Raw genomic sequence first — 55,297 nt, 5'->3', positions numbered from 1 at the left:
GGTGTCTCCGACCGGTTCTCCTTGCGAAACGACTCATAGATGTCGATCAGCACCTGGCGTTGCCGCTCGGTGATGTTGCGATCGGCCCTTATGGCGGTCAGCACGTCACTGTCGGGCTCGCGATCCTCGATGAGGCCGGCCTGAACGTAAAGTGCCTGGGAGGAGATCTGCAGGCCCTTGGCGATCTGGTTGAGGATCTCCGCGCTGGGCTTGCGCAGGCCACGCTCGATCTGGCTGAGGTAGGGGTTGGAGACCCCCGCCGAGGCCGCCAGCTGGCGCAGAGAGATCTTCGCCTGCGTGCGCTGCTCCCGGATGTACTCGCCGATCGAACCGACCTTCGGTAGTGCCATGTGTCCAGTGTGCACCACTCTGCTTGCAAATGCAAACACAGTGGCTAACACCAGCAAACGCGGGCCGAGGCGGTGGGACGGAACGGCGCGGCCGGCGCGGCATCCCGAGCCGTGCGCGGGCATGCCCGACCAGCGTGGCGCCACGGCCCGGCGGCCGTGGCGGTCAGTGCGGGAACGGGAGCAGCCAGAGCAGCGGGGCCGAGGAGGTCAGCGTGACCGAGAAGGCGACGATGGCGTAGCGGATCCGCCGGGGCAGGTCCGGCAGCGGGGTGACCAGGCGCTGCACCCGGGCCATCACCGCGTCGCAGGTGCCCGCCGCGCCGAGCGTGCCCTGCGGGGCGGGGACGCTGCCCGCCGTACCGAAGCGCAGCAGGGCGGTGGCCAGGCGGCGGGGTGAGCAGTAGCGGCGGGCGGCGTCGTCGGCGGCCATCTCCACCAGCAGGCCGACCTCGCTCTGTATCAGCCTGACCAGCCGCGACCAGGGCAGCGCCCGGTGCAGGGCGGCGAACGGCAGCAGCACCAGGTCGTGGCGCTCGCGGACGTGCGCGCTCTCGTGGGCGAGCACCGCGGTCAGCTCGTCGGGGGACAGCAGCTTCAGGGTGCCGGCGCTGACGACGACCTGGGAACGCAGGCCGGGCACGCAGTAGGCGGTGGCGCCGGGGTGGTCGAGGACCCGCACGCCCGGGACGCCGGGGTCGTCATGGGAGACCAGCGCCAGCAGGACGCGGTGGCGGCGCCGGGCGCGGAGCGTCTGGGAGGCCGCGGTGAGCAGCACGACGACCAGCACCGACAGCGCGGTCAGCCCCGTGATGAGGGCGAGGATCCTCGGCACGTCGTAGGGGCCGGGCGCGTCGTAGCCGCCGTCGAAGGCGGAGCAGATGAAGGAGTAAAGGCCGTGCAGCACGCCCTGCCGGTAGGGCTCCAGGGCATAGGCCAGCAGGGCCCCCGTCCCGGCGAGGCCCCAGGTCACCCCGAGCGCCTGCCACAGGACGATCGCCACATGGGGAGCGCGGTAGGTCCACCGTGCGTGGGTGAACCGCCAGGCTCCGATCCCGCAGACCACGGCGAGTATCGCCAGGGCTGCAGCGGTTATCACTCGTCCTCCAGCTCCGAAAGGGCTCTGAGCAGGATCTCCGCCTCGCTGCCGGAAACGGCCTGGGCGAACCTGGTGAGCGCGGCGGACCGGTCTCCGGTCATGTCCAACGCCTCAAGCATAAGCTCCGCGACGTACGCGTCGCGGCTCTCGGCCGGCTCGTAGCGCCAGGCACGCCCGGAGCGGGTGCGCATGAGGAAGCCCTTGCGGGTCAGCCGGTCGAGCACGGTCATCACGGTGGTCGGCGCGAGATCCCGGTCGGCGATCAGACGCCCGACCTCGCGTGCCGTCACCGGGGATGACTGCGCCCAGATGATGTCCATGATGCTGCGTTCCAGCTCGCCCAGACCCTTCACGGGAACCAGCCTAGCTCCCGCACCACCAGGGGTAGTACTACGGGTTGTCGAGTCACGCGGAAGTGGCCTTCCCGTCAGGGTTTCCGGCTTCGAGGTGATCGGCCCGGGGCTCCGGGGAGGGCGCCCCGGATCTCCGGGCGCGGAAGGGCGGTCCGGGGCCTCGGGAGCGGCCGGGGCCTCCCGGGCGGCCGGTCACGGGTTCCGGACATCGGCCGGGGGTTCCGGGGGCCGGAACGGGTTCCGGGGGGCGACCGCCGCCCAGTCGAGGGTCAGCTCGCCGAGCCGCCAGCGGCCCTCGCCGCCGAGCGGCGGGCGCACGGTCACCGGCCAGGCCGCGGCGAGCGTCCGGGCGGCGGCGATCCAGCGCTGCCGCGCGCCGTGGGCGCCGAGAGCGGCGTTGACCGCCCAGGCCCGGTCGAAGTCGCGCAGGAAGGCGTGGACGGGCTCGCCGGGGACGTTGCGGTGGATCAGCGTCTTGGGCAGCCGCTCGGCGAGATCGGAGGGGCGGTCGAAGGCGTCGAACCGCGCCGCGAGGGTCAGCGTCCGCGGGCCGTGCTCGTCGAGCCCCACCCAGGTCGCGCGGTGCCCCACCTCCGAGCAGGTGCCCTCGACGATCATCCCGCCGGGCGCGATCCGGCTCCGCAGCAGCGCCCAGTGCTCCCACGCCTCGGCCTCGCCGTACTGCCGCAGCACGTTGAAGGCCCGCACCAGCAGCGGCGGCCTGCCCACCGGCAGTTCGAAGCCGCCGAGCCTGAAGGACAGCCCCGGCCGCTCGTACGGCCTGGCCGCCGCCACCCGGGCCGGGTCGATCTCCACCCCGACGACCTCGACCGACGGGCAGACCGCGCGCAGCCGCCCGAACAACTCCAGGGTCGTGACGTGCGAGGCCCCGTAGCCCAGGTCGACCACCAGCGGGCGGTCCGCCGACCGCAGGAGCCGCCCGCAGGCGGCGATGGTCCAGCGGTCCACCCGCCGCAGCCGGTTGTGGCCCGTGGTCCCCCTGGTGATCTCCCCGACCGGGTTCGCCATCGTCAGACGCGGTGGACCTTGTGCTGGGCGGCCTGGGCGCGGGGCCGGATGACCAGCCGGTCGATGTTCACGTGGGCGGGGCGGGTGACGCACCAGGCGATGGCGTCGGCGACGTCGTCGGCCGACAGGGGGTCGGGGACGCCCTGGTAGACGTGGCCGGCGGCGGCGGAGTCACCCCGGAAGCGGTTCAGCGAGAACTCCTCGGTGTGCACCATCCCCGGGGCCACCTCGACGATCCGGACCGGCTCGCCGCACAGCTCCAGCCGCAGCACCTCGGCCATCGAGCTCTGGGCGTGCTTGGCCGCGACGTAACCGCCGCCGCCCTCGTAGGAGACCAGCCCGGCCACCGAGGTGAGCATCAGCAGCACGCCGTCGCCCGACTCGATCAGGCGGGGCAGCAGGGCCCTGGTCAGCCGGAGCGAGCCGAGCACGTTGACGTCGTACATCCGCTGCCAGTCGGCCACGTCGGCGCCGGCCACCGGTTCGAGGCCGATCGCGCCGCCCGCGTTGTTCACCAGGACGTCGCAGCGGTCGAGTGAGGCGGCGAGCTCGTCCACCGACTCCTGGGAGGTCACGTCCAGGGTCACCGGGCGGATCCCCGGCACCTCGGCGGCGAGGTCGTCGAGCCGGTCGCGGCGCCGCGCGCCCGCCACCACGTCGAACCCCTCGGCGGCCAGCCGGCGCGCCGTGGCCGCGCCGATCCCGCTGCTTGCACCCGTGACGACCGCTGTCTTCCTCATGGCGTCCCATCCTGCCAGGGCGGTTCACCGGCGCTTCCGGGGAGTCCGGATGCTGGGAATGTTGCGAAGTATTGAGTGGTTAAAGCGTTTTCGGAGGTGGTGTCCGTGAGGCGACGGCGGGTCAGCCGGGTCGCGACGATCAGCATGCACACGTCCCCCCTGGACCAACCGGGGACCGGGGACGCCGGCGGCATGAACGTCTACATCGTGGAGGTGGCCAAGCGCCTGGCCGATCTCGGGATCGAGGTCGAGATCTTCACCAGGCAGACGGCCCGTGACCTGCCCCCGGTCGCCGAGATCGTCCCGGGCGTCTCCGTCCGCCACATCACCGCGGGGCCGTACGAGGAGCTCGACAAGGGCGACCTGCCCGGCCAGCTCTGCGCCTTCCTGTCGGGCGTGCTGCGCACCGAGGCGATGTACGACCCGGGACGCTACGACCTGATCCACTCCCACTACTGGCTGTCGGGCCAGGTGGGCTGGCTGGCCAAGGAGCGCTGGGGCGTGCCGCTGGTGCACACCATGCACACCATGGCCAAGGTGAAGAACCTCCTGCTGGCCGAGGACGACAAGCCCGAGCCCGCGGGGCGGGTGCTGGGCGAGGAGCAGGTCGTCCAGATCGCCGACCGCCTGGTGGCCAACACCCCGACCGAGGCCCGCGAGCTCGTCGACCTGTACGGCGCCGCCCCCGGCCGCGTCGCCGTCGTCAGCCCCGGGGTGAACCTCGGCGTCTTCCGGCCCGGGTCCCGCAGGGCGGCCCGCCGCCGGCTCGGCCTGCCGCGCGACGCCCACGTGCTGCTGTTCGTAGGCCGGGTGCAGCCGCTCAAGGCCCCCGACGTGCTGCTGCGCGCCGCGGCCCGGATGATCGCCCAGCGCCCCTCGCTCAGGCGGACGCTCATCGTCGCCTGCGTCGGCGGCCTCAGCGGCAACGGCCTGAGCCGGCCCTCGTACCTGTCCGACCTGGCCGCCTCCCTGGGCATCGAGGACGTCGTCAGGATCGTCCCGCCGGCGCCCCAGCCGGAACTGGCCGACTGGTACCGCGCGGCCGACGTCACCGCCGTCCCCTCGCACAACGAGTCGTTCGGCCTGGTCGCCCTGGAGTCGCAGGCCTGCGGCACCCCGGTCGCCGCGGCCTCCGTGGGAGGCCTGCGCACCGCCGTGCGCGACGGCGTCTCCGGCGTGCTCGTCGAGGGTCACGACCCGCACGACTGGGGGCGGGTGCTCACCCGGTTCGTGGACCGGCCCGCCTGGCGCGACGCGCTGTCGGCGGGCGCGGTGAACCACGCGGCGGCCTTCGGGTGGTCGGCCACCGCCGCCCGCCTCTCGGAGGTCTACGCCGGGGCGATGGCGCACCTGCACCGCGTCCCGATCGCCGTCTCCTGCTGACCGCCGTCTCCTGCTGATCCCGCCTCCCGCCGACCGTCCATGCCGTCCGTCTCCGTCCCGCCCGCGCCGTCCGTCTGCCGGCCGCCCATGCCGTCCGTCTCCGTCCCGCCCGCGCCGTCCCGCCCGCCCGTACGCCGGACGGGCGGGCGCGACTTCCGCCGTCCCCGTCCCGTCCGCCTGCTCGCCGCGTCGCACCCCTCCTCGCGGGCGGCTCGTAGGGTGGACGCATGCGCGAAGTGATCGAGGCGGCGCTGAAAGGCGCAGAGGTCTCCTACGAGGAGCCCCGGCCGGGGGCCTTCCTGGTCAAACTCCCCGGCCAGCACAAGCTCGCCACCATGACGTGGCTGATCGTCGGCGACCAGGCACTGCACGTCGAGGCGTTCTTCTGCCGCCAGCCCGACGAGAACCACGTCGAGTTCTACCGCTGGCTGCTGACCAAGAACGGCTCCATGTACGGCGTGCACTTCGCCCTCGACCCCGTCGGCGACGTCTACCTCGTCGGCCGGGTGCCGCTCACAGCGGTCTCCGAGGAGGAGATCGACCGGCTGCTGGGCTGCGTGCTGACCTACTCGGACGAGGGTTTCGACCGGGCGCTGGAGCTGGGCTTCGCCTCCTCGATCCGGCGCGAGTGGGAGTGGCGCGCCAAGCGCGGCGAGTCGCTGGCCAACCTCAGGGCGTTCGCCCGGTTCGCCGAACCCGGCCGCTGAGCCCGGTTCGCTGAGCCCGACCGTCAAGCCCGGCCGCCGAACCCGGCCGCTGAGCCCGACCGTCAAGCCCGGCCGCGGCCCGCCGGACGTTTCGGCCGGCGCCGAAGGGTTCTGCGCCTAGCGTGCGTGTCATGACCTCTCAGCCGAACAGCGCGGCCCGGCCGGCCCAGCCGGTGGTCGTGAGCCGTTACGACGAGGTGCGGGCGCTCCTGGCCGATCCCGCCCTGACCGTGCCCGCCGTGCCGCGACCGCCCTTCTCGCTGACCGTGGCCTGGCTGCGCGGCGCGGTCGGCCGTTTCGCCGACGGCCCCGTGCACGCCGTCCGCCGGGCCGCGTCGGTGCGCGTGCTCGCCGGACTGGACGAGCGGGCGCTGCGCGCCGAGGCGTTCCGGCGGGCGGCGGAGCATCCCAGCCCGGAACTGGTGCCGGTCGAGGTGCTGGCCGTCGCGCTGGGTGTGCGGGCCGAGGACGGCGCACGGGCCGCGCGGGCGGTCGCGGCCCTCGCCCCGGCCTACCTGCCCCCCGCGACCCCGCCCTCCCCGACCACCTCGCCCGTTCCGACCGCTCCGCCTGTTCAGACCCCTCCGCCTGTTCAGACCCCTCCGCCTGTTCAGACCCCTCCGCCTGTTCAGACCCCTCCACCTGGCCAGGCCGCCTCGCCCGTCCAGGGCGCTCCGCGTGCCCAGGCCACCTTGGCTGCCCAAGCCGTCTCGCCTGTCCAGATCGCTTCACCCGTCCAGACCGCCCCGGACGACGCCGCGGCCGACGCGGGCCTGGCCGAGCTGTCGCGGCTGCTCGGCGACCCGGAGCCGGAGCGGCTCGCCGTACTGGCCGGGCTGCTCGCCCAGGCGTGCGCGGCGACCGCCGGTCTCGTCCGGAACGCGCTGGCGGCGGACACCGGCCCCTGTCCGGTGGAGGACCTGCTGGCCGAGACGCTGCGCCACGACCCGCCGGTTCGGACGCTGCGCCGCGTCGCCGTACGGCAGGCCGCCGGGGGAGTCCCGGCCGGGGCGACGGTGCTGCTGGACGTGGCCGCGGCCAACCGGGATCCGCACGTGTTCGACGACCCGGACCGCTTCCGGCCCGGCCGTTCCCCGCGGCACCTGACCTTCGGGGCAGGACCGCGGCCCTGCCCCGCCGAGCGGATCGCGCTGGCGCTGGCGGCCGGCGTGGTCGAGGCGGTACGGCGATGGCGAGGGGGATGGAAGTGACGAAAGCGACGGGTACGGGAGCGGGGACGGAATCGGTGAAGGCGACGGGGATGGGGGATACGAGGACGATGGGGACGGAAGCGGCGAAGGCGACGGGTGGCGCGGCGACGGCGTTCGAGCGTTTCAGGGCGCTGCACCACGGCCCGGAGCCGCTGGTGCTGCCCAACGCCTGGGACCACGCCTCGGCCGCAGCGCTGGCGGCGGCAGGGTTCGCGGCCGTGGGGACCACCAGCCTGGGGGTGGCCGCCGCGGCGGGCAAGCCGGACGCCGCGGGCGTGACACGCGCCGAGACGCTGGCGCTGGCCCGCCGGATCGCGCACCTGAACGTCCCGGTCACGGTGGACATCGAGGACGGCTTCGGCGGCTCGCCCGTCCAGGTCGCCGAACTGGCCGGGAGCCTGGCCGCCCTGGGGATCGCGGGCGTCAACGTCGAGGACGGCCGCGGTGACCGGCTGGCCGATCCCGGTGAGCAGGCGGGGCTGATCAGGGCGATCAAGGACAGCGCGCCGCACCTGTTCGTCAACGCCCGCACCGACCCGTTCTGGCTGGGCATGCCCGGCGCCCTCGCCGAGGCCGTACGGCGGGTGCGGATCTACGTCGACGCCGGAGCCGACGGGGTGTTCGTCCCGGGCGCGACCGCCGGACGGGACCTGGAGACGCTCGCCACGGCGGCCGGGGTGCCGCTGAACGTGCTCGTCCAGCCGGGGGTGCCGCCGTCCCGGCTGGCGGAGCTGGGGGTGCGGCGGATCAGCTTCGGCTCGCTGCTGTTCCGCGCGGCGCTGGGCGCGGTCACGGGTACGGCGCTGGCCGTCGCCGCGGGCGGCCACCCGGTCGCCGAGGTCCCCTCCTACGAGGAGGTCCAGCGGCTGGCGGGTCCCGAGGACGAGGGGGGTCGGCGGCCGGCGGGCCTCGACGATGAGGAGGCCGGGCGGCCGGGGACCCCCGACGCAGTGGCCGCTCCGTAGCGGGGCGCGGGCACGCTCTAGGCTTGTTCGCATGGCGACTTTGGTGCTGTTGCGGCATGGCGAAAGTGAATGGAACGCCAAGGGACTGTTCACCGGGTGGGTGGACGCCGGGCTGTCGGAAAAGGGCGAGGAGGAGGCGCGGCGCGGCGGGCGGCTGCTGGTGGAGGCCGGGGTGCGGCCCGACGTGGTCCACACCTCGGTGCTGACCCGGGCGATCCAGACCGCGAACCTCGCGCTGGGCACCGCGGACCTGCTCTGGCTCCCGGTCAACCGCTCCTGGCGGCTCAACGAGCGTCACTACGGCGCGCTCCAGGGCAAGGACAAGGCGCAGACCCGGGCCGAGTTCGGTGACGAGCAGTTCATGCTCTGGCGCCGCTCCTACGACGTCCCGCCGCCTCCGATCGCCGACGACGACGAGTTCTCGCAGGCCGGTGACCCGCGCTACGCCCTGCTGCCGGGCGAGCTGATGCCGCGGACCGAGTGCCTCAAGGACGTCGTCGAGCGGATGCTGCCCTACTGGTACGACCGGATCGTCCCCGACCTGGCGGCGGGCCGTACCGTCCTGGTCGTCGCGCACGGCAACTCGCTGCGGGCGCTGGTCAAGCACCTCGACCGGATCGGCGACGACGAGATCGCCGGGCTCAACATCCCCACCGGCATCCCGCTCCGCTACGAGCTGGACGACGACTTCCACCCGGTGGTCAAGGGCGGTGAGTACCTCGACCCGGAGGCCGCCGCGTCCGCCATCGAGGCCGTGGCCAACCAGGGCAGGTAGGCCCCGAGAAGCCGCCCCGGCGCGGTCGGGGCGGTCCGCCGCCGGCCGGGAACGAGACCATGGGAAAGGGCCCCCACCGGCCGGGAACGAGACCACGGGAAAGGCCCCCACCGGCCGGAAGCCAGACCACGGAAGACCACGGGAAAAGGGGAAGGGCCCGCCGCGCCGACGGGCCCTTCCCCTCCCCCGATCCCGTGTTCCCGCTCCCGGCTTCCACGGTGACGGTGCCCACCGGCTCCCGATTCCGTGTTCCTGCGGTTCCGCGGTTCCGTTACAGGACGCCGTCCTGCGGCCGGGAACCGGTCACCAGGTAGACCACGTCGTTGGCGATGCGGACCGCGTGGTCGGCGTAGCGCTCGTAGTAGCGGCCGACCAGCGTCACGTCGATGGCCGGCTCGACGCCGTGCTTCCAGTCGTCGGCCAGCAGGATCTTGAACAGCCGGCGGTGCAGCCGGTCCATGGCGTCGTCGTCGCCGTGCATCTCCATGGCGGACTCCACGTCGCGCGAGGCGATGCAGCTGCCGGTCTTGGTGACCAGGCGTTCGGCGACCTGCCCCATCTCCAGGATGGTGGCGCGCAGCTCCGGCGGGATCGCCGACTCCGGGTGGCGCAGCCGTACGACCTTGGCCACGTGCTCGGCGAGGTCGCCCATCCGCTCCAGGTCGGTGCCCATCCGCAGGGCGGCGATGACCATGCGGAGGTCGACGGCCACCGGCTGCTGCCGGGCCATCAGGTCGAAGATCGACGCCTCCATCTCCGCGAAGAGCCGATCGACCTCCTCGTCCTGGGAGATGACGCTCTCCGCGAGCTGGAGATCGGAGTCCAGCAGGGCGGTGGTGGCCCGGGAGATCCCGGAACGCACCAGACGGGTCATCTCGATCAGCCGGTCGGTGAGGGCGTCGAGTTCTTCGTGATAGAGGTCGCGCATGGCCCTCAACGTACGCGGGCGACGGTGAACGAACCCCGACCGTAAAGTGAACATTGCGGGAAAGGCCGTTGTAGTGCCGCTCTGAGCTGCCTGAAGGGGAAAACGCCCGCCTACCATCGGGACCGTGAAGCCTACAGGAGGACCGCATGAGTGAGCTGCTGGCGAGCTTGGCCGCGCTGGCCGGCTTCGTCGTCGGAGCGCTGGCCGTGATGGTCGTCCGGCACAACATCGAGGGACGGCGTGTCGTGCTGACGCCGGTGGACGACGTCGCGCCCGGTGCGCTGCCACCGGGCGTCGCCTCCGTGCTGGCCGTGCTGCCGTCCTCGGCGGTCGTGCTCGACAGGGACGACAGGGTGCTCCGGGCCAGCTCGGCCGCCCGGGCGTTCGGCCTCGTCAAGGGTGACCACCTGGTGGTGGCCGAGCTCCTCGCGATGGCCAGGCGGGTCCGCCGGGACGGCGAGATCCGGGAGAACGAGATCGAGGTGGCCGGGCACAAGTTCGGCCAGGACTCCACCTGCTTCGCGGTCCGGGTCGCCCCGCTGGGCTCCTACGGCCAGGTGCTCGTGCTCGCCGAGGACCAGACCGAGCACCGCCGGGTCGAGGCGGTGCGCCGCGACTTCGTCGCCAACGTGAGCCACGAGCTCAAGACACCGGTGGGCGCGCTGTCGCTGCTCGCCGAGACCATCCAGGACGCCGCCGACGACCCCGAGGCGGTCACCCGCTTCGCCGGGCGGATGCAGCACGAGGCCGCCCGCCTGACCTACCTCGTCCAGGACCTCATCACGCTCTCCCGCATCCAGGGGGCCGAACCCATCCCCACCCCGGGGCCCGTCCCGATCGACGACGCCGTGCACGAGGCCATCGACCGCTGCAACACCACCGCCGCGGCCAAGAACATCAGCCTGGTCACCGGGGGCGTCGAGGGCCTGCGGATCTGGGGCGACGACGAGCTCCTGGTCACCGCGCTGCGCAACCTCATCGACAACGCGGTCGCCTACAGCCCCGAGCAGACCCGGGTCGTGATCAGCGCGCGCGCCGTGGGTCCGCACCACGAGTCGATCGAGATCAGCGTGAGCGACCAGGGGATCGGCATCCCGGAGAGCGCCCAGGAGCGGATCTTCGAGCGGTTCTTCCGCGTCGACGCCGCCCGCTCGCGCGCCACCGGGGGCACCGGCCTCGGCCTCGCCATCGTCAAACACGTCGCCGCCGCCCACAACGGCGCGGTGACGGTGTGGAGCAAGGAAGGATCCGGCTCCACCTTCACCCTCCGCCTGCCCGCCTTCGGCGGGACGGCGGTAGCCGTACCCCGTACCACCCCGATCCCCCTGGAGGCCGCGCAGTGACCCGCGTGCTTGTCGTCGAGGACGAGGAGTCCTTCTCCGACGCCCTGTCCTACATGCTGCGCAAAGAGGGCTTCGAGGTCGCGGTCGCGGCCACCGGCCCGGAGGCGCTGGACGCCTACGACCGCAACGGCGCCGACCTGGTGCTGCTCGACCTGATGCTGCCCGGCCTGCCGGGGACCGAGGTCTGCCGCTCGCTGCGTCAGCGTTCCAACGTCCCGGTGATCATGCTCACCGCCAAGGACAGCGAGATCGACAAGGTCGTCGGGCTGGAGCTGGGCGCCGACGACTACGTGACCAAGCCGTTCTCCTCCCGGGAGCTGGTGGCCCGCATCCGCGCGGTGCTGCGCCGCCAGGGCGACACCGAGGAGGCGGAGTCGGCGGTGCTGACCGCCGGCCCGGTCCGGATGGACGTCGACCGGCACGTCGTCGCCGTCCGGGGGAACCAGGTACAGCTCCCGCTGAAGGAGTTCGAGCTGCTGGAGGTGCTGCTGCGCAACGCCGGTCGGGTGCTCACCCGGGGCCAGCTCATCGACCGGGTCTGGGGCGCCGACTACGTGGGCGACACCAAGACCCTGGACGTGCACGTCAAGCGGCTGCGAGCCAAGGTCGAGGCCGACCCCTCCAACCCGCGCTGCATCCTCACGGTCCGCGGGCTGGGCTACAAGTTCGACCCCGTGGAGAGCTGACGAAGGGGGCGTGCGGGAAGTCGTCCCGCACGCCCCCTTCGCATGTTCACGGCGGCACGGCCGGCGCGGAGCCGCGCCGGCCGCCGCCGGTCACTCGGTGGTGGAGGGGCTGGGGGACGGCGATGCCGTCGCACCCTCCGTGGGGCTCGCCGACGGCGTGGCGGACGGCGTGGACGACTGGTCCCCGCCCGGCGCCGGAGCCAGGGTGGCGAACTCGCGGCTGCGGGTGATGACCGGAACCGTCACCGGGATGATGCCCGCGTTGGCGAACTGCAGCTGGATCCTGATGCTCTCCCCGCCGCTCAGGGGCTGCTTCAGGCCCTCCACCACGATGGTGGGCGTGGGAGTGCCGACCCGCACGCCCTGACCCGTCTTGAGCTCGACGGGTGCGGGGATCTTCGCGGTGCCCACGGCCGGGTCGACGCCGACGCCGACGAGCTGGTCGGGGGTCTGCGCGCTGTTGACCAGCGACATGTACAGCGGGGTCGCCCCACCGGCCTGGATCTTCGAGCCGGGCTCGGGGCCGAGGAAGAACGCCTGGGAGATGTCGATGCCGTTCTGCCTGACGGTGACGGCCTCGGTCGGGTGGTAGGGCTTGTTGGTGTTGGCGTCCTCTCCGGTACCGCAGCCGGCCAGGACGGGGGCGGCGGCGAGGAACGCGGCGGCGGCGATCGCCCAGCGACGGCTGTTGCGGGTCACGGTACGGGGTCTCCTTGTCACACTGGATGCAGGACAGGGCCAACCCTATCCGTGTCCAATACCGGGTTTTCCGGCGACCCACCTGATCGCGGAGGAGTGCCGAATGCAGGTGGGGACCGCTTTTCAGCCTGCCGATTCACAGGGGAGAACATTTGTCAAGCCATAAGATGCCGCTTTGACCTGCAGTTATGGTGATTTCACTGTTCCGGGAGGCTGTGGATACGTGGTACTCTTGAGTACAGCGGAAGGGGTACTTGTCACATGACTTTCCAGGTCGGCGACACTGTCGTCTACCCCCACCACGGGGCTGCTCGGATCGAGGCAATCACGACCCGGACCATCAAGGGTGAGGAAAGGACCTACCTGGTTCTCAAGGTCGACAAGGGCGACCTTACCGTCCAGGTGCCGGCAGACAACGCCGAACTCGTCGGCGTTCGCGATGTCGTCGGCCAAGAGGGCCTTGAGCGCGTTTTCGACGTGCTTCGCATGCCTCACACCGAAGAGCCCACGAACTGGTCCCGCCGCTACAAGGCCAACTTGGAGAAGCTGGCGTCCGGTGACGTCAACAAGGTGGCCGAGGTCGTTCGCGACCTGTGGCGACGAGACAAGGAGCGCGGGCTCTCCGCAGGAGAGAAGCGAATGCTGGCCAAGGCCCGGCAGATCCTGGTCAGCGAGCTCGCGCTCGCGGAGAAGACCAACGAGGACAAGGCCGAGGCACTTCTGGACGAGGTTCTCAACTCCTGAACACCATATTTCCGCGGGTGGGCGTCGGAATCGACGTCCACCCGTTCGCATCCGGTCGCGAGCTGCACCTCGCGGGGCTCCACTGGCCGGGAGAGACGGGTCTCTCCGGGCACTCCGACGGTGACGCGGCGGCACACGCCGCCTGCGACGCGCTGCTGTCCGCGGCGGGTCTCGGTGACCTCGGCGGGCTGTTCGGCACCGCGGACCCCCGCTGGGCGGGCGCTTCCGGCGTCACCCTGCTGGGCGAGGCCGCCCGTACGGTGCGCGCGGCCGGCTTCGAGATCGGCAACGTGGCCGTCCAGGTGATCGGCAACCGGCCCAAGCTCGCGCCGCGACGGGCCGAGGCGGAGAGGGTGCTCTCGGCGGCCGTGGGCGCGCCGGTGAGCGTCAGCGCCACCACGACCGACGGCCTGGGCCTCACCGGGCGGGGCGAGGGCGTGGCGGCCGTCGCGACCGCGATCGTGATGAGTCAGAACCCGTCATGATGATTCGGAACCCGGGGACGGGCATCGCCTGACGCGGCGCCGCCGGACCCGGCGGCGTCTCCTGGCGCGGCGCGCCAGGACCCGGAGACGGATGTCCCCCGGCGGGTGAACCCGAACCGGGAGGCGGACGTCTTCTTTACGAACGCGAAAGCGTTCCGGCGGGCGGTGCGGAATGCCCGCCGAGGAATCCGGGGCGGTGGCCCGTCAACTGGCGCGGTGCGGGCCACCACCTTTCCCGAATGACCGGTGAACGTCCTGGGTAACCCCCTGATGACATGCTCCGTATCGGGGGGAGAGCCGGACATGCTCGGATCCATCATCGCCGCGATCATCATCGGTGCCGTCATCGGGGCGCTGGCACGCCTCATCCTTCCCGGCCGGCAGAACATCTCCGTCGGCATGACGGTCATCGTCGGCATCGTCGCCGCGCTCATCGGCACCGCCATCGCCGCCGCTCTCGGGCTCGCCGACACGCCGGGGATCGACTGGTGGGAGCACCTCATCCAGCTCGCACTCGCGGTCATCGGGGTGCTGGCCGTCGCCCAGATGCAGCTGCGGAAAAGTCCCTGATCCAGGATTTCCCGGCCACCACGCATAACTCCGGTCCGGAGGGTAGCGACCTTCCCGTGAGGTGAAGATCTCATCCCATTGAGGAGGTTGATATGACCATCGCGTCCATCCTCGGGGCCATCGTCATCGGCGCCATCGTCGGCGCCCTCGGTCGTCTCGTGCTTCCCGGCCGGCAGCCGATCGGCTGGTTCCTGACCATCGCCGTCGGCATCGTCGCCGCGCTCATCGGCACCGCGATCGCCCAGTCCCTCGGCGTGGCCACCACGGACGGCATCGACTGGATCGAGCTTGTCATGCAGGTCGTCCTCGCCGCCGTCGGTGTCGGCCTGGTCGCCGGTCTGCGGCGGTCGAGCTCCAGGGTGTGACCCCCGGCGCGTAAGGCCCGCGATGTGAGCCGCCGCCGGGTCCCGTTCCGTGGATCTCCCCCGCAGCGGGCGGGAGATCCACGGAACGGGACCCGGAACGGTTCCGCGGAGGAGAACAACCGGTACGGCGGGGCAACCCGGCCCCGATCGCTCCGCCGTGACCCGGAAGAACGCCCTCCGGCCCGGAGGTGAAGGCGGCGGCCCGCACGGCGCCACCGCCTTCGCGGGTGACCCACCCGGTTGGCCCGGCAGACGAGTGGATCACCACCGTTTAGACCATTTCCCGAAATGTCGTGAGGTGGTCGGCCCCGGTCCATCCGGGGACGGGCGCGGAGGTGAGCAGGGCGCCGGTCCGCAGTGGGGCGCCGCTCACCGAGATGTGAGCGAATAGCTGCGGGCCGGTCCGGCATCGAGCAGAGGGCGGTGGTCGCGTCACGACGCGGCCACCGCCCTCTGCTCATGGGCCGGCACCTTGCCGGCCGAGGCCGGCCGAGCCCTGCCGGGTCCGGTCGAGCGGGATCCGGACATGGCCGCCCTTCACCCGTGGGTCCCCGGTCAGGCACCCGTGGGCCCGGTCAGGACCTCACTCGTCCGGCGGAGTGGGCGTGCTCCGCATGCGCCCCGAGGGCGGCGGGGCCGTACCGGCCGCCCCGCCGTCCGCAGGCCCCTCGTCGGGGTCGGCGGTCTCGGCGCTGTGCGCCGGATCGGGATCCGGGACAGAGCCCGTCGTCCCGGGCCTCCCCGCCGGATCCCGCTCCTCGTCCCCGCTCTCGTCCTCGTCGGGGATCGCGAGCATCGGCTGGGTGTCGTCCCCGCGCTCGTCGGCCTCCTGCCCGGCGGCCTCGGCCTCCGGTGCGGCGGGGCGGAGCGGATGGACCAGCACGTCACCCTTCGGGGGCCGGAGCAGATCCCCCCAGCGCACCGGCCTGCCGGGCGTGGGAGCGGCGAGCGGCTCGGGGACGGGCGGGGTCTCGGAGGATTCCCCGACTGCGGGCGGCTCGGCGGCCGGGGAGGGCTCCGGGCCTGCGGACGGCTCGGGGACCGCGGAGGGTTCCCCGACGGGAGACCGCCCGGTGGTCGTGAAGGGCTCCTGGACGGGAGGCCGTCCGAGGGGCGTGGAGGATTCCCGGCCGGCGGGCGACCCGGTGGCCGGCCGGGTCACGGGAGCGGACCTGGAACCGGCGGCGGACTCGGGGCCGGCGGGGTCCTCGGAACCGGAGGTCTCGAAGCCGGTGGAGGGCCTGGAACCGGTGGGCGCTTCGGGAGCCGCGGGACGCGCCGGGGCGGGGTCCGGGTCCGGCTCGCCGACCGGCGGCAGTTCGTCGACCTCGGGGGTCTCCGGGGCCGGGGTGGGACCGACCAGCGGAACGGCGGGCGGCAGATCGTGGTGCGGTGCCGACTCCAGCGGCGGAGCGGCCTGCGGATCGAGCGGGGTCTCCACCGGAGCGTGGTGGACCGGCTCCCCGGGCGGGGTGTGCGGGGCACGCTCCACGGGACGGGCGGCCCGCGGGTGGTCACCGCCGGCCGGGACACCGTCCGCCGCGCCGTCCGCCGCGCCGTCCGTCGCGTCGGTCGAGGCGTCGGTCGGGGCGGCATATGGGGTGGCGCCCGGGGAGGGCGCGCTCGCGGTGGCGGAGGGGCCGTCCGCGATGGGGCCGGAGGCGGTGCCCGGGGAGGGCGCGCTCGCGATGGGGCCCGAGGCGGCGTCCGGGAACGGCACGATGTCATCGCGGTCCCACCGCCCGGCATCGTCCCCGGAGCCCCCGGCGTACTCCCCGGTGCCTCCCGCGTACCCGCCATGGCCGTCCCGGCCCGCCGTACCCGGGCCGGACGCGGTCCGCCGGCCGGCGCCGTGCTTGATCAGCAGGAACCAGAGCCACAGCGCCAGCAGCACCATCACCCACGGCGCGACGGCCACCCCGACGGCCGCCTGCCGTACGTCCACCGGGGCCCGCACCGCCGTGGTCACCTCGGCGGCGGCCGCGGCGGCGAGCAGCAGCGCCAGCACCAGGCCCGCCTGCAGGCGGGCCGGCCAGCGGCCGTTCCACAGCAGCAGCGCGGCGGTCATCGCGATGACGAGCAGCGCGTCGAAGGCCGCGGGGTAGAGGTAGGCCAGCCCGGGATCCGCCGCGCCGGTCAGGGCGAGCGCGCGCAGGTCCTCGAAGGAGAGCACGCACGCGGCGGCGGTGAGGGCGGCCACGCAGATCCCGGCGAGGGCGACTCCGACGCGGCGTAACACGATCGCCGCCCTGCTCGGCCGGGCGGGTGCGGGCAGGGGCGCAGACGGGCGGGAGACCGGGTCTGCCGCCGCGGGGGGTTTCACGTCCATGGCCCTTCGAGCCTACAGAATCGGTCACGGAATGATCGGTCCGGCGAACCGTACGACAGACCGGCGTGGGCGTCCGGTACGGCGGGCCCACCGTTCTCCGGACCGATGCGTCACGGTGGCGACCGTGGCACAGGGACGGACGTGGCCCGCCGGATGGATCGGTGCCGTCACGGTGGCGACTGTGGCACAGGGACGGACGTGGCCCGCCGGATGGATCGGTGCCGTCACGGCGGCGATCGTGCCGGTCCGAGGCCTGGTGGTCGGGTGGTCGGGCGTGGTCGTGTCACCGGCGGGCGCTCGCCACGAAGCCACGCGTAAATGGGCATTGATGCCATTGGCGGTCAATGGCCGCAAAAGACTCGCCTGAGCGACGTCAACGTCGCGTAACCCGGCTTGTGAGGTGAGGTAAGGCGTTAGCCTTGCCTTCGTGAGCACCCTGCACCTATACGACACCAGCGTACGTACGGTCCGCGAATTCGTTCCGGTCGAACCCGGCCGGGCGTCGATCTACCTGTGTGGCGCCACCGTGCAGGCTCCTCCCCACATCGGGCACATCCGTTCCGGCGTCAACTTCGACGTGCTCCGCCGCTGGATGATCCGGTCGGGCTACGACGTCACCTTCTGCCGGAACGTCACCGACATCGACGACAAGATCATTCGGGTCGCGGCGGCCGAGGGCGTGCCGTGGTTCGTCGTCGCCGAGCGCAACCAGCGCGCCTTCACCTGGGCCTACCAGATCCTCGGCTGCCTGCCGCCGACCGTCGAGCCGCGGGCCACCGGCCACGTGCCCGAGATGATCGAGCTCATGGAGCGGCTGATCGAGCGCGGCCACGCCTACGCCTCCGACGGCGACGTCTACTTCGACGTCCTCTCCTACGCCGACCGGTACGGCTCGCTGTCGAACCAGAAACCGGAGAACCTCCGCGCCGCGGGCGACACCGACACCGACTCCGCCAAGCGCGACCCGCGCGACTTCGCGCTGTGGAAGGGCGAGAAGCCCGGCGAGCCGAGCTGGCCGACCCCGTGGGGCCGCGGCCGCCCCGGCTGGCACCTGGAGTGCTCGGCCATGGCCACCAAATACCTCGGGCCGACCTTCGACATCCACGGCGGCGGCGTCGACCTGGTCTTCCCGCACCACGAGAACGAGCTGACGCAGTCGCAGGCGGCCGGGGACGGCTTCGCCCGCTACTGGATGCACAACGGCATGCTCAAGATCGGCGCGGAGAAGATGAGCAAGTCGCTCGGCAACTCCCTGCTGGTGCCCGAGGTGACCAAGAAGATCCGCCCGGTCGAGCTGCGCTACTACCTCGCCGCCCCGCACTACCGCTCCGCGATCGAGTACTCCGAGGAGGCGCTGTTCGAGGCCGCCGCGGCCTACCAGCGCATCGAGGGCTTCGTCACCCGCGCCGCCGAGGTCATCCACGACGTCGACGCGCACGCGCCGCTGCCCGAGCCGTTCGTGGACGCCCTCAACGACGACCTGAACACCTCCCAGGCGCTCGCGGTCGTCCACGAGGTGGTCCGCGAGGGCAACGTGGCGCTGGCGCAGGGCAACAAGGAGCAGGTCGCCAGGCTCCTCGCCGAGACACAGAACATGCTCGACGTCTTCGGCCTCGACCCGCGCTCGGAGCAGTGGCGCTCCTCCGGCGGCGACACCGGCCTGCGCGCCACCGTCGACGCGCTGGTCGGCGTGGCCCTGGAACAGCGCCAGGCGGCCCGGGCCCGCAAGGACTTCGCGGCGGCCGACGGCATCCGCGACCAGCTCGCCCAGGCCGGGATCACCGTGGAGGACACCCCCCAGGGCCCCCGTTGGGAACTGTCCCGGTAAGCGCAGGCCGTACCCTATACAGCATGGCTGGTGGGGGTAGAGGGTCCGGGCGACCCGCGAAGAAGAAGAGTCCGACCAAGGGCACGGGCGGCAACGTCCGCCGTGGCCTCGAGGGCAAGGGGGCGACCCCGCCGGCGCACATGCGGCACTGGTACAAGGACAAGGCGCGCACGCAGCGGGTCGAGCGCGAGGAACGGACAGGCAAGTCCCCCTCCTCGCGCCCCCCGGCCCGCGCCAAGCGCGGCGAGGACGCCCCCGAGTACATCGGCGGGCGCAACCCCGTCGTGGAGGCGCTGCGAGCCGGGGTGCCCGCCAGCACCCTCTACGTCGCCACGCGCATCGACAACGACGACCGGGTCAAGGAGTCGATGCGGATCGCCGCCGACCGCGGCATCGCGATGCTCGAGGTCGGCAGGGAGAAGCTCGACCGCCTCACCGAAGGCGGGATCCACCAGGGGCTGGCCCTGCAGATCCCGCCCTACGACTACGCCCACCCCGACGACCTGGTCGCCATCGCCCAGGACGCCGCCGAGGTGCCGCTGATCGTGGCGCTCGACGGCGTCACCGACCCGCGCAACCTCGGCGCCATCGCCCGTTCGGCCACCGCGTTCGGCGCCCACGGCCTGGTCGTCCCCTCCCGCCGATCGGCCGGGGTGACGGGCGGCGCCTGGAAGACCTCCGCGGGCACGCTGGCCACCCTGACGGTCGCCCGGGCGGCCAACCTGACCGCCACGCTGCGCGAGTACCGCGAAGCCGGGCTCTTCGTCATCGGCCTGGACGGTGAGGGCACCGTCGACCTCGCCGACGCCAACCTCCTCGGCGACCCGCTGGTCGTGGTCGTCGGCTCGGAGGGCAAGGGCCTGTCCCGCCTGGTCCGCGAGGCGTGTGACCTGGTCGTCCGCATCCCGATGAACGCCGCGGCCGAGTCCCTCAACGCGGGCGTCGCCGCCGGCATCGCCCTCTACGAGGTCTCCCGCCACCGCAAGCGGTGACGCGCCGGGCCTCCGGGCACGGGGCGGGAGCCGGGTACGGGCGCCGGGCGCGGCGCCGTACGGCTGGCCGGACACGGTACGGCGTGGGCCGGCGGCGGTCGTCCGAAGGAGTCCTCCCTGGTCAGGTAGGGATTCGGCGTCCCGGGTAGGTAGGGGGCGGGAAACCCGTCCGACAGTGGCCGCCCGCGGAAGCCGTACGGACCGCCGCCGGGCGGGAGATCTCCCAGAGAGGTGGGAGCGCCGCCTTCGGCGGGCCGCGGGGTCCGGGAGACGAGAACGCTCCCTCGCGGCGCCCGCCTGGCCGGACACACCGGACGGCGGCGGGCCGACCCCGGAGGACGCACGTTGATCTTCTTGATCTCTCTCGTCTCGGCGTGCCTGCTCGGCCTCGGGTTCGTCGCCCAGCAGCACGCGGCATACCGTGAGCCGCTGGGAGAGATCCTCCACCCGCGCCTGCTGCTGCACCTCATCCGCTCCCGGCTCTGGCTGACCGGGATCGGCCTGATGCTCGCCGGCCAGATCGTCAGCGCGGTGGCGCTGTACGAGGACGACCTGACCAAGGTGGGACCGCTCCTGGCGACGAGCCTCCTGTTCGCCCTGACGGCCGCCCACGTGGTCTACAAAGAACATCTGAGCCGGACGGAATGGCTGGGCGCGGTACTGGTCAGCGGTGGGGTGGCGCTCTTCCTGGTCTTCGGGCAGCCGCACGGAGGCAGCTCACCCGGTCCGGACTCCGCGCGCTGGCTGGCGGTGCTCCTCGTGGTCGTGATCGCCGCCGTCCTCGTCCTGATCGGGCGCCGCTGCGCCCTGCAGGTGGAGGCGTCCCTGCTCGCGGGCGCCGCCGGAATACTGTACGGCGTGCAGGACGTGCTGACCCGCGGTTCGCTGCTCAGGCTGCGGGAGGGGACGGAGGTGCTCGCCATGAGCTGGCAGCCGTACGTCCTGGTCGGCGTCGCCCTGGTTGGGCTGCTGCTCGGCCAGAGCGCATTCGACGCCGCGCCGCTCCGGGTCTCGCTGCCCGCCACCACCGCCGCCGAACCGATCGTCGGGATCGTGCTGGGCATCGTGATCTTCTCCGAGAAGGTACGGGTCACGTCCGGGGCACTGGCGGGAGAGGTCATCGGCCTGATCGCGATGGTGGCAGGGATCTTCATACTCGGCCGATCACCGTTCCTGGCCAAGTCGGAACAGGCCGCCCCCCCACGCTCGGAGCCGAATCCGAGAACCCGGTGATGTGCTCATCCCTCTTGTCGCTTCGAGGTTCCTCCGGTTCGGTGACGTCCGAGTCATCAGGTTGGTGACGTCCAGGCCGGGAGCCGACTAAACTCAGGAGGCGACCATGCCGACGTAGCTCAATCGGCAGAGCATCTGTCTTGTAAACAGAAGGTCAGGGGTTCGATTCCCCTCGTCGGCTCGCAAAGAGAAAGGCCCCTGAACAGGCGTAACGCCGTCAGGGGCCTTCCTGCTTTCGATGCTCAGCCGGTGTCCTCGGCGTCTTTGGGAGCCACTTTGAGAGCCACCGGCCTTTGTCTGCTCAGCAGCGCCCCGGAGATCGCCGCCGTCGCCGCGCGCTTCTCGCCTTCCACGAGATGGCCGTAGACGTCCTTGGTGATCGCGATGCTCGCGTGCCCGAGGATCTCGGAGACGACGTGAGGGGAGTGCCCTGGGCGAGCATGAGCGAGGCTCCCGAGTGCCGCAGCTCGTGCGGATGCCAGTGCCCGAGGCCGGCCTTGCGCGCCAGCCTGGAGAACAGATGCGAGAAAGTGAACCAGATCTGATCTTCGTACTCACCGGCGCCGGCCACATGGACGGCTGCGCCCCGCGGGGGCGGATCCGCCGTAGCGCAGCCGCATCAGCGACAGGGGGTGGCCCGAGCGGTTCGCTCGTACGCATCGGCCGGGCGAACGGGCAACCACGCTCGCCCGGCAACACTCTTCGTCATGCCCGGGTGGGGAGCCGGGTCGCCGCCGTGTCGGTGGCCGTGAGGTGGCGGCGGCGGCTCGGCATCATCATGGTCGGGTGGGAGACGCTCCAGGCCGCGCTCGCGCAGATCATCTCCTTGATGCGGGCGGCGGTCCGGCCCGTGATGACGGTGGAGGTGACCTGGTCGTCGGGGGTCACGCGCTGGATGATCCCATCGCGGCGTCCGAGGCTGATGCACTGCACGGAGTAGCCGATCGTGGTCTGGGGAACCGTGCGGCCGGTCAGGCGCGCGGCGATGACGTCGGCCGCCAGCCACGCCATCGGGTTGGCCGAGGCGCACGACATCCGCAGCGGTTTGCCGCCCGCTCCTTCGGCGAGTGCGGCGTCGCCGACGGCGTACACGTCGGGGTGGGAGACCGAGCGCATGCCGGCGTCGACGATGATCCGGCCCGTGCCGGACACCTCGAGGGTGGTGGCGGCCGCGATCGGGTGCACGGTGAACCCCGCGGTCCACACGGTCACCCGGGCCGGGATCTTCGCGCCCGTGCCGGTGACCACACCGTCGGCTTCGACGCGGGTGATGTCGGCGTGGTCGTGGACGGTGATGCCGAGCCGGTCCAAGGCGCCGCGCAGATGGTGCCGGGCCTTGTCGCTGAGCCAGTCGCCGGCGCCGCCGCGGGCGGCGATCGCGACCTTGAGACCGGGGTGGGCTTCGGCGATCTCGGTGGCCGCCTCGATGCCGGTCAGGCCGCCGCCCACGACCAGCACGGTCCCGCCGGGCTCGATCTCGCTCAGGCGCGCCCGCAGCCGGAGGGCGGCCTGCTTGCCGGCCACGTTGTGAGCGTGCTCGGCGACGCCGGGGACGCCGTGATCGGCGACGGTGCTGCCCAGGGCGTACACGAGGGTGTCATAGGCGAGGGTCTCACCGCCGAGATCGACGGTCTTGGCTTCCACGTCGACGGCGGTGACCCGCGCGGTCCGGACCTGTACGCCGGTGCCCGCGTACAGGTCGCGCAGCGGGCGGGGCTTCAGGTCCTGGCCGCCGGCGAGCTGGTGCAGGCGCACCCGCTCGACGAACTCCGCATCGCCGTTGACCAGGGTGATCTCGACGTCGTCGCGGTGCAGCCGCCTGGCGAGGCGGCCGGCGGTGTTGGCTCCGGCGTATCCGGCTCCCAGGACGACGATGCGATGCTTCATGGCTGGCTCCTATCCGGTCGTTCTCACCTCCTGAACCGGGCAGGGGCGCCATCCCTGACAGCGAATGAGTGTGATCTGGGTCACCAGTTCGCCGCCAGCGGGTGATGGGGTCCGGTGGCGGCCCACTGCCGCGCGATGCGCTGGAGTTTGTCCGGGTTGACCTGGATGTGGATCGATGCCAGACCGTCGGGGGTCGCATCGAGGCAGAACACGCCGATGACCTGCTCATCGACCTCGGCCAGCACGGCAGGACCGCCGTTGACGACGACGGCGTAGAAGGCGGGACTGCCACCGACGAGGGCTCGCTTGGCATCGCTCGGCTGAAACAGCGCGCGCAGGTACTTCGCGATGTCCATCGCTCCGATGATCGGAGTCCTGCGGGCGTGGACCTTGCCGCCGCCGTCGGCCATGCTGACCGCATCATCGGCGAGCAGCCGGATCAGCGGCTCGGTGTCGCCGCTGAGGGCCGCGGCGAGAAACTCCTCGACGATCTTCCGCGCGGTGGCCGCGTCGATCTCCGTACGGGATCGTTCGACGGCCAGATGCTGCTTGGCGCGCCGGTGGATCTGCTGGCAGTTCGACTCGGTGATGTCCAGAATCTCCGCGATCTCGCGGTGCGCGTACCCGAACGCCTCGCGCAGCACATACACCACGCGCTCATTGGGGGACAGCCGCTCCATGAGGGTGAGCATCGCCATGGAGAACGACTCGCGCTGCTCGAAGGTGTCGGCGGGGCCGAGGATCCGGTCTCCGTCCAGCACCGGCTCCGGGAGCCACTGCCCCACGTAGGTCTCCCGCCTGACCCGCGCCGAGGTGAGCTGGTTGAGGCAGATATTGGTGAGCACCTTCGTCAGCCACGCCGCGGGTGTCTCGATCCGTTCCCGGTCCGCCGCATGCCAGCGCAGGTACGTATCCTGCACCGCGTCCTCCGCGTCGCCGACCGACCCCAGCAGCCGGTAGGCGATCGCCTCCAAACGGCCCCTGGAGCTCTCGAACAGATCAGCATCGTGCGTGCGGAGCGACATCGCCCAATGATCGGTCATGCGCGCAGGTCGCGTCCACACCGTGTCCACCGTGATCCGGCGGCGGCGGGCGATCCTCCTTCTGGCTTGGGAGCCACTCTGGGAGCCACCCGAACGGACGATCACGAACCGATCCGGACGGGTCTGAACGGCCGGAACTCCGGCGAACAGCAGAGCGAACGGCTTCAACGACCTTGGACATCGTTCGGGGACCTTGTGAACAGAAGGTCAGGGGTTCGATTCCCCGCGTCGGCTCGCAGCTCAAAGGCCACTTCCGATCATCGGAAGTGGCCTTTTTGATCTCCGTACAGCAACGGGGTCCGGCGATCCACTGAGACCCCGGCCGCTCTCGCGTTGGCGGAACCTGATCTTGCGAGTGATCGCCGCCGGGTACGAGGATGCCTGGCATGGTCAGGGAGCGACAGATCTTGGCGGGTTCGGGGGTGCTGTATCCGCCTGCGGACTTTCCCCCGGAGCGAGCGGGCGCCCAGATGTGGCAGGCGCTTCGGCTCACTGGCGTACAGAAGCCGCGGGTCTGTCTGATCGCCACCGCGGTGGGCGACGCGCGCGCCTCCATCGACCGTTGGTATGAGCGGGCCGGCTTCTTCGGGGCCGGGGAGATGTCGCACCTGGAGCTGTTCGTCAGACCGAACATCGCGGACATCCGGGCTCACCTTCTGGCGCAGGACGTGATCTTCGTGTCGGGCGGCAGCGCGGTGAACCTGCTGGCGGTCTGGCGTGCACACCGGCTCGACGCCGTCCTACGAGAGTGCTGGGAAGCGGGAGTGGTGCTGGCCGGGCAGAGCGCCGGCAGCCTGTGCTGGCATCTGGGCTGCGTGACCGACTCCTTTGGCGACTCCCTCGACGCCATCGACAACGGGTTGGGCTTCCTGCCGTACAGCAACGGAGTCCACGATGATCTGGGCGACCAACCCCGGCACCGGCGCTTTCGCGAACTCATCAGCGCGGGAGACCTCCCGGCGGGCTACGCGACAGAAGACGGCGTCGCCCTCCACTACGTGGGCGACCGACTCCATGAAGTCCTGGGTGTCCTCCCCGAACGGAACGCCTGGTTCGTAGAGCCCGACGGCGTGGGAGGGTACGGCCAGCAGGCCCTTCCTGCTCGGCAGTGGCTACCGTCGTAGGTAAGCACTGGGGCCCTCCAATCGCTTGGAGGACCCCATGGTCTCGTGCAGACGGTGCGGGTGATCAGCTTCCGCAGCCCAGGCTTCGGTTCAACCGATCGAGTGCGTTGCGGATCTCCGGTGAGGGGGTCTGGGCGTAGACGTTCATGGTCATCGAGATCTGCGAGTGCCGCAGGATGCGCATCGCGACCCGGGGGTGGACGTCGAGAGCGGTCGAGAGCGATGCGCGGGTGTGCCGGGTGCCGTGGACGTGGCAGCCGGTCACCCGCCGTGCCAGGCCCGCCGTACGGCTCGGCGGCACCTCGCCCAGACTCATGCACCGGTCCTCCTGGCGCATCCCGACGAGGACGAGCGTGTAACCGACGAGGACGGTGGCCCCGAGCACCAGGGTGACGATGAGGGAGAGCGCGCTCACGTCCAGATCACCCCCGCCTCGGCGACGCCGCGCGGGTGGCCGGCCGGGCGCCGGACCTCTGAGGGACCTGTGCGGGCTGCACCGTGGCTGACCGTCACGGAAGACAGGCCGAGGTCGGCAAGCCTCACCGACAGGCTTGGGAAGAAGGTCGGTGAGGTCGAATACGGTGCCCCCCCATGGCCACTGCACGCATCGGCACCGCGTTCATCCCCGTCACGGACGTCGAAGAGTCCGCGCGCTGGTACAGCGACATGTTCGGGTTCCAGATCGGGTCCGTGGACGAGTGGAGCGCGGTGCTCTCGTCCGAGACGGAGGGCGGAGCGTCCCTGACGCTGCTCGGACCCGCCAGCGGCATCCAGGCGAGCCCCGGCCTTTCCTGGGCGACATGCAACCTTGTGGTGGACGACCTCCCGCAGACTCATCTCCTCCTGAGACGCCACGGTTGTGAGACCGGAGAGATCGCTGGATCAGCGGACGTATGCGTCTTCTTCACCACCCGCGACCCTGACGGGAACACAGTGCTGGTGTGCGACCGGTAGGGCCCCAGCTTCGCCGTAACGCGGCCTGTACGGCACGAACCGCAGCCAGGATGCAGGGCGTCGACGCCGTGATCGATCGCGAGACGGGATGCCCGGGGCCGTAACGCGAGTGGATCTCCGCGGATGCGCGGACTTCACCGTCGCACTGTCCGGCCGCCCTGGATCATGGAACGGCTCCCGCACCATGAGTCGCGCAACGCGGCCGAGGCCGACTGCCTGGAAAATCACGATGCTGACCGCGGAAGGAGAGAGCGCGATGGAACCCGACCACGTCCTCGCCGGCTACAGGGTCGCTACACGCGCGGATCGGCACGACTGGCAGGACGTGAGTCTTCCAAGTGCTGGTCTGGTGTCGCTGAGCGACTGCGTGGTGGACCTGGTGCCGGTGGATCCCAGTGGCTGGGACGACTGGTTCGCCGGCCCTCAGGAGGCCGAGATCGCGCGCGAGCACGCTGGTAAGCCGGGCTTGCACGTGCTCGGGGCCGGATTCGCCACTGCCGATGTTCCCGGCCTGCTGGCCGATATCGCCGATGGAGGCTGGGACATATCAGCCGGGAGTCTCCCGGAACGGCTGGCCCGGCGCGAGAGGTTTCCCTACCGCAGCGGCCGGCGGTTGGGGTTCGAACTGGTCGGCTTCGACAGCGGGCGCTGGCACACCTGGACCTGCCTGGGCGGCCTCGTCGCCGATGTCCACCGAGCCACCGGCGTCCAGCCGGGGTCCTGGGGGCTGATCCAGGACGAGCAGGACGCGCGCCGGGCCGCTCAATGGCTCACCGACTCAGGTCTCGGTGACCCCAAGGTATTCCTCTGGACCGCCGCACTGCTCACGGACGTCACACGAGCGACCCTCCAGACCGGGGAATAGTGCGCTCGTCATGACGTCCTTCCACCGGTGGACCGAGGGCTCACTCGATGCCCGCCACCGGCCGCGGAAGGTGCGTCCGCCTCAAGCGAGTCGTGCCTACCCGTAATGTCAGTCGCATGCCCTAGTCTCCACCTGCCACAAGGCGGCCATGTCGCCGTGGACCCCGGGACAGGAGCGCTTACGTGGGTGTCTTCTATGAGTACTACCGCGCCGCGGACCGTACCGCGGCGACCGTCCAATCCGAGCATTCCCGCGAGATCGCCGATCCCTCGCGTGGAGTTCCGGAGTTCGATGTGGTGGTGGCCAAATGGATCGACCCCGAAGTGGTCCTGGGTCAGCTCGTCGCGTTCGCCGGCCACGTCGACTATCGACTGGGACTGGCCGAGACGGTGGTGCTGTATCCGCCTCCGGAGGGTGCGCCGCGAAGCGACGAGGAGTGGGACGCCCTACCCGAAGACTCCCCGTACCTCGAAGGGCTCGGCATCATGGAGCTGTCGGCGAAGGCTCGTGACATGCTCGCCGGTGTGGACGACGCCCGTCTGCCGATGCTGGCGGAGCAGTGGGCAGCCATCGAGGAGTTCTCCCACTTCACCGATGATGACGACGGGTACATGCTGTCGCTCACCAAGGATCTTGTCGGTCTGGCACGTCGGGCGAGAGAGAACGACCAGCTGCTCTACTGCTGGTTCTCCTTGTGACATGCCTGGTGGTCGTGCCCGTTGCGTGCCCCAGGCGACGGGCGGTGTCCGGGCCGAGCGCGCCAATGATCGCCTCGTACAGGTGGTCGTCCGGCAGATCGGCCGGGGTGGGCCAGCCGTAGCACACGCCGGTCAGCCGGTCGTCGTCATGGACGGTCCAGGCGGTGAAGCCGAGCCGGGTGAACGACCGGGCGAGCCGGGCGCGCAGCCGCTCGGGCGTCTCCGAAGGGGAGGGGCCCGGGTGGAGAGACCCGGGTGAAGAGGCCCGGGTGGGGGAGAGGGTCCGGTGCCCGCACGCCGGGTGGACCATCGCGCAAGGAAGGCCGGCGTGCGGGCACCGGGTTAACGGGGCCCGGGATTCGGACGGCGTCGTCAGGGGGCGGTGGGGGTGGCGTTCCTGGCGGCGGTGTAGCGGGTGATGACGTCGTTCCAGTTGATCAGGTCCCAGAGCTTCTCGACGTAGTCGGGGCGCACGTTGCGGTACTGCAGGTAGTAGGCGTGCTCCCAGGCGTCGAAGACCAGCAGCGGGGTGGTGTTCATCCCGACGTTGCCGTGGTGGTCGTAGACCTGCTCGACGATCAGGCGCCGCCCCAGTGGTTCCCAGGCGAGCACACCCCAGCCGGAGCCCTGCACGGTCGTCGTCGCCGTGGTGAGCTGCTTGGCGAACGCCTCGAAGGAGCCGAAGTGCTCGGTGATGGCGTCGCCGAGCTCGCCGTCGGGGCGGTCGCCGCCGTCCGGGGAGAGGTTCTGCCAGAAGATCGAGTGCAGCACGTGGCCAGACAGGTTGAAGGCGTAGGTCTTCTCCAAGCCGACGAGGCCGCCGAACTCGCCCTTGTCGCGGGCCTCGGCCAGGCGCTCCAGGGTGTCGTTGGCGCCCTTGACGTAGGCGGCGTGGTGCCTGGCGTGGTGGAGCTCCAGGATCTCCCCGGTGATGGCCGGCTCCAGCGCGGCGTAGTCATAGGGCATGTCCGGCAGGGTGTAGTTCCCCATCGGCGTTCTCCTCGCGATCGGCGTAACTGCAACTTACTTGCAATAGCACTATCTAAGCAATAAGTCTCGATCTTGGGGAGGCCGCTCCGGCCCTCCGCGTCGCTCGTCCGCGTCCGGGAGCCCCGATCCGACATGAACAGCCAGTTGCGGGAGTACACGCGGCCTTCATAGGGAAGTTCACAGGGTCCTGCTCCGTCGCGTGCCGGCCGGCGCGTCGGCGCGCGGCTCGTCCGGCACGCCTCCCGCCGGGAAAAGCCGTTGGCCCGTGCTCACCCGCCGCGTAGGCTCTGGGCGTCCGCGTATGGATCTTCGTGGAGGGAGCGAGGCCGTGGCACCGTACCCCGGAAGGCGTCGCCGATGACGCTGTTCGTCCATCTGACCTCGGAGAAGAACGTCCGCTCGGTACGGCGGGCCGGAATCCGTGCGAGCGGCCGGAGCCACGGCGGCCTGTCGGGGGTGTTCTGCTTGCCGATCCTGCCGTCGTACCAGCTCACCCACCAGTGGGTCCGGGAGCTGAGACGCGGTGGCCGGCGCACGATCGTCGCCGTCGACTTCCGGATCCCGGACGACGAGCCGGTCCACGTCGGACACTACGGGCGGGAACACGCCCGGCTGCCCAGCGCCGAAGCCGCCGCCCTGATCGCCGGCCGCGACGACGCCCGGGGCTGGGAGGTCCTCGTCCCCCGGACGATCACCGCCGGGGAGGTCCACCGAATCCGCGGCGTGAACCAGGTGACCGGTTGGCGCTACATGCCGAACGCGCACGGCGTCCCTCCGTGCCCCGACTGCCTCCAGCGCGGCGAGTACGGCAGCGCGAGGATCCGGCGCAGGGCCGAGAGCTCCGGCTTCTAGAGGGACCCGCCGGGAGCGGCGGTCAGTTCGAGCAGGCGTCGCGGCAGCCGCCGAAGCGGCCGGTGTCCGGCCGGACGAAGCCGGTCTCCCGCGTTCCCCGCACCGCCTCGGTCATGGTCTCCTTCCAGATCGAGCCGGGAACCGACGCGCCGTCAACCCTCGGGTAGCGGTGGCCGCCGATGGTGACGTCCGTCAGCGGGTACCGGAACCCGCCGCGAGGGTCGCCGAGGCTGACGGCCGAGGCCAGGCCGGGGGTGTAGCCGGCGTACCAGGCGGCGGTGAACCCGTCGGTCGTGCCGGGCATGCCCGCGGCCTCGCGGCCGACGCCGAGCGCGCTCTTCGTCAGGGCTTCGGACAGCACTCCGGTGACCGCGTCGGCGACCGCCGGGTCCAGGACCTGGCGGCAGCGCGGCGGGAAGAGGCGCGGGGCGGCCGAGCCGTCGCGGATCTCCGCGATCACCGTCGGCTCGCAGAAGCGGCCGCGGGCGGCGAGGCTCGCGTAGGAGCCGGCCACCGAGACGGGGTCGGCCTCGTTGACGCCCAGCGTGAACGTCTCCAGCTCCCGGAGCGGCGTTCCGTCGCCGTGCCTGAGCCCGAGCGACTCGGCCGTCCTGACGGTCTCGCACAGGCCGGTCTTCTCCTCAAGACGCATGTAGAAGGTGTTCGTCGCGCCGTGGGTGCCCGACCGCAGGGTGACGAACCGGTCCCCGCCCTTCTCCCGGTCGAAGATTACGTGGGAGGGCTCGCCGACGGACTGGCCCGCGCAGTTCCTGAACGCCGTGTGGTCCGGGGCCTGGTAGACGTCCGAGGCGGGGAAGCCGTCGTCGTACCGCAGGCCGGCGGCGAGCGCGGCGGCCAGGGTGTACGGCATCGCCGTGGTGCCCTGCTGGAGAGCCGCCCCGTCACCGGCGCCGCGGCTGGTGGCCATGGCCCTGATGGCGCCCTCGCCGGGGACGATCATGACCTGGGTGGCGACCGGCGCGTCGTCGCGGTGGACGTGGGCGTCGATGGCGCGCTGCGCGGCCCGCTGGAGCCGCTGGTCGATCGTCGTCCGGATCGTCAGGCCGTCGCGGGTGAGCAGCCCCGGGTCCTCGGCGAGCAGCCGCTCCCTGACATACCGGCAGAGGTACGGATATCCGCTGCCGGCGCAGTCGCCGGAGAACTCCTCGATGACGGCGCCCTCGACGTCCAGCAGGACGCTCTTCCCGGCCGCGGGGGAAGCCGACGCCGGGACGGTGGAATCCGCGGCCACGGGAGGAACCGAGGTCGGGACGGTGGAATCCGCGGCCACGCGTCCCGCGCCGGCACCGCCGTCCGCCGGGGCCCGCAGCAACAGGAGGACGGCGACCAGCGCGCCCACCGCGGCGACGCCCATGAGCACCAGCAATGCCTTCATCGTCGCCCCTCGGTACGCCTCACGCCATGTGCGGATCATCCAGGAACGACGCGGCACGGGCAACCAGCCGGAATCGGTCAGGAATCGTGGTCCGTGCCGTACCCGTCCGGGGCCGGGACGGCGTGTTCGGCGGCGCGGCTGACCTCCTCCCAGGCGGCCCAGGTGTCCATGCGCCGCCGGGAGATGTCGAAGGCCAGGTCGTACACCATGTCGCCGAGCAGGAGCCGCAGCGGAGGGTTCGGGCTGTCGACGAGCTTCAGCACGGCCTCGGCGGCCAGGCGGGGCTCGCTGTCCACAGAGCCCTCGGCCCACTGCCTCTCCAGTTCGGCGCGCAGCGGCGCGTAGGCGGGGAGAGGGGTGGTCGAGGTCATGCGGGTGTAGAGGTCGGTCCAGTAGCCGCCGGGCTGGACGATGGTGAGCTTCACGCCGAACGCCGCGGCTTCCATCGCGAGCGCCTCGCTCATGCCCTCCAGCGCGAACTTGCTCGCGCTGTACATCCCGGTGCTGGGGAAGCCGCCGAGGGCGGCGATGCTGGAGATCTGCAGGATGTGTCCCGATCCCTGCGCACGCAGGTGCGGCAGGACGGCCTGGCTCACCCACAGCGCGCCGAAGAAGTTGACCTCCATCTGAGCACGCGCCTCGGCCTCGGTGAACTCCTCGACCATTCCCGAGGACATGGTGCCCGCGTTGTTGACGACGATGTCGAGCCGGCCGAAGTGCTCGTGGGCGGACGCCACCGCGGTGAGGACGGCGGCGCGGTCGGTGACGTCGAGGGGCATGGTCAGCAGGCGGCCCTCGTGCTCGCTCACGAGGTCGCGCAGCGGTCCGACGTCCCGGGAGGTGGCGGCCACCCGGTCGCCGCGCTCCAGCGCCGCCTCGGTGAAGGCGCGGCCCAGGCCGCGGCCGGCGCCGGTGACGAACCAGGTCCTGGGGGTGTGCGGGGTTTCCAAAGGGGGCCTCCGTTGTCGGCACGAAATCGAAATTGTGACGAGACGGTTCGTCTCGTCGAGATGTCGTTCACCATGCCTCATCGATCGCCCCGTGTCAAGACGGACCGTCTCGTCTCACGCCTGTGCTACGGTGACGCCATGACTGATCAGCGCCGTCCGTCCGCCGGTGTGGCCCGGCGCAGCGAGACCTCCCGGCGGGCCGTTCTCACCGCCGCCTTCGAGCTCGCGGCCGAGGTCGGGTACGCCAAGCTCAGCATCGAGGGCATCGCGGCGCGGGCCGGGGTCGGCAAGCAGACCATCTACCGCTGGTGGCCGTCCAAGGGTGCCGTCCTCTTCGACGCCTTCCTGATGTTCGCGGCCGGTGAGCCCGGCGGGGGAGTCGGCGGGGAAGGTGGCGGTGAGCCCGGTGAGGAGGCCGCCCTTCCCGACACCGGGGACATCGAGGCCGACCTGAAGACGGTCATGTTCGCGACCGTGGACGAGCTGAACGACCCCCGCTACGACCGGACGATGCGCGCGCTCAGCATCGAGATCGCCCATGACGCCGACCTCGCCGCCCTCTACGCGGAACGGCTCGACCGGCCGATGCGGGAGCTCAAGAAAAGACGCCTGCGCGCGGCCCAGGAGGCCGGGCAGCTCGCCGCGGGCCTCGACCTGGACGTCGCGGTCGATCTCCTGTGGAGTCCGCTGCTCGTCCGCTGGCTGCACCGCGAAGGCCCGCTCACCCACGAGTACGCCGCCGCGCTCGTCGAGACCGCCCTCGGCGGAATGCGTCCCTGAACGACCTCCCTCTGGAACGACGCCGGGCGTGGCGGGCTCCCACCGGAACGACGACGGCCGTGGCGGGTTCCCGCCGGAACGGTGGCCGCTGGCGGGCCGGTTCCCGCGTTCCGGCCTCGCCCCGCGCGGGCGACGGCCGCGACGGCCCGGTTTCCGCGGTGCGGTGGTCCGGATTCCGCTGTCGCGCTGACCCGCCTTCCGCGGTCGTGGTGGTCGACCTCGCGGTCGCGATGGTCTGGCTTCGACGATGCGATGGCCCGGTTTCCACGGGGAGGTGGCCGGTTTCCACGGGGCGGTATGGTCCGTGACATGTCGCAGTCCCGTGAAGCCGCGCCGCCCCGGTCCCCCGTCACCGCCGACGACCTCGACGAGGCCGTACGGCTCGCCATGGACGTCGTCCGCCGGGTGCCCGCGACCGCGTGGGACGACATGGCGGGCTCGCTGGAGTGGAGCCGCTGGGAGACCGTCGAGCACCTCGGCGACGACCTCTTCGCCTACGCCGTACAGCTCGGCCTCCGCACGCCGCCCGGCGACCGGGAGGTGCCCTTCCGCCTGGAGCGGCGCAGGCCCGGGGGCCCGCGGAACGCGATCCACGCCGATCGCGCGGCGGGACCGGACGGACTGCTGCAGGTGCTGGAGACGAGCGGCGCGCTGCTGTCCGCCATGGTGCGCACGACGCCGCCGGAGGTCCGCGCCCACCACGTCTTCGGGGCATCCGACCCCGAGGGCTTCGCCGCGATGGGAATCGTCGAGGCCCTGGTGCACACCCACGACCTGGCCGGGGGACTCGGGCTCGGCTGGGCGCCGCCCGCGGGGTTGTGCGAGCGGGTCCTGGCCAGGCTGTTCCCGGACGCCCCGCGGGACACCGGCCCCTGGCCCACCCTGCTGTGGGCCACCGGGCGCGGCGAGCTTCCCGGCCGTCCCCGCCTGACCTCCTGGCGCTGGTACGGCGAGCCGCGACCGTAGCCCGCCGGACATCCGCCCGCCCGGCGACGGCGCGGCCGATCACCCGTGAGGGGAGTACGGCCGAGCAGCCGGCCACAGCGCGGCGCGGCCGTGCTCCGGGGTATGGCCGGTGTCATCGAGTACGGCCGAGCCGAAAGCAGGGCTCAGCCGTACTCCTGGGACATGGCCGGTGGAACCGGGGCCGGCCGAGTTGAAAGCAGGGCTCGGCCGTACCCCGGGAACATGACCGGCGTCACCGGGGCCGGCGGGGTCGGGGGCAGGGCTCAGTCGTACTCCGGGGACATGGCGGCGGCCATGCTCAGGTGCGGGACGGCCTGCTCGGCGAGGCCCTGCCGCTGGAGGGTGCGGCCGAGCAGGTGCCGGGCGTAGGAGTCGTCCGGCGTGTCGCCCACCAGTCGCTCCAGCGTGGCGCGGGCCCGGCCGAGCTGCGCCGAGGCGAAGTAGGCGCGGGCGGCGAGCATCAGCACGTTGCGGTCGTCGCCGTACGCGTCGAGCAGGGGCCGCAGCAGGACCAGCGACCCGAGCGGGTCGCGCCGGTCGAGGAGGGCCTCGGCGTGGCGCAGCCGCTCCACCTCGTCGGGCAGCTCACGGCGGTGGCCGCCCCGGGCGATGAACTCCCGGATCACCTCGGCCGGCTGGGCGCCGGCCAGCGCGCGGTCGCCGACGACGATCGTCGGCGAGGTCGTCACCCCGCGCGCCTTGCCGATGAGGAGCAGCTCCCGCACCTCGTCCTCGCCCGCGTCGGTCTCCAGCAGCGCGGCCCCGGCGGCGAAGCCGGCCTCGGCCGCGACGGCGGCGAGCGTCCGGCGGTCGCCGATGTCGGCGCCGTCGACGAAGTGGGCCCGCATCACCCGCTCGGCCACGGCGTTCTGCAGCTCCGCGCCGCCGTGCTCGTGGGCGAGGAACAGCAGGCGGTGCGCGTCGTGGCTGCTCGCCCGCCAGGCCGCTCCCCAGCGTGGGCCGATCCCCTCCGCGGCGGCGATCTCGGAGACCCGCGCCCGGTTCTCCCCGGGGGACAGTCCGGGCGCGCAGACGCGAAGCGCGGTGTCCACCGCGGGGTCGGCGAGCGCCTCCTCAAGGGGGGCGGACCGCGCGGGCGCGGTGGGGTCGATCCGGAACGGCCGCCACACGACCTCGACGGGAACACCGTCGAAGGCCGGGTCGGCCAGTGCCGCCTCCAGCCGCCGCTTGCCGATGTACGCCCATCCGCAGACCATGTCCGCCCAGATCTCGATTCGCATGCCCGGCAACTTATACGACATGTGTCGATTATGCAACACCTGTTGTATAGTCCGGGGCATGAAGGCGGACGACCCCCGAGTACGGCGCACCCGGGCGCGGCTGCGCACCGCGGTTCTCACCCTGGCCGCGGAGAAGGACGTGGGCGCCATCACGGTGTCGGAGGTGGCCAGATGCGCCGGGGTGAACCGGGCGACGGTCTACCTGCACTTCCCCGACGTGGACGCGCTCGTGACCGACGCCATGGAGGAGGCGGTGACCCAGGTGGCCCGGGCCGCCGCGCTGTGCCCGCGCGACGCGCCCCGCGACCGGACCCCCGAGCCGCTGACCGTCCTGTTCGGGCACGTGGCCGCCGCGGCCCCGCTGTACCGGCGGATGCTGGGCCCCCAGGGCAGCGCGCTGTTCGCCACGCGCATGCGCGATCGGCTGACCGCCGAGCTGGCCGGGCGCCTCACCGGCGCGGGGCCCGCCGGTGAGGCGCCCGGCCGGCTCGGTGACGTCCCGGCGGAGACGCACGCCGCCTACCTGGCCGGCGCCCTCATCGGTGTGATCGCGCACTGGGTCACCGGCGACCCCCCGGCGCCCGCGGAGGAGGTCGCGCTGGCGTTCTGGCGCCTCTTCCGCGCCTGAGATCGCCCGAACCCGGCCCCCGCCCCGCGCGTCAGGCGGGCACGGGCCGCGTGAGATCACCGCCCCCGTACGGCGTCCCGGCGGGCTCGCGCAGCGGCCGCAGGGCCCGGGACCACTCGACCACCTCGCCCAGCATGGTCGTCAGGGCCTGCTGCCGGCGCTCTCCCGGGGAGACCACGCCGAGGTCGACGGGGTCGGTGACGACGATGTCGGTGAACATCGACAGCGCCACCTGGGTGCGCACGACCGCGACCTTCGTCTCGGCCAGGACCAGCCGCAGGTGCTCCGCGGCGCGGATCCCGCCCTCGACGCCGTACCCGACGATTCCGGCGGCCTTGTCGCACCACTCGGCGTACAGGTAGTCGATCGCGTTCTTCAGCGCGGCGGGGAAGGAGTGGTTGTACTCCGGGACGACGAACACGAACCCGTCGAACGAACGGATCGTCTCGGCCCACCGCACGGTGTGGGGGTTGCGATAGTCGCCGAACTTCGCGGGAAGGGGCTCGTCCAGCAGCGGCAGGCCGTACTCGGCGACGTCGACCACCTCGACGGACGCCTCGCTGGACACGACGGCGGCGTGCCGTCCGGCGGCCTCCTCGACCCAGCGGGCCACGCCCGCGCCCCGGCGTCCGGGACGGGTGCTGCCGACGACGACGGCTATGCGGATCATCTGTGATGTCTCCTCGTGCTCGCGGTTCCGGGGCGCCGGCGAGGACGCGCCGGTGAACGACCACCAACCTGCCGGGCCGTACGCGGCGGAGGGAGACCGGCGTGAGACTGGCCCTGGCGAGGCCACCCTCGGCGGCGGCGCGGGCGGTACATTCCGCCTGTGAGCGACAACGAGCTGGGCATGTTCCTGCGCGCCCGCCGCGAGGCCGTCACGCCCGCCGAGGTCGGGCTCCCCGAAGGCGTACGGCGGCGCACCCCCGGGCTGCGGCGGGCCGAGCTGGCCATGCTCGCCGGGGTCAGCGTCGAGTACCTCACGCGGCTGGAGCAGGGACGCGACCGTCACCCGTCCCCGCAGGTGCTCACCGCGCTCGCCGACGCGCTGCGTCTCTCCTCCGGCGAACGGTTCCACCTCCTGCGCGCCGCCAAGGTGACCAGCGGCGACCTCCTGGCCTGCCCGGGGGCCGCGCCGCCGGTCCGGTCGGTCCGTCCCACCGTGCGGGCGCTGCTGAACCGGCTCGATCCCGCGCCCGCCGTACTGCTCAACCGGCTGGGGGACGTGCTGGCCTTCACCGGCGGCTACGAGCGGCTCGCCGGCCCGATCGGGCTTCTGGACGGCCGGTCGCCCAACGTCGTCCGTCACCTGTTCACCGACGTCCGGGCCCGGACCGCCTACCCCGACTGGGACCGGGTGGCCGACGAGCAGATCGCCGTCCTGCGGGCCGCGTGCCTCCCGGCGGACCCGCACCTCGCCGGGTTCGCCAAGGAGCTGACGGTCGTCGCCGGCGCGCCGTTCGCCACCCGGATGGCGGCCCCGGCCGTTCCTCCCGGGCCTGCCGGGGGGATGGGCGCAGAGCGGCTGGTCCATCCCGAGGCCGGTGAGCTGCGACTGGTGCGCGAGGCCCTCGAACCGTCCGGCGCGGACGGCGAGCGCCTGGTCGTGTACCTCCCCGCCGACGACGCCACGTCCGCCGCCCTCGACCGCCTCGCCGGCCGCGCGCCCGGCGCGCTGCGTGCGGTGGCCGGCTGACGCGGGCCGGCGGCCACCCGGCACCGGCCACCCGGCACCGGGCACCGAGCCCGCCGGCCCGGGGCGGCGGCCGCCCGGCGTCAGGTCCGCTCGGCCGGCCGCCGGGTCCGCTTGACCGGCCGCCGGGTCGGTCCTTCCGGCCGGCCCGGTGGTCCCGTCAGCGGGCCGGTGCGGGAGTGATCTGGAAGAGGGCCGCCTTCCAGGCCCCGTCCGAGTCCCTGGTCAGCGCGGTGGTGGCGAAGACCGCCATGGTCTGCGGGTCGGTGCCGTTCACCAGCATGTCGATCTCGACCCTGCTGGTGTGCACGGCGCTGCCGGCGCCGAGCATGATCACCCGGTGGTCCGACTGGTCGGTGCGGGTGTAGGGGTTCCGGTTCTCGGCGAACCCCTTCAGGATCGCGTCGCGGTCGGTCACCACGCCCCACGGCGACACGCTGACCGGGTCGTCGGTGAGGAAGCCGTCGTAGAAGGCGGCGTCGCCGTTCCGGTTGGCCTCCCACGCCCGGTCCATCAGATCGATGATCTCCTGCATGACTCGCCTTTCGTTCACACCGGATGGTGACACCGGTTTAACTGGTGTCAGAGGCTAGACTGGTGGGGTGAACAACGCAAACGGCATCCTTCTGACGCCTCGGGACGGTCAGACCTTCCGGTTCGACGCGGGGACGCTGTGCCTGGAGTTCCTGCTCACCGGTGCGCTTCCGCAGTGGGAGCAGTTGCACGCGCCGGAGGACCTGGCGGCCTGGATCCCGCTGTCCAGGGTCGGTCTTCCGGACGAGGTCGTGGTCGGCGAGGCCGACCTGGCCGGGGCCAGACGACTGCGCGCCGCGATCCAGGCCCTGGCCGAGCGTGCGGCGGCGGAGGGCCACGGCGGCCCGGGAGATCCCGGAACGGACCGGACCCACCGGGGTACGGCGGACACCGGCGGAAGCGCGTCCCCGGACCCGGCGCCGGACGGGAGCACGTCCCGGGACCTGGCGCTGAGCGGAAGCGCGTCCCCGGACCCGGCACTGGACGGGAGCGCGTTCCCCGGCGCGGAGGACGCGCTCGCCATGATCAACGGGTTCGCCGCCGCCCCGCAGGACGCGCTCGCCGTGATCAACGGGTTCGCCGCCGCCCCGCCTCCCGTGCCCGTGGTCACGCCGTCCTTCCAGCGGGGCTGGGCGACGCCGGTGACCGGCGCGCAGTTCCTGTCCGCGGTCGCCAGGGACGCCGTCGAACTGTTCGGCGGGCCGATGGCCTCCCGGGTGCGCGTGTGCGGCGGGCAGCGGTGCCTTCTCATCTTCCTGGACACCTCCCGGCCCGGCGCCCGCCGCTGGTGCTCGATGGACCGCTGCGGCAACCGGTCCAAGCTCCGCACCCGCCGCGACCGCGCTCCACGGCCCGCGGATGCCGGCCACTGACGACGAACGGAACGATCCCGCCCTCACGGGACGCCCGGCCGGTGATCCACCCGGCGCGTCCCGGGCGGCCCGCGCCTCACGACCGCTTCCTGCTCGTGTCGGACAGGCGTGTCCGTCGCGGTCCGGGACCGGGCCCGGCGGGCGCATGCCGGGCATGGGGGACAATCGGCACCGTGCAGTTCGGCGTTCTCGGGCCCCTGGAGGTGCGGTCCGCCGCCGGTGAGGAGATCCCGGTGGGCGGCCCCCGGCCGCGTGCCCTGCTGGTGATGCTGCTGCTGAACGCGGGCCGGGTGGTCGGCGTGACGGAGCTGATCGACGGCCAGTACGGCGACGACCCCCCGGCCGGCGCCGCGAACGCGCTGCAGGCCCAGGTGTCCCGGCTGCGCCGGAACCTTCCCGCCGGTGTCGTGGAGTTCCACGGGGCCGGGTACCGGCTCGCGGTCGATCCCGGTGACGTCGACGTCCACCGGTTCGAGCGGCTCGCCCGCGAGGGGCGGCGGTTGCTGGCCGCGGGCCACCATGAGGCCGCGGCGGGCACGCTGCGCGAGGCGCTCGGCCTGTGGCGGGGACCCGCCCTGGCCGACCTGCCGCCCGGGTCGTTCCGGCGGGCGCGGGAGGCGCGCCTGGAGGAACTGCGGCTCGTCGCCGCGGAGGACCTCGTCGAGGCGGAGCTCGCCCTCCCCGAGGGGACCTCGGTGGCCGAGCTGCGGCGGCTGGCGGACGTGCACCCCTTGCGGGAGCGGCTCAGGGGCCAGCTCATGCGCGCCCTGCACGCGGCCGGGCGGCAGGCCGAGGCGCTGGAGGTCTTCGAGGAGACCCGGCGGACGCTCGCCGAGGAGCTCGGCGCCGACCCCTCGCCCGAGCTGGCCGCCGTCCACCTGGCCGTGCTGCGCGCCGCCGAGCCCGCGCCGCCGCCGCGGCGGCGGCTCGCGGCCCAGCTCACCAGCTTCGTGGGACGCGAGCGGGAACTGGAGCGGATCGGCGCGCTGCGCGACTCCCGGCTCGTCACGATCACCGGACCGGGTGGCACCGGCAAGACCCGGCTGGCGATCGAGGCGGCCGGGCGGGACCGGCGCGAGGCGTGCTTCGTCGACCTGACCTCCGCCGCCGACGACGACCAGGTGCCCCGGGCGGTGCTCGGCGCGCTCGGGCTGCGCGAGACCGGGTTCCAGTCACTCCGCACGGCCGACCCCGCCGACCGCCTGGTGGCGGCGCTCGCCGACCGGGAGTCACTGCTCGTCCTCGACAACTGCGAGCACGTGATCGCGGGGACCGCCGTGCTGGCCCGTGGGCTGCTGGCCGAGTGCCCGGGGCTCCGCGTCCTGGCCACCAGCCGCGAACCCCTCGGCATCACCGGCGAGACGCTGGTGCCGCTGGCGCCGCTGCCCACCCCGCCCCCGGACCTCCCGCCGCGGGATGCGGCCGCCTACCCCGCCGTCCGCCTGTTCGCCGACCGGGCCGCCGCCGTACGGCCCGGCTTCGAGGTGGGTCCGGACAACGCGGCGGCGGTCGTCCGGATCTGCGCGGCGCTGGACGGGCTGCCGCTGGCCATCGAGCTGGCGGCGGCACGGCTGCGGTCGTTCACCGCGGAGGAGATCGCGGGGCGGCTGGCCGAGCACGGCCGGTTCCGGCTGCTGTCGCGCGGCGACCGTACGGCGGCGGCCCGGCACCGGACCCTGCGCGCGGTGGTGGAGTGGAGCTGGGACCTCCTCACCCCGGACGAGCGGGCGCTGGCCCGGCGGTTCGCCGTGTTCACCGGCGGGGCGTCCCTGGAGGCGGTCGAGGAGGTCTGCGGCGTGGACGCCGCCGCCGGGCTGCTGGCCGACCTGGTGGACAGGTCGCTGGTCGAGGCGGACGGCGACCGCTACCGGATGCTCAACACGATCCTGCTGTTCTGCGCCGAGAAGCTGGCCGAGTCCGGGGAGGGGGAGCGCCTGCGCGCCGCCCACGCCCGCCACTTCCTCGGCCTCGCCGAACGCGCCGGTCCCCATCTGCTCCGGGCCGGGCAGCTGCGGTGGCTGGAGCGGCTGTCGGCCGAGCACGGCAACCTGATGGCCGCGCTGCGCTGGGCCGTACGCGGGGACCGGGGCACGGCGATGCGGCTGGTCGCGGCGCTGGCGATCTACTGGTGGCTGAGCGGGCGGCGCGCCCAGGCGGGGGAGGCCGCCGCCGAGCTCCTCGACGCGGCCGGCGGGCCGCCCAAGGGGCTGGAGGAGGAGTACGTCGTGTGCGTGGCGCACGCCGTGCCGCGGGCGCCGGCCGGGCACTGGGAGCGGGCCGGGGAGATCATGCGGTCGCTGGACCGGCCGACGCGTCACCCGTTCACCGTGGCGCTGTGGGGCATGCTCGCCGGGCCGTCGGGGCCGATCGGGCCCGAGGCGGAGCGGCTGCTCGGCTCCGACCCGTGGAACCGGGCGCTGGGACGGCTGAGCCGGGCGCTGCTGGCGGTGTTCGGCGGCGAGATCGCCCGGGGAGAGCGGGAGTTCGCGGAGGCGCTGACGGAGTTCCGTGACCTCGGTGAGCGCTGGGGGACGGCCCAGGCCCTCGACGGGCTGGCCCTCATCGCGGGGCTGCGCGGCGAGTGGGCGCGGGCCCGGGAACCATGGGGGGAGGCGCTGCGGCTCATGGAGGAGCTCGGCGCCCTGGAGGAGAGCGCCGACCTGCTGGCGCACCGGGCCGAGGCGCTGGTGCGTCAGGGCGATCCGGCCGCCGCCGTCGCCGACTACCGGCGGGCCGGGGAGCTCGCCCGCAAGGCGGGCTGGCCGGACGCTCCCGCCGAGGTCCACCTGGGCCTGGGCCGGATCGCGTGGCACCGGGGCGACCTCGTCGAGGCCCGCCGGCTGTTCGGCGCCGCGCTGCGCGCCGCGGAGGACGGGCCCCTGGCGGCGGGGACGCGGACGCGGGCGCTCACCGCGCTCGGGCGGCTGGCCGGGGCCGAGGGCGACCCCGCCGGGGCCCGGCTCCGGCACCGGCGGGCCCTGGCCGCGGCCCGCGGGACACCGCTGACGTCGGACCTCGCCGCCGCCGCCGAGGGGTGGGCGGGCGCCGTACTGCTGGAACACGGGGGAGAGCCGGCGACGACCGCGGATGGTCCCGCGACCGTGGAGCCCGCGTCGGGTACGGCGGGCACCGGGCGACCCGGGACGGTCATGGCGGGCACCACGCGGCCCGTGGAGCCCGCGTCGGGTACGGCGCGGGCCGGGGAGAGCGCGCGGGCGGCGGGGGAGCGGGCGGCCCTGCTGCTGGGGGCGGCGGTGGCGCTGCGCGGCACGGCCGTGGCCGGCGACCGCGACGTCGCGCGGACCGCCGCGGAGGCCCGGGACCTCGCCGGCGTGGAGGCGTTCGCGGCGGCGTTCGCCCGCGGGGCCGCCATGCGCCGCGACGAGGCGCGGGCGGTGCTCGACGCGGAGGCGCGCGAAGCCGAGGACGCGGAGGCGCGCGAAGCCGAGGAAGCGGAGCGGCGGGACGCGGAGGCGGAGCCGGGAGGAGTGGCCGACGGCGGCTGACGGCGGCTGACAGCGGCCGGCGGCGGGGGAGCGCGGGTGTCAGCCGGTGGTCGGCGGGCTGTCAGCGCCCCCGGCGAAGGTCGGAGCATGAAGAACACCACGGTCCTCATCTCCGGCGCGAGCATCGCCGGTCCCGCGCTCGCCTACTGGCTGACCCGCTACGGCTGCGCCGTCACCGTCGTCGAGCGGGCGCCCTCGCTGCGCCCCGGCGGCCAGGCCGTCGACTTCAAGGGCGAGAGCCAGCTCTCCGTGCTGAGGCGGATGGGCATCCTGGAGGAGGTGCGGCGCCACCAGACCGGCGGGACGGACCAGGACATCGTCGACGCCGCGGGCCGGCGGCTGGCGGTCCTGCCGGGCGAGTTCACCGGCGGCGACGTCGAGATCCTGCGCGGCGACCTGTCGGCCCTGCTGTACGAGAGGACGGCGGGCCGCTGCGAGTACGTCTTCGGCGACTCGATCACCTCGCTCACCGAGACGGCGGAAGGCGTGCACGCCACCTTCGAGCGCGGAGCGCCGCGCACCTTCGACCTGGTGGTCGGCGCGGACGGCATCCACTCCAACGTGCGGCGGCTGGCCTTCGGCCCCGAGTCCGAGTACGTGCGCTTCCTCGGGTACCACTACGCGCTGGCCGACCTCGGCGCCGACCTCGGCACCGGGATGTACAACGAGCCCGGCCGGATGGCCTCGCTCGGCGGCCCCAAGTCGCCCGCCTTCTTCGTCTTCGCCTCCCCGCGGCTCGACTACGACCGCTACGACGTCGCGGCGCAGAAGCGGATCCTGGCCGACGCCTACCGGGACGCGGGCTGGCGGGTGCCCGAGATCCTCGCCCGTCTGCCGCACGCCCGCGAGCTCTACCTCGACTCGATCAGCCGGGTCCACATCGACCGGTACGCCAGTGGGCGGGTGGTGCTGCTCGGCGACGCCGCCTACGGCAACACCCTCGGTGGCTTCGGCACCGGCCTGGCCGTCGTGGGCGCGTACGTGCTGGCCGGGGAGCTGGCGCTGGCCGGCGGCGACCACCGGGCGGGGTTCCGCGGGTACGAGGAGCTGCTCCGCGGCTACGCCAAGGTGACCCGGAAGGGCGACGCCGGCGCCTTCCTCGCCCCGTCGACCCGCGGGAGGATCAGGATGCGGAACTGGATGTTCCGGCGCCGGCTCATGTTCGCGCTCATGGTGAAGCTGACCGACCGGTTCGCCACGGACATCGAGCTGAAGGACTATCCGTCGCTCGTCGCGGCCTCCGCCGCGAGGTGACACCGGGACCGCGCCCCCGCGCCCCCGCGCCCCCGCGCCCCCGCGCCCCCGCGCCCCCGCGCCCGCCGGGACCGCCGGGACCGCCGCCGGAACGGTGGCCGCCACCGGGAGCGGAGAACGCGGTCGGGAACGGGGGACGCCGTCAGGAGCGGAGGGGGCCGGGGGAGGCGGAGGGGCGGTCGGCGGCCAGGCGCGGCCGCGGGGGACGGCCGGCGAGGAAGCCGGGGACGGCCAGGGTCTGCCGGACGACCAGTTCGGTCACGTCCGTCACCCGCCGGCGGCGGTGGTAGGCGGCGCGCTGGCGGGCCGCGCCGGAGCCGAGGCGCCGGATCCGGTCCAGCCCGGCCGTCACCAGGCCGAGGTCGCCGCTCTCCTCCAGGCCGGGGCGGGCGCGGTCCAGCAGCCGGTCGGCCAGTTCCCAGGCCGGCACCCGGCGGCCGGAGGGGAGTTCCACCCCGTCGCCCTCGATGCCGTCGCGGGCCGCCCGCCAGTACGCGGCGAGCAGCAGCGTCTGGTCGACCGGGGGCGGCGGGACGCCGCGCCGCACGTCGGCGAGGAGGACGGCGACCAGCCCGCGGATCAGCCCGGCCAGCACCGTCGCCTCCTCCACGGTGGCGCAGGTGTCGGCGGTGCGGAACTCCAGGGTCGGCAGGTGGTGGGAGGGCCTGATCAGCCAGTGGACCATCCCGTGGTCCAGGATCGTCCCGCCGGCGCGCAGGGTCTCGACGAGGGCGTCGTAGTGCGCGGCGGACTCGAAGACGGGCGGCGGCCCGACGCTCGGCCACCGTGACCACAGCATCGCCCGCCAGCTCGCGTACCCGGTGTCGGCGCCGTCGCAGACGGGGGAGTTGCCGGACAGGGCGAGGAGGGTCGGCAGCCAGGGCCGCACGTGGTTCATCACCTGGACGGCCTCCTCCCGGTCGGGGACCCCGACGTGCACGTGGCAGCCGCACACCACCTGGCCCCGCAGCAGCGCCCGGTAGTGCCCGTGGATGCGGTGGTAGCGGGAGGAGTCCGTCAGCGGCGGCATGCCGCCGTCCCCGGTCAGGCACGTGCCGCACGCGGCCGGCGCGGCCCCGGACGCGGTGGCGGCCTCGGCCGCGGCGCCGCGCAGCCGCAGCAGGTCGTCCGCGAGGTCGCGCAGCCCGGTGTGGACGCCGCTGTTGATCTCGATCTGCATCCTGGTCAGCTCCGGCACGATGCGGCCGCGGGCCGGGCCGGCCACGCGGCCGAGCACCTCCGCCGCCAGGGGCAGCGCCAGGCCGGTCCGCGGATCGATCAGCAGGAGTTCTTCCTCCATGCCCAGGGTGAGCTCGGAGACGGCGGCCTCCCGGGGGACGGTGGCCGTCGGCGTGCCCGGCTCCCGCGCGGCCGTGAACGGGGCTTCCTGGGGCGGGTCATGGCGGTAGGGCACGACGGATCGGCGCTCCTTCCTCGGGCCGGGCCGGGAGGCGCCAGGCGAGACACGCCTGCCCGGACATTCATTCCCAAAACAGGATTTATGACCATTTTCGGGGTCTTTCTCCCGGTTTTGGGAATGTCATTGGGTGACGACTGAAAGGCTGGCGTCTCACGGAGCCGGTGTGACAGGGCGGTGATCGGGTAGGGAGGCGTGGTTGCCTCCATTCCGGCGGGATCCGGTGTGGAGCGGGACCGGTCGCCGGCGACGGCTGGCCATCGCGTGCGGGTGAGGGGGTCCACGAGCGGATAACACCGTTTTTTTCGGCGTTCGTCCAGCGGTCCGGCCGGTCATGAGGGTGACATCCCCGTGTTCCACCGCGTCCGGCGCCGGACGCGTCCATCACCTGTCGCGGATCACGGAATACGGATATGAGGAAATGATCATGGTGTCCCAGCCGCAAAGCGCCACGGCGCTCACCATCTCGTCCCAGCCGCATGACGGAGCGGTCGTCCTCCGCGCCCACGGGGAACTCGACCTGGGCTCCGCGCCGGTGCTGCGTGAGCGGCTGCGGCAGGCCACGGAGCGGCCCGCCGCCCCGGCGCTGGTCGTGGACCTGGCCGAGGTCTCCTTCTGCGACTCGGTGGGGATGAGCGAGCTGGTCCTGGCGCTGCACCGCAGCGAGGCCGAGGGCCTGCGGCTGGCGCTCAGCGGCGTCCACGGGAGCCTGGAGCGGCTGCTGTGGGCCACGGGGCTGCACAACGTCTTCGACATCCACCCCACCTGCGACGACGCCCTCCGCGCGGTCACCGCTCCCAGAAGGCTGAAGCGCCGCCCGTGACGCCGGGTCCCCGGTTCACGCCGGGGAGACGTCGATGTTCCCCGTGCCGCTGAGGACCCGGACCAGCCGCGGCGAGGCGGGGTCGTCGGCGACGGCGACCCGGGTGAGCCCCGTGGCGGTGCCGGTGACGACCCGGTAGGTCCCGGGCGGCAGCCGTACCACGCCGTCGCCGGTGCCGGTCCGCACGTCCACCGCGTCGGGCGGGCCGGCGAACCCCAGCCGTACGGCGCCGGCACCGGTCGCGGCGGCCACCTGCCGGCCCGTCAGGCCGTCGGCCACGACGTCGCCCGCCCCCGAACTCGCCTCCACCGGGCCCGACAGGCCGTGCAGCCCGATCGGCCCGGCCCCGCTGTCGGCCCTGACCCGCAGGCCGCGCGGGATCTCCACCCGGTAGTCCACGACGCACGTCCGGCCGATCCCGTCGGACACCGGCGGGCACGTGTGGTCGAGCGTCAGCGTGCCGTCCAGCACGGGGTGCCGGGTGACCGGCCTGCGGTCCGTCCACCGGAGGCTCTCGGTGACGTGGGCGCCGGACCGGGACGTCTCCGTCACCTCGATGGTCCCGCCGGTCGCGACCCGCAGGCCGGTCAGCGGGTCGGCGACGTCGTAGGAGACGGTCTCGTGCCGCTCGGGACCCGCGGGACCGCCGGGCGGCACGGCGGGCCCGCCGAGGTCTCCCGGCACCCCCGCGTTCCCGGCCTCGCAGCCGGAGACCACAAGGCCGGTCGCGAGCAGTACCGCCGCGATGACTGTCATCACTTGCCTCACTTGCCTCCACTGCCTCCACGCGGGGCCTCTCCGCCCTGGCGGGAGGGGACGCGGAACGGGGCCGCCTGGCCGTACGGCCGCCGCCTCCGGGGAAGGCCCGGAGCATCCCGAAGGTACTCCGGGCCGCCCGGCCGGGGACGCGGTTCGGCGCCGAACCGCGGAACGTTTTACCCGGCCGGGGGGCCGTCAGAAGATCCGGCACACCTCCCCCGCCATGGCCGCCTGCCACGGGACGGTCGCCGACGACTCCTCACCGCCCTCCATGGCGTCCGGGTCGAACCCGGCCAGCGGGACCTCGACGACCCGCTGGCCCGCGCCCTGCCGGACACGGACCGGGATGGGCCAGTCCTTCCGCGGCACGGCGTCGCAGTCGGTCACCCGGTAGCGCAGCTCGTAACTCACCCGCTCCCTGGGTCTGAGCGTCTGGGGGCTGTCGTCCGCGGACATCAGCCGCAGCCCCGGGCCGTTGCGGCCGATCCCGACGAGGGTCACGGGTCCCTTGTTGAGGTTCTGCACGTCCACCCTGATGATGAACTCCCGCGCCCCGCCGTTGATCTGGCTGGAACTCGCCGTCGACCGCAGCCGGAAGCGCAGGGGCGCGGTCTCGTCGGCGGGCGTCTCAGGCCCGGCGGCCGGGACCGTGACGGCCGCCGGGACGACGGCCGGCGCGGCGGCCGAGGCGGCCGAGGCGGGGACGGGGAGGCAGAGGGCGGGCGACATCGCGCAGGCCGCCAGGACGAGGGCGCGGGCGGAGACGGCGGGGCGGTCCTCCGGACGGCGGTCGCCGCCCGGTTCCGGGGTCGTGCCGTGGACGTGCGTTCCGGTCATGCCGTGGATGTTCGGTGTCACGTTCATGCCGTGGACATTGGCTGGTGGGGCGGCAAAACAAACTCACGCCGTGATCACGGTAGTTCCATGTCGTCTCGTCGCCGGGGACCGTTCCGGCGACAAGTCGTACGAAACGGGCGTTCCTCACCCCTCGGCGGCGCGGAGGCCGGAAGACCGGCGGACCAACACCGCGGATCCGCCGCGCGCGGGGGGCTTCACGGCACATACTGTATCGCCAAGAAAACGGAAAGTAACCGACGAGGGGCGCGGCGGTGACGGGGACGATCCTTCAGCGAGTCCGGACCGGCCATGGCGGGGAGGCGGCGGGTGCGGGCACCTCCGGAGGGGCCGGGCGCAGGGGGGCGGCCCGCGCGGGGGCTCCGCCCCGGGTGGACGTGTTGCGCGACATCGACGTCAGCGTCGTCGTGCCGGTCCACAACTGCCGCCCCTACCTCGACCGGTGCCTGACGTCCATCCTGGTCCAGCGGGTCTCCCGGGAGATCGTCGTGGTGGACGACGGCTCCACCGACGGCGGCGCCGACCTGCTCGACCTCTACGCCGCCTGTCATCCCGGCGTGGTGCGGGTCTTCCGGCAGGGGCCCTCCGGCGGCGCGGGCCGCCCCCGCAACGTCGGGCTCGCCCACGCCCGCGGCAGATACGTGTTCTTCTGCGACGCCGACGACCATCTCGGCCCCGAGGCGCTGGAGCGGATGCTCGCCATGGCCGACCGCAACGGCTCCGACATCGTCCTCGGGAAGATCGTCGGGCACGGCCGCCGGGCGCCGGTCTCGATGTTCCACGAGAACGCCGACCGGGTGCCGCTCGGTGACAGCGCGGTCTACAACAGCCTGAGCTGCTTCAAGCTGTTCCGCCGGGAGATGCTGGAGCGCCACGCGATCCGCTTCGACGAGAGCCTGCTGGTGGGCGAGGACGTGGTCTTCACCACCCACGCCTACTGCCACGCCGAGGTTATCTCGGTGGTCGCCGACTACGACTGTTACCACCTGGTCGACCGGCCCGACGGCAGCAGCATCATGCAGCGGCCGGGCAGCCGCGACCCGGTCGCCTGGCTGCGGATGATCAGGAAGCCGATCGAGGTGATGACCTCCCACGTGCGGCCCGGGGCGCTCCGCGACCACCTGCTGCGGCGGCACTTCCGGATGGACGCCTTCGGCAGCCTGGGCAGGCCGTTCCTGGAGGCGGGTCCCGGCCAGCGGGAGGAGATCGCCGCCGAGGTGGCCGACCTGTGCGACCGCTGGCTGACCGACGGGGTCCGCGACCGGCTGCGGGCCATCGACCGCAGCCGGCTCGCCGCGCTCCGGGACATCGACCGCCTCGTCCGGCTGGCGCACGTCGAGTCGGCCGTGGTCCGCCGCGAGCTCACCGGCCTGTGCTGGGACGCCGAGGGACGGCTGGCCGTCTCCGGCCGGGTCGCGCTCAGCGCGCCGGTCGGGGGCGACGGCCCGGAGCCGGATGTGGGCGGTCTCGTGCTGGTCCTGCGGCGGCGTCACGAGGGCCCGGAGCGGCCCCGCGACGTCGTGGTCCCGGTCGACGGCGGGCCCGAGGGCTTCACCGGAGCGGTCGACGTCGCGGCGTTGTCCTCCGGCGTCTGGGACGTCCACGTGCGGATCGAGTGCGAGGGGGTCGCCCGGCTGGCCCGGCTCGGCGCCGACCGCGACGGGCGGGTCGTCCCGCCGGTGCCCCGGGTGGCGGGCGGCGTCGTGGCGTTGCCGTACTTCACCCGGCCGCACGGCAACCTCAGCGTCGACGTCGGCGGCCACGTGGTCAGCGTCCCGGGCAACGTGCGCCTGACGCGGACCCGCTGGATGTTCGGCCACCGGCTGGCGATCGACGGGGAGGTCACCGTGGGCGCGGCCCGGCCGGCGGCGCGCGCCGTACGGCATCTGGTCTGGCGGGAGCGGTGCTCGGGGCGGGAGCGCCGCGAGCCGGTCGTCGCCGGGGAGGGCGGCGCGTTCGCGGTCCGGCAGGCGGCGAACCGGCTCGGGCCCGGCACCTGGGACGCCTACCTGGAGCTCGATCTCGGCGGTCCGCCCGCGCTCTTCCGGATCGAGGCGCCGGCGGAGGCGATCGTGCCGCCGCGCACCTGGTGGCGCGGCCTGGTCCGGCGGAACGTGCGCCCCTACGCCACGGCGGGCAAGGGGCGGCTGAGCACGGCGGTGCGGACCCTCACCCCCGGGGCGTTCGTCCGGAGACTGCTGCACTGAGCGCGGCGGGCGGCCCGGGCTTCCGGGAGGCCCGTCCGGTGGGTGCTCCGGTGAGCGCGGCGGGTGGCCTCCGGCCCGGGGATCCGTCCGGTGGGTGCTCCGGTGAGGGTGGTGGGTGGCACCCGGTCCCGGGGAGGTCCGTCCGGAGGTCGCTCCGTTAATGCCACTTCATTGCAACTACAAGTCGATGGCCTAAAGTATGGGAGCGATGCCGCATTTGGGAGGTTCCCCGTGCACGTACCCGATGGATTCTTCACCCCGGCCGTCTCACTGTCGGCCGGGGTCGTCGCCGCTGCGGGCGTGGCGGTGGCGCTGCGCGGCGCCCGCCGCGAGCTCGACGACCGGACGGCCCCGATGGCGGGCCTGGTCGCCGCCTTCGTCTTCGCGGTCCAGATGCTGAACTTCCCGGTGGCGGCGGGCACCAGCGGTCACCTCCTCGGCGGCGCGCTCGCCGCGATCCTCGTGGGACCGTACACGGCGGTGTTGTGCATAGCCGTGGTGCTCCTGGTGCAGGGCTTCTTCTTCGCCGACGGCGGCCTGACCGCGCTGGGCGTCAACATCACGCTCATGGGCATCGTCTCGGTCCTCGTTGCCTGGGCCGTCTTCCGGCTCGTCACCCGGAGCGCGCGCGGCCGCGGGGCCGTCGTCGCCGCCTCCTTCGCCGCCGCGCTGATCTCGGTGCCCGCCACGGCGCTGGGGTTCACCCTGCTGTTCTGGCTCGGCGGCACCGCGCCCGTCGCGGTCGGCACGGTCGCCGCGGCCATGGGCGGCGTGCACACGCTCATCGGCATCGGCGAGGGCCTGATCACCGCGGTCACCGTCAGCACCGTCCTGGCCGTCCGCCCCGACCTGGTGTACGGCGCGCGCGGCCTGGCCGCCCCGCTGGTCCTGCGCGGCCCCGGCGGCCAGGAGAGTGAGGCCGGGGACGCCGAGGACGCCGGGGACGCGGTGAGCGTCCCCGCCCAGGCGACTTCGCGCCGCCGTCTCGGCTGGTTCGCCCCGGCCGCCATCGCGCTGACCGCGGTGCTGGCCGGAGGGGTCAGCTTCTACGCCTCCGCCTCGCCCGACGGCCTGGAGCGGGTCGCCGAGGACAAGGGCTTCGCCGACCGCGCCACCGACCACGCGCTGGGCGACCAGCCGCTGGCCGACTACGGCGAGCAGGGCGGCCTCCCGGTCGGGGTGGCGGGCCTGATCGGCGCCGGGGTGACGCTGGCGGTCGGCGGCGGGCTGTTCGCCGCGGTGCGGCGCCGTACGCGGGAGGGGGTCGCGGCCTGATGGGCGCCGGGCACCACCACCGCCTCCATCTGCCGGGAGACTCACTCGTCCACCGCCTGCCGCCGCAGTGCAAGCTGGCGGCGGTGGTGTGCTTCGCGCTGGTGGTGGTCGCCACCCCGCGCGAGTGGTTCGGTCTGTTCGCCGGCTACGGCGCGCTGCTGGCCGCGGTGGCGGTGATCGCGCGGGTCCCGCCGGGCTTCCTGCTGCGGCGGATGGCGGTCGAGGTGCCGTTCGTGCTGTTCGCCGTGGCCCTGCCGTTCGTCGGGTCCGGCGAGCGGACGCCGTTCCTGGGGCTGTCGCTCAGCGTGGCCGGCCTGTGGGCGGCGTGGAACATCCTGGTCAAGGCCACCCTGGGGGTGCTGGCGAGCGTCCTGCTCGCCGCCACCACCGACCCCCGGATGATCCTGCTGGGCGCGCAGCGGCTCAGGCTGCCGTCGCTGCTGGTGCAGATCGCCATGTTCATGCTCCGCTACCTGGACGTGATCCTCGCCGAGATGCGGCGCATGCGGGTGGCCAGGGAGTCCCGGGGTTTCGCCGCGCGGGACGTCCGGCACATCCCGGTGATCGCCAGGTCGGCGGGCGCGCTGTTCATCCGGTCCTACGAGCGGGGCGAGCGGGTGCACCTCGCGATGCTCAGCCGCGGCTACACCGGGTCGATGCCGGTGCTCGCCGATGAGTCCGCGTCGTCACGGCAGTGGCTGACCGCCGGTATGTTGCCTGGCGTGGCGCTCGCGGCGCTGCTGGGAGTCTGGGGGTTGGCTTGAGCGCTGAGACGGGCACCGGCACGGGCACGGTGCCGTCGCTGGAGGTGAGCCGGCTGGCGTACGCCTATCCGGACGGCACGCAGGCCCTGTTCGGAGTGGACCTCCGCCTGGAGCGGGGGGAGCGGGTGGCGCTGCTCGGCCCGAACGGCGCGGGCAAGACCACGCTGGTGATGCACCTCAACGGCATCCTGACCGCCGGTCACGGCACGGTGACCGTGGCCGGGCTGCCGGTGGGCAGGGACTCGCTCATGGAGATCCGCAGGCGGGTCGGGCTGGTCTTCCAGGACCCCGACGACCAGCTCTTCATGCCCACCGTCCGCGAGGACGTCGCGTTCGGCCCGGCCAACATGGGCGTCCGGGGCGCCGAGCTGGAGCGACGGGTCGTCACCGCGCTGGAGCGCGTGGGCATGCTGCAGGCCGCCGACCGGCCGCCGCACCACCTGTCCTTCGGCCAGCGCCGCCGGGTCGCGGTGGCGACCGTGCTGGCCATGGAACCGGAGATCCTGGTGCTGGACGAGCCGTCGTCGAACCTCGACCCGGCCTCCCGCCGCGAGCTGGCCGAGATCCTGCGGGGCCTGGACGTGACCGTGCTGATGGTCACGCACGACCTGCCGTACGCGCTGGAGCTGTGCGAGCGCTCGCTCATCCTCTCCGGGGGCGTGATCGTCGCCGACGGGCCGACGCGGGAGATCCTCGCCGACCCGGAGCTGCTCGCCGCCCACCGCCTGGAGTTGCCGTACGGCTTCGCGATTCCGGGCGGCGCGGGCGCGGGACGGGTGGGCGCGGGAGGCGCCGGTGATATGTGACGGTTGTAGGGAAAACTCCTGATCCGGCGGGATGATCCGCACGGTCGCGGGACCTCACGGGCGGTGATGCCGAAGTAAAGTGGGGCTGCCTCATGGGTCCCGGAGGAGGAGTTATGAAGCTGCGGTTGGCTCGCCGCGCCGTTGGTGACGCCGTGGTGGTGGCAGTCGAGGGAGAACTCGACCTGTTCACCGCTCCCTTCCTGCGGGACGAGATCCGCGACGCCATCAAGCTCGACGGCCCCCGGCTCGTCCTCGACCTCGCCGACCTGTCGTTCATGGACTCCAGCGGCCTGTCCGTGCTGATCGAGGCGTGGCGGCTGGCCACCGCCCAGAGCGGCGGTGTCCGCCTGGCCGCGCCGCAGACCCCGGTGGCCCGGATCCTGCGCACCACCGGCCTCGACCGGCGCATCAAGGTCTACCCCGACGTGGCCGACGCCGTAGGAGAGATTTGGCCACCCTGAGTAGAACTTCATTCGGTCCGCGCGTTAAAGTCCGCTCATGGACCTGAACGGAGCAGCAGCAATCATCTCGGGCGGCGCCAGCGGTCTCGGTGAGGCCACGGCCCGCGAGCTCGCCGCGCACGGCGCCACCGTCGTCATCGCCGACCTCAACGAGGAGCGCGGCAAGGCCATCGCCGACGAGCTCGGCGGCGTGTTCGTCAAGACCGACGTGTCCGACGAGGAGCAGGTGCAGGCCGCCGTGGACGCCGCCGTGGCGACGGGCAAGCCGTTGCGCGTCGTGGTGAACAGCGCCGGCATCGGCTGGGCCACCCGTACGGTCAACCGCGACGGCTCCCCGCACGACCTGGCCTCCTACCGCAAGGTCATCGACGTCAACCTGATCGGCACCTTCAACCTCATGCGCATCGGCGCGGCGGCCATCGCCAAGACGGAGCCCGCCGACGAGGACGGCCAGCGCGGCGTGGTCGTCAACACCGCCTCGGTGGCGGCGCTGGAGGGCCAGACCGGCCAGGTGGCCTACTCGGCGTCCAAGGGCGGCATCGTCGGCATGACGGTCCCGGCCGCGCGCGACCTGGCCGCCATCGGCGTCCGCGTCAACACGATCTGCCCCGGCATCATCGACACCCCCATCTACGGCTTCTCGGGCAACGCCGAGGAGTTCAAGGCCAAGCTGGTGGCGCCGGTGGTCTTCCCCAAGCGCATGGGCCGGCCCGCGGAGTTCGCCCACCTGGTGCGCGCGCTGATCGAGAACGACTACATGAACGCCGAGGTCATCCGCTTCGACGGCGGTATCCGCTTCCAGCCCAAGTAGGAGTGACCGGTGTCTGACGAGGTTCTGGTCGACGTCGAGGACGGCGTCGCCGTCATCACGATCAACCGCCCCCAGGCCAGGAACGCCGTCAACGGCGCCGTGGCCCGGGGCATCGCCGCGGCCCTGGACGAGCTGGAGGAACGCAAGGACGTCGCCGCCTACGTCCTCACCGGCGCCGGCGGCACGTTCTGCGCCGGCATGGACCTCAAGGGCTTCCTGACCGGTGACGTCCCGGTCGTGGCGGGCCGGGGGTTCGGCGGTCTCGTGGAGGCGCCCCCGAAGAAGCCGATCATCGCCGCGGTCGAGGGCTACGCCCTGGCCGGCGGGTTCGAGCTGGCGCTGGCCTGCGACATCGTCATCGCCTCCGAGGAGGCGAAGTTCGGGCTGCCGGAGCCCAGGCGCGGCCTGGTCGCCGGGGCCGGAGGGGTCATGCGGCTGCCCCGGCGGATCCCGTACCACCTCGCGATGGAGATCGCCCTCACCGGTGACCACTTCCCGGCCTCCCGGCTGCGGGAGGCCGGCCTGGTCAACCACGTCACGCCCGCGGGCGAGGCGCTGGCCAGGGCGGTCGAGCTGGCCCGGCGGATCGCGGCGAACGCCCCGCTGGCGCTGGCCGCGACCAAGCGGGTGATCGTCGAGTCGGCCGACTGGAGCGCCGAGGAGATGTTCGAGCGGCAGCAGGAGATCATCAACCCGGTGTTCGGCTCCAAGGACGCCATGGAGGGCGCGGCGGCCTTCGCCGAGAAGCGCGCCCCCCGGTGGCGGGGCGAGTAGCACTCCGCGCCGCATGCCTCCGGGCGTCCCGGGTCCGTCTCCGGGGCGTCCCGGGCCCGTTCGCGGGGCGTCCCGGGGCCGTCTCCCGGTCATCCCGGACCCGTTTACCGCCGGCCACGCCCGCCGGTGGGAAACGGGTCCGGGCAATGAGCGCGTTTCCGTCGTGAAGTGCATACCGTGAAGGTGTGGACAAGCCGGGCGGGGGCACGTGATGTCCACGCGAGGCTCCGACGGCCAGGAGAGTGCATGAACGACCACCCGACCGGGATGTACCCGACCGGCCCGTCCTCCGCCGCCCGGTTCCGCCGCAGGGCCGGCGACCTGGCCGCGGGCGCGGCGGGCGCGGCGGTGGTCAACATCCTCCTCGTCGCGGTCATGTGGGTGAGCGAGATCGCCGACTACGTGATGCCCGCCGACTTCGACGCCTACGGCATCCGCTCCTGGGACCCGGAGGGGCTGCCGGGCATCCTCCTGGCCCCGTTCCTGCACGCGGGCTTCGGCCACCTGATGGCCAACTCGCTGCCGCTGCTGGTCCTCGGCTTCCTCGCCGCGCTGCGCGGCATCGGCCGCTTCCTGGCCGCCAGCCTGATCATCATCGTGGTCAGCGGCCTGGGCGTGTGGTTCACCAGCCCGCCGACGTACGTCACGGTCGGCGCGAGCGGGCTGGTGTTCGGCTACTTCGGCTTCGTCCTGGCCCGGGGCCTGTTCGACCGCCGCGCCCTGGACATCGTGATCGGCATCGGCGTGGCGGTGGCGTACTACTCGATCATCTGGGGCGTGCTGCCCGGCCAGGTCGGCATCTCCTGGCAGGGGCACCTGTTCGGGCTGATCGGCGGGATCGTGGCGGCGTGGGTCCTGCGCCGCAGGCGCCGCGCCCTGCCCGCCTACTGAGGACACCGCCTACTGAAGACGCCTCGGGCTCCCGGGCCGCCGGACGCGGCACGGGAGCCGGGACCGTACGGCGGGCCGGACCGTACGGCGGGCGCCGGGCCGGATCCGCCCCCTGGCTAGAGTGGTCCGGACGAGCACCGGCCCGGGGGAGCGGAACATCCGTGGACGACACCACACCTGACGATCGCGCCATGGACGCCCCCGGAGGAGGCCGCCCGGCGCCCCGCGTGCTGGTGAGGCGCACGCTGCCCACCGAGCCGGCGGTACGCGGCTCGGCGTCGCTCTTCATGACCGAGGCGGGCGCCCAGGGCATCCGTCCGGGCCGCCAGATGCTCCACGTCGGCCCGGAGCCGGCCGCCGGGCACATCGCCGAGGCCCTGCGCGTCGAGCCCGGTACGGAGGTCCTGGCG

General features: G+C 73.1%; 56 protein-coding genes and 1 tRNA gene (2 of these 57 cut by a window edge). 37 read left to right on the top strand and 20 right to left on the bottom strand.

Features of this window, described 5'->3' with window-relative positions:
* The 5 genes from IEZ10_RS18945 to IEZ10_RS18925 form a co-directional block, all read right to left on the bottom strand.
* Positions 1-350 carry the 5' portion of a helix-turn-helix domain-containing protein gene (locus IEZ10_RS18945; RefSeq protein ID WP_189247841.1) on the bottom strand. Its footprint begins 190 nt before the window's first position, so the window shows 350 of its 540 coding nt (coding positions 1-350); the start codon lies at positions 348-350; the stop codon falls past the left edge of the window.
* Positions 351-513: 163 nt separating this feature from the next.
* Positions 514-1,446: a M56 family metallopeptidase gene (locus IEZ10_RS18940; RefSeq protein ID WP_189247840.1), complete on the bottom strand. Its 933-nt coding sequence runs from the start codon at positions 1,444-1,446 to the stop codon at positions 514-516.
* Positions 1,443-1,799: a BlaI/MecI/CopY family transcriptional regulator gene (locus IEZ10_RS18935; RefSeq protein ID WP_189247839.1), complete on the bottom strand. Its 357-nt coding sequence runs from the start codon at positions 1,797-1,799 to the stop codon at positions 1,443-1,445. Before IEZ10_RS18935 ends, IEZ10_RS18940 begins: the two co-directional genes overlap by 4 nt.
* A 192-nt stretch (positions 1,800-1,991) precedes the next feature.
* Positions 1,992-2,828 (bottom strand): class I SAM-dependent methyltransferase, encoded by an 837-nt coding sequence (locus IEZ10_RS18930; RefSeq protein WP_189247838.1) that lies wholly within the window; start codon positions 2,826-2,828, stop codon positions 1,992-1,994.
* A gap of 2 nt (positions 2,829-2,830) precedes the next feature.
* Positions 2,831-3,568: an SDR family oxidoreductase gene (locus IEZ10_RS18925; RefSeq protein ID WP_189247837.1), complete on the bottom strand. Its 738-nt coding sequence runs from the start codon at positions 3,566-3,568 to the stop codon at positions 2,831-2,833.
* Positions 3,569-3,712: 144 nt separating this feature from the next.
* Here IEZ10_RS18925 and mshA point away from each other — a divergent pair, with 144 nt between their 5' ends.
* The 5 genes from mshA to IEZ10_RS18900 all read left to right on the top strand — a co-directional run bounded on the left by mshA (position 3,713) and on the right by IEZ10_RS18900 (position 8,609).
* Positions 3,713-4,951, top strand: a complete 1,239-nt coding sequence (mshA, locus tag IEZ10_RS18920) for a D-inositol-3-phosphate glycosyltransferase (RefSeq protein WP_229811442.1) — start codon at positions 3,713-3,715, stop codon at positions 4,949-4,951.
* Positions 4,952-5,178: 227 nt separating this feature from the next.
* Positions 5,179-5,658, top strand: coding sequence for a type III secretion system chaperone family protein (locus IEZ10_RS18915; RefSeq protein ID WP_189247835.1), 480 nt, complete (start codon positions 5,179-5,181; stop codon positions 5,656-5,658).
* Positions 5,659-5,789: 131 nt separating this feature from the next.
* A complete protein-coding gene (locus IEZ10_RS18910; RefSeq protein ID WP_229811408.1) occupies positions 5,790-6,869 on the top strand; it encodes a cytochrome P450 in 1,080 nt (359 codons plus the stop codon).
* Between the two features lie 68 nt (positions 6,870-6,937).
* Complete coding sequence (locus IEZ10_RS18905; RefSeq protein ID WP_229811407.1) at positions 6,938-7,834, top strand: isocitrate lyase/PEP mutase family protein; 897 nt, start codon at positions 6,938-6,940, stop codon at positions 7,832-7,834.
* Positions 7,835-7,865: 31 nt separating this feature from the next.
* Complete coding sequence (locus IEZ10_RS18900; protein ID WP_189247833.1) at positions 7,866-8,609, top strand: phosphoglyceromutase; 744 nt, start codon at positions 7,866-7,868, stop codon at positions 8,607-8,609.
* A gap of 271 nt (positions 8,610-8,880) precedes the next feature.
* Here the strand turns inward: IEZ10_RS18900 and phoU are convergent, their stop codons facing one another.
* Positions 8,881-9,537: a phosphate signaling complex protein PhoU gene (gene phoU / locus IEZ10_RS18895; protein ID WP_189247832.1), complete on the bottom strand. Its 657-nt coding sequence runs from the start codon at positions 9,535-9,537 to the stop codon at positions 8,881-8,883.
* Positions 9,538-9,683: 146 nt separating this feature from the next.
* Here phoU and IEZ10_RS18890 point away from each other — a divergent pair, with 146 nt between their 5' ends.
* Positions 9,684-10,880 (top strand): sensor histidine kinase, encoded by a 1,197-nt coding sequence (locus IEZ10_RS18890; RefSeq protein ID WP_189247831.1) that lies wholly within the window; start codon positions 9,684-9,686, stop codon positions 10,878-10,880.
* On the top strand, positions 10,877-11,566 hold the full coding sequence (locus IEZ10_RS18885; protein WP_189247830.1) for a response regulator: 690 nt from the start codon (positions 10,877-10,879) through the stop codon (positions 11,564-11,566). Before IEZ10_RS18890 ends, IEZ10_RS18885 begins: the two co-directional genes overlap by 4 nt.
* 90 nt (positions 11,567-11,656) lie before the next feature.
* Here IEZ10_RS18885 and IEZ10_RS18880 read toward each other — a convergent pair whose 3' ends face one another.
* Positions 11,657-12,265, bottom strand: a complete 609-nt coding sequence (locus IEZ10_RS18880) for a copper chaperone PCu(A)C domain-containing protein (protein ID WP_189247829.1) — start codon at positions 12,263-12,265, stop codon at positions 11,657-11,659.
* Between the two features lie 261 nt (positions 12,266-12,526).
* Here IEZ10_RS18880 and IEZ10_RS18875 point away from each other — a divergent pair, with 261 nt between their 5' ends.
* The 4 genes from IEZ10_RS18875 (at position 12,527) to IEZ10_RS18860 (ending at position 14,429) form a co-directional block, all read left to right on the top strand.
* Positions 12,527-13,009, top strand: coding sequence for a CarD family transcriptional regulator (locus tag IEZ10_RS18875; protein ID WP_012887713.1), 483 nt, complete (start codon positions 12,527-12,529; stop codon positions 13,007-13,009).
* A 17-nt stretch (positions 13,010-13,026) separates the two neighbouring features.
* The gene (gene ispF / locus IEZ10_RS18870; RefSeq protein WP_189247828.1) at positions 13,027-13,494 is read left to right on the top strand and encodes a 2-C-methyl-D-erythritol 2,4-cyclodiphosphate synthase; all 468 of its coding nucleotides are present in this window, start codon (positions 13,027-13,029) and stop codon (positions 13,492-13,494) included.
* Positions 13,495-13,797: 303 nt separating this feature from the next.
* Positions 13,798-14,064 (top strand): GlsB/YeaQ/YmgE family stress response membrane protein, encoded by a 267-nt coding sequence (locus tag IEZ10_RS18865; protein ID WP_189247827.1) that lies wholly within the window; start codon positions 13,798-13,800, stop codon positions 14,062-14,064.
* A 92-nt stretch (positions 14,065-14,156) separates the two neighbouring features.
* The gene (locus IEZ10_RS18860; RefSeq protein ID WP_189247826.1) at positions 14,157-14,429 is read left to right on the top strand and encodes a GlsB/YeaQ/YmgE family stress response membrane protein; all 273 of its coding nucleotides are present in this window, start codon (positions 14,157-14,159) and stop codon (positions 14,427-14,429) included.
* A 583-nt stretch (positions 14,430-15,012) separates the two neighbouring features.
* Here the strand turns inward: IEZ10_RS18860 and IEZ10_RS18855 are convergent.
* Entirely contained in the window at positions 15,013-16,758 is a 1,746-nt protein-coding gene (locus IEZ10_RS18855; RefSeq protein WP_229811406.1) for a DUF2637 domain-containing protein, read from the bottom strand.
* 427 nt (positions 16,759-17,185) lie between these two features.
* Between IEZ10_RS18855 and cysS the strand changes: the two genes are divergently transcribed.
* The 4 genes from cysS (at position 17,186) to IEZ10_RS18835 (ending at position 20,992) form a co-directional block, all read left to right on the top strand.
* Positions 17,186-18,586, top strand: a complete 1,401-nt coding sequence (cysS, locus tag IEZ10_RS18850) for a cysteine--tRNA ligase (RefSeq protein WP_229811405.1) — start codon at positions 17,186-17,188, stop codon at positions 18,584-18,586.
* Positions 18,587-18,609: 23 nt separating this feature from the next.
* Positions 18,610-19,578, top strand: a complete 969-nt coding sequence (rlmB, locus tag IEZ10_RS18845; protein WP_189247824.1) for a 23S rRNA (guanosine(2251)-2'-O)-methyltransferase RlmB — start codon at positions 18,610-18,612, stop codon at positions 19,576-19,578.
* Positions 19,579-19,932: 354 nt separating this feature from the next.
* Positions 19,933-20,811, top strand: a complete 879-nt coding sequence (locus tag IEZ10_RS18840) for a DMT family transporter (RefSeq protein ID WP_229811404.1) — start codon at positions 19,933-19,935, stop codon at positions 20,809-20,811.
* Positions 20,812-20,919: 108 nt separating this feature from the next.
* A tRNA-Thr gene (locus tag IEZ10_RS18835) sits at positions 20,920-20,992 on the top strand.
* Between the two features lie 524 nt (positions 20,993-21,516).
* Here the strand turns inward: IEZ10_RS18835 and IEZ10_RS18825 are convergent.
* Complete coding sequence (locus IEZ10_RS18825; protein ID WP_189247821.1) at positions 21,517-22,698, bottom strand: NAD(P)/FAD-dependent oxidoreductase; 1,182 nt, start codon at positions 22,696-22,698, stop codon at positions 21,517-21,519.
* 80 nt (positions 22,699-22,778) lie between these two features.
* On the bottom strand, positions 22,779-23,723 hold the full coding sequence (locus tag IEZ10_RS18820; RefSeq protein WP_189247820.1) for an RNA polymerase sigma-70 factor: 945 nt from the start codon (positions 23,721-23,723) through the stop codon (positions 22,779-22,781).
* A 404-nt stretch (positions 23,724-24,127) separates the two neighbouring features.
* Here IEZ10_RS18820 and IEZ10_RS18815 point away from each other — a divergent pair, with 404 nt between their 5' ends.
* The gene (locus IEZ10_RS18815; protein WP_189247819.1) at positions 24,128-24,865 is read left to right on the top strand and encodes a Type 1 glutamine amidotransferase-like domain-containing protein; all 738 of its coding nucleotides are present in this window, start codon (positions 24,128-24,130) and stop codon (positions 24,863-24,865) included.
* Between the two features lie 64 nt (positions 24,866-24,929).
* Here IEZ10_RS18815 and IEZ10_RS18810 read toward each other — a convergent pair whose 3' ends face one another.
* Positions 24,930-25,280, bottom strand: coding sequence for a site-specific integrase (locus IEZ10_RS18810; protein ID WP_189248036.1), 351 nt, complete (start codon positions 25,278-25,280; stop codon positions 24,930-24,932).
* 176 nt (positions 25,281-25,456) lie between these two features.
* On the opposite strand from IEZ10_RS18810, the gene IEZ10_RS18805 reads away from it, so the two are divergent.
* The 3 genes from IEZ10_RS18805 (at position 25,457) to IEZ10_RS18795 (ending at position 27,382) form a co-directional block, all read left to right on the top strand.
* On the top strand, positions 25,457-25,819 hold the full coding sequence (locus tag IEZ10_RS18805) for a VOC family protein (protein ID WP_189247818.1): 363 nt from the start codon (positions 25,457-25,459) through the stop codon (positions 25,817-25,819).
* Between the two features lie 325 nt (positions 25,820-26,144).
* On the top strand, positions 26,145-26,684 hold the full coding sequence (locus IEZ10_RS18800; protein WP_189247817.1) for a hypothetical protein: 540 nt from the start codon (positions 26,145-26,147) through the stop codon (positions 26,682-26,684).
* Between the two features lie 182 nt (positions 26,685-26,866).
* On the top strand, positions 26,867-27,382 hold the full coding sequence (locus IEZ10_RS18795; protein WP_189247816.1) for a hypothetical protein: 516 nt from the start codon (positions 26,867-26,869) through the stop codon (positions 27,380-27,382).
* A gap of 372 nt (positions 27,383-27,754) precedes the next feature.
* Here the strand turns inward: IEZ10_RS18795 and IEZ10_RS18790 are convergent, their stop codons facing one another.
* Positions 27,755-28,372: a superoxide dismutase gene (locus IEZ10_RS18790; RefSeq protein WP_189247815.1), complete on the bottom strand. Its 618-nt coding sequence runs from the start codon at positions 28,370-28,372 to the stop codon at positions 27,755-27,757.
* A 357-nt stretch (positions 28,373-28,729) separates the two neighbouring features.
* Here IEZ10_RS18790 and IEZ10_RS18785 point away from each other — a divergent pair, with 357 nt between their 5' ends.
* Positions 28,730-29,224, top strand: a complete 495-nt coding sequence (locus IEZ10_RS18785) for a hypothetical protein (RefSeq protein WP_189247814.1) — start codon at positions 28,730-28,732, stop codon at positions 29,222-29,224.
* A 22-nt stretch (positions 29,225-29,246) separates the two neighbouring features.
* Here IEZ10_RS18785 and IEZ10_RS18780 read toward each other — a convergent pair whose 3' ends face one another.
* Together IEZ10_RS18780 and IEZ10_RS18775 are read right to left on the bottom strand one after the other, a co-directional pair.
* A complete protein-coding gene (locus IEZ10_RS18780; protein ID WP_189247813.1) occupies positions 29,247-30,620 on the bottom strand; it encodes a hypothetical protein in 1,374 nt (457 codons plus the stop codon).
* 77 nt (positions 30,621-30,697) lie between these two features.
* Positions 30,698-31,570, bottom strand: a complete 873-nt coding sequence (locus tag IEZ10_RS18775; RefSeq protein ID WP_229811403.1) for an SDR family oxidoreductase — start codon at positions 31,568-31,570, stop codon at positions 30,698-30,700.
* 138 nt (positions 31,571-31,708) lie between these two features.
* Here IEZ10_RS18775 and IEZ10_RS18770 point away from each other — a divergent pair, with 138 nt between their 5' ends.
* Together IEZ10_RS18770 and IEZ10_RS18765 are read left to right on the top strand one after the other, a co-directional pair.
* Positions 31,709-32,350 (top strand): TetR/AcrR family transcriptional regulator, encoded by a 642-nt coding sequence (locus IEZ10_RS18770; RefSeq protein ID WP_189247811.1) that lies wholly within the window; start codon positions 31,709-31,711, stop codon positions 32,348-32,350.
* A gap of 309 nt (positions 32,351-32,659) precedes the next feature.
* The gene (locus tag IEZ10_RS18765; RefSeq protein WP_189247810.1) at positions 32,660-33,316 is read left to right on the top strand and encodes a maleylpyruvate isomerase N-terminal domain-containing protein; all 657 of its coding nucleotides are present in this window, start codon (positions 32,660-32,662) and stop codon (positions 33,314-33,316) included.
* Positions 33,317-33,579: 263 nt separating this feature from the next.
* Here the strand turns inward: IEZ10_RS18765 and IEZ10_RS18760 are convergent, their stop codons facing one another.
* Positions 33,580-34,557 carry a DsbA family oxidoreductase gene (locus IEZ10_RS18760; protein WP_189247809.1) on the bottom strand — a complete coding sequence of 326 codons (978 nt, stop codon included), beginning with the start codon at positions 34,555-34,557 and terminating at the stop codon, positions 33,580-33,582.
* Between the two features lie 58 nt (positions 34,558-34,615).
* On the opposite strand from IEZ10_RS18760, the gene IEZ10_RS18755 reads away from it, so the two are divergent.
* Complete coding sequence (locus tag IEZ10_RS18755) at positions 34,616-35,185, top strand: TetR/AcrR family transcriptional regulator (RefSeq protein ID WP_189247808.1); 570 nt, start codon at positions 34,616-34,618, stop codon at positions 35,183-35,185.
* A gap of 31 nt (positions 35,186-35,216) precedes the next feature.
* Here the strand turns inward: IEZ10_RS18755 and IEZ10_RS18750 are convergent, their stop codons facing one another.
* Positions 35,217-35,855 carry an NADPH-dependent FMN reductase gene (locus tag IEZ10_RS18750; protein WP_189247807.1) on the bottom strand — a complete coding sequence of 213 codons (639 nt, stop codon included), beginning with the start codon at positions 35,853-35,855 and terminating at the stop codon, positions 35,217-35,219.
* Positions 35,856-36,014: 159 nt separating this feature from the next.
* Between IEZ10_RS18750 and IEZ10_RS18745 the strand changes: the two genes are divergently transcribed.
* Positions 36,015-36,881 (top strand): helix-turn-helix domain-containing protein, encoded by an 867-nt coding sequence (locus IEZ10_RS18745; RefSeq protein ID WP_189247806.1) that lies wholly within the window; start codon positions 36,015-36,017, stop codon positions 36,879-36,881.
* A gap of 157 nt (positions 36,882-37,038) precedes the next feature.
* Here IEZ10_RS18745 and IEZ10_RS18740 read toward each other — a convergent pair whose 3' ends face one another.
* Positions 37,039-37,413, bottom strand: coding sequence for a YybH family protein (locus tag IEZ10_RS18740; protein ID WP_229811402.1), 375 nt, complete (start codon positions 37,411-37,413; stop codon positions 37,039-37,041).
* A 67-nt stretch (positions 37,414-37,480) separates the two neighbouring features.
* On the opposite strand from IEZ10_RS18740, the gene IEZ10_RS18735 reads away from it, so the two are divergent.
* From IEZ10_RS18735 to IEZ10_RS18725, 3 genes are all read left to right on the top strand, one after another.
* The gene (locus IEZ10_RS18735; RefSeq protein WP_189247804.1) at positions 37,481-38,284 is read left to right on the top strand and encodes a CGNR zinc finger domain-containing protein; all 804 of its coding nucleotides are present in this window, start codon (positions 37,481-37,483) and stop codon (positions 38,282-38,284) included.
* A gap of 173 nt (positions 38,285-38,457) precedes the next feature.
* Positions 38,458-41,790 carry an AfsR/SARP family transcriptional regulator gene (locus IEZ10_RS18730; protein WP_189247803.1) on the top strand — a complete coding sequence of 1,111 codons (3,333 nt, stop codon included), beginning with the start codon at positions 38,458-38,460 and terminating at the stop codon, positions 41,788-41,790.
* An 87-nt stretch (positions 41,791-41,877) separates the two neighbouring features.
* On the top strand, positions 41,878-43,044 hold the full coding sequence (locus IEZ10_RS18725) for an FAD-dependent monooxygenase (protein ID WP_189247802.1): 1,167 nt from the start codon (positions 41,878-41,880) through the stop codon (positions 43,042-43,044).
* A gap of 142 nt (positions 43,045-43,186) precedes the next feature.
* On the opposite strand, the gene IEZ10_RS18720 is transcribed toward IEZ10_RS18725, so the two are convergent.
* On the bottom strand, positions 43,187-44,458 hold the full coding sequence (locus tag IEZ10_RS18720) for a carboxylate-amine ligase (RefSeq protein WP_229811401.1): 1,272 nt from the start codon (positions 44,456-44,458) through the stop codon (positions 43,187-43,189).
* Positions 44,459-44,888: 430 nt separating this feature from the next.
* On the opposite strand from IEZ10_RS18720, the gene IEZ10_RS18715 reads away from it, so the two are divergent.
* Positions 44,889-45,284 carry an anti-sigma factor antagonist gene (locus tag IEZ10_RS18715; protein ID WP_189247801.1) on the top strand — a complete coding sequence of 132 codons (396 nt, stop codon included), beginning with the start codon at positions 44,889-44,891 and terminating at the stop codon, positions 45,282-45,284.
* Positions 45,285-45,299: 15 nt separating this feature from the next.
* On the opposite strand, the gene IEZ10_RS18710 is transcribed toward IEZ10_RS18715, so the two are convergent.
* Complete coding sequence (locus IEZ10_RS18710) at positions 45,300-46,040, bottom strand: hypothetical protein (RefSeq protein WP_189247800.1); 741 nt, start codon at positions 46,038-46,040, stop codon at positions 45,300-45,302.
* Positions 46,041-46,238: 198 nt separating this feature from the next.
* The gene (locus IEZ10_RS18705) at positions 46,239-46,907 is read right to left on the bottom strand and encodes a hypothetical protein (RefSeq protein WP_189247799.1); all 669 of its coding nucleotides are present in this window, start codon (positions 46,905-46,907) and stop codon (positions 46,239-46,241) included.
* Positions 46,908-47,278: 371 nt separating this feature from the next.
* Here IEZ10_RS18705 and IEZ10_RS18700 point away from each other — a divergent pair, with 371 nt between their 5' ends.
* The 9 genes from IEZ10_RS18700 to IEZ10_RS18660 form a co-directional block, all read left to right on the top strand.
* A complete protein-coding gene (locus IEZ10_RS18700; RefSeq protein ID WP_189247798.1) occupies positions 47,279-49,105 on the top strand; it encodes a glycosyltransferase family 2 protein in 1,827 nt (608 codons plus the stop codon).
* Between the two features lie 231 nt (positions 49,106-49,336).
* Positions 49,337-50,380, top strand: a complete 1,044-nt coding sequence (locus IEZ10_RS18695; RefSeq protein WP_189247797.1) for an energy-coupling factor ABC transporter permease — start codon at positions 49,337-49,339, stop codon at positions 50,378-50,380.
* Positions 50,380-51,144 carry a cobalt ECF transporter T component CbiQ gene (cbiQ, locus tag IEZ10_RS18690; protein WP_189247796.1) on the top strand — a complete coding sequence of 255 codons (765 nt, stop codon included), beginning with the start codon at positions 50,380-50,382 and terminating at the stop codon, positions 51,142-51,144. Before IEZ10_RS18695 ends, cbiQ begins: the two co-directional genes overlap by 1 nt.
* Positions 51,141-51,950 (top strand): energy-coupling factor ABC transporter ATP-binding protein, encoded by an 810-nt coding sequence (locus tag IEZ10_RS18685; RefSeq protein WP_229811400.1) that lies wholly within the window; start codon positions 51,141-51,143, stop codon positions 51,948-51,950. Before cbiQ ends, IEZ10_RS18685 begins: the two co-directional genes overlap by 4 nt.
* A 113-nt stretch (positions 51,951-52,063) precedes the next feature.
* Positions 52,064-52,411, top strand: a complete 348-nt coding sequence (locus IEZ10_RS18680; protein WP_189247795.1) for an STAS domain-containing protein — start codon at positions 52,064-52,066, stop codon at positions 52,409-52,411.
* A gap of 37 nt (positions 52,412-52,448) precedes the next feature.
* Positions 52,449-53,222: an SDR family NAD(P)-dependent oxidoreductase gene (locus tag IEZ10_RS18675; protein ID WP_179819745.1), complete on the top strand. Its 774-nt coding sequence runs from the start codon at positions 52,449-52,451 to the stop codon at positions 53,220-53,222.
* A gap of 9 nt (positions 53,223-53,231) precedes the next feature.
* The gene (locus IEZ10_RS18670) at positions 53,232-53,996 is read left to right on the top strand and encodes a crotonase/enoyl-CoA hydratase family protein (RefSeq protein ID WP_189247794.1); all 765 of its coding nucleotides are present in this window, start codon (positions 53,232-53,234) and stop codon (positions 53,994-53,996) included.
* A gap of 246 nt (positions 53,997-54,242) precedes the next feature.
* The gene (locus IEZ10_RS18665; RefSeq protein ID WP_189247793.1) at positions 54,243-54,887 is read left to right on the top strand and encodes a rhomboid family intramembrane serine protease; all 645 of its coding nucleotides are present in this window, start codon (positions 54,243-54,245) and stop codon (positions 54,885-54,887) included.
* Between the two features lie 191 nt (positions 54,888-55,078).
* A protein-coding gene (locus tag IEZ10_RS18660) for a GntR family transcriptional regulator (RefSeq protein WP_189247792.1) crosses the window boundary here: on the top strand, positions 55,079-55,297 show its start. 357 nt of this gene lie beyond the right edge of the window; 219 of the gene's 576 nt are visible here — the first part of the coding sequence; its start codon is at positions 55,079-55,081; the stop codon falls past the right edge of the window.

The organism is Streptosporangium pseudovulgare (assembly GCF_014648055.1).
Taxonomy (GTDB): Bacteria; Actinomycetota; Actinomycetes; order Streptosporangiales; family Streptosporangiaceae; genus Streptosporangium; species Streptosporangium pseudovulgare.
The sequence above is the reverse complement of the archived record's forward strand: the minus strand, read 5'-3'. Positions and strand labels throughout refer to the sequence as shown.

Excerpts from the sequence above, each read along its gene's own strand:
- IEZ10_RS18930 (WP_189247838.1), bottom strand. The coding sequence starts at position 2,828 with ATGGCGAACCCGGTCGGGGAGATCACCAGGGGGACCACGGGCCACAAC.
- IEZ10_RS18925 (WP_189247837.1), bottom strand. The coding sequence starts at position 3,568 with ATGAGGAAGACAGCGGTCGTCACGGGTGCAAGCAGCGGGATCGGCGCG.
- mshA (WP_229811442.1), top strand. The coding sequence starts at position 3,713 with ATGCACACGTCCCCCCTGGACCAACCGGGGACCGGGGACGCCGGCGGC.
- IEZ10_RS18915 (WP_189247835.1), top strand. The coding sequence starts at position 5,179 with ATGCGCGAAGTGATCGAGGCGGCGCTGAAAGGCGCAGAGGTCTCCTAC.
- IEZ10_RS18910 (WP_229811408.1), top strand. The coding sequence starts at position 5,790 with ATGACCTCTCAGCCGAACAGCGCGGCCCGGCCGGCCCAGCCGGTGGTC.
- IEZ10_RS18905 (WP_229811407.1), top strand. The coding sequence starts at position 6,938 with ATGGGGACGGAAGCGGCGAAGGCGACGGGTGGCGCGGCGACGGCGTTC.
- IEZ10_RS18900 (WP_189247833.1), top strand. The coding sequence starts at position 7,866 with ATGGCGACTTTGGTGCTGTTGCGGCATGGCGAAAGTGAATGGAACGCC.
- phoU (WP_189247832.1), bottom strand. The coding sequence starts at position 9,537 with ATGCGCGACCTCTATCACGAAGAACTCGACGCCCTCACCGACCGGCTG.
- IEZ10_RS18890 (WP_189247831.1), top strand. The coding sequence starts at position 9,684 with ATGAGTGAGCTGCTGGCGAGCTTGGCCGCGCTGGCCGGCTTCGTCGTC.
- IEZ10_RS18875 (WP_012887713.1), top strand. The coding sequence starts at position 12,527 with ATGACTTTCCAGGTCGGCGACACTGTCGTCTACCCCCACCACGGGGCT.
- IEZ10_RS18865 (WP_189247827.1), top strand. The coding sequence starts at position 13,798 with ATGCTCGGATCCATCATCGCCGCGATCATCATCGGTGCCGTCATCGGG.
- IEZ10_RS18860 (WP_189247826.1), top strand. The coding sequence starts at position 14,157 with ATGACCATCGCGTCCATCCTCGGGGCCATCGTCATCGGCGCCATCGTC.
- IEZ10_RS18855 (WP_229811406.1), bottom strand. The coding sequence starts at position 16,758 with ATGGACGTGAAACCCCCCGCGGCGGCAGACCCGGTCTCCCGCCCGTCT.
- rlmB (WP_189247824.1), top strand. The coding sequence starts at position 18,610 with ATGGCTGGTGGGGGTAGAGGGTCCGGGCGACCCGCGAAGAAGAAGAGT.
- IEZ10_RS18825 (WP_189247821.1), bottom strand. The coding sequence starts at position 22,698 with ATGAAGCATCGCATCGTCGTCCTGGGAGCCGGATACGCCGGAGCCAAC.
- IEZ10_RS18820 (WP_189247820.1), bottom strand. The coding sequence starts at position 23,723 with ATGTCGCTCCGCACGCACGATGCTGATCTGTTCGAGAGCTCCAGGGGC.
- IEZ10_RS18815 (WP_189247819.1), top strand. The coding sequence starts at position 24,128 with ATGGTCAGGGAGCGACAGATCTTGGCGGGTTCGGGGGTGCTGTATCCG.
- IEZ10_RS18805 (WP_189247818.1), top strand. The coding sequence starts at position 25,457 with ATGGCCACTGCACGCATCGGCACCGCGTTCATCCCCGTCACGGACGTC.
- IEZ10_RS18790 (WP_189247815.1), bottom strand. The coding sequence starts at position 28,372 with ATGGGGAACTACACCCTGCCGGACATGCCCTATGACTACGCCGCGCTG.
- IEZ10_RS18785 (WP_189247814.1), top strand. The coding sequence starts at position 28,730 with ATGACGCTGTTCGTCCATCTGACCTCGGAGAAGAACGTCCGCTCGGTA.
- IEZ10_RS18780 (WP_189247813.1), bottom strand. The coding sequence starts at position 30,620 with ATGAAGGCATTGCTGGTGCTCATGGGCGTCGCCGCGGTGGGCGCGCTG.
- IEZ10_RS18770 (WP_189247811.1), top strand. The coding sequence starts at position 31,709 with ATGACTGATCAGCGCCGTCCGTCCGCCGGTGTGGCCCGGCGCAGCGAG.
- IEZ10_RS18765 (WP_189247810.1), top strand. The coding sequence starts at position 32,660 with ATGTCGCAGTCCCGTGAAGCCGCGCCGCCCCGGTCCCCCGTCACCGCC.
- IEZ10_RS18760 (WP_189247809.1), bottom strand. The coding sequence starts at position 34,557 with ATGCGAATCGAGATCTGGGCGGACATGGTCTGCGGATGGGCGTACATC.
- IEZ10_RS18755 (WP_189247808.1), top strand. The coding sequence starts at position 34,616 with ATGAAGGCGGACGACCCCCGAGTACGGCGCACCCGGGCGCGGCTGCGC.
- IEZ10_RS18750 (WP_189247807.1), bottom strand. The coding sequence starts at position 35,855 with ATGATCCGCATAGCCGTCGTCGTCGGCAGCACCCGTCCCGGACGCCGG.
- IEZ10_RS18740 (WP_229811402.1), bottom strand. The coding sequence starts at position 37,413 with ATGCAGGAGATCATCGATCTGATGGACCGGGCGTGGGAGGCCAACCGG.
- IEZ10_RS18725 (WP_189247802.1), top strand. The coding sequence starts at position 41,878 with ATGAAGAACACCACGGTCCTCATCTCCGGCGCGAGCATCGCCGGTCCC.
- IEZ10_RS18715 (WP_189247801.1), top strand. The coding sequence starts at position 44,889 with ATGGTGTCCCAGCCGCAAAGCGCCACGGCGCTCACCATCTCGTCCCAG.
- IEZ10_RS18710 (WP_189247800.1), bottom strand. The coding sequence starts at position 46,040 with ATGACAGTCATCGCGGCGGTACTGCTCGCGACCGGCCTTGTGGTCTCC.
- IEZ10_RS18705 (WP_189247799.1), bottom strand. The coding sequence starts at position 46,907 with ATGAACGTGACACCGAACATCCACGGCATGACCGGAACGCACGTCCAC.
- cbiQ (WP_189247796.1), top strand. The coding sequence starts at position 50,380 with ATGGGCGCCGGGCACCACCACCGCCTCCATCTGCCGGGAGACTCACTC.
- IEZ10_RS18680 (WP_189247795.1), top strand. The coding sequence starts at position 52,064 with ATGAAGCTGCGGTTGGCTCGCCGCGCCGTTGGTGACGCCGTGGTGGTG.
- IEZ10_RS18675 (WP_179819745.1), top strand. The coding sequence starts at position 52,449 with ATGGACCTGAACGGAGCAGCAGCAATCATCTCGGGCGGCGCCAGCGGT.
- IEZ10_RS18665 (WP_189247793.1), top strand. The coding sequence starts at position 54,243 with ATGAACGACCACCCGACCGGGATGTACCCGACCGGCCCGTCCTCCGCC.